A 57054-nucleotide genomic window follows, 5' to 3' on the forward strand; every position below is an offset into this window, starting at 1 on the left:
CGCGGAAAGATGTGCTGGAAGTGGTGAACAAGCGGGAGATGGAGCTGGGGGCATTCAATATGGCGGCCCTGATCTACCTGGTGGATAAATACGGGTGGGAGGGAGGATTATGAATACATTCCTGAAAATAGCGACAGGCGTGGTCATTGCGGGGCTGGTGGTCTTTATCCTGTTCCGGTATTTCTTTGTTTTCGGCCGGGGGGTGAAAGCGGGAGAGCTGAACTATGTGGTGGAAAAAGGGTATCTGTTCAAGACGTACGAGGGCAAGCTGATCCAGAGCGGGATCCGGAGCAAGGCGCCGGGATCGGTGCAGTCGTATGAGTTCGAGTTTTCCATTGCAGACCCGGCTATTGCGAAGAAATTGATGGTCAACAGCGGGAAGATGGTGCAGCTGCATTATAAGGAATATGTGGGGACATTGCCATGGAGGGGGTATAGCAATTTTGTGGTGGACAGTATTTTGTCGATCACGGATTTGCCGAGGTAGAGTGGCAGCCTGCCGGGCTCACCTGGCCATGAGGCAAAAGATCGCAGGCTGCTTGTGCAGGTTGGGGAAGTCGGCGGTGCCGGAGGATGACGGACCTGTTTGCTGGCCGGCGATGGCGGCCTGCGCCAGTTGCTTCCATTCCGCGATCGTGCGGGTGCGGATGAACTCTCCCGGTCCCGTGAGATTGGCTGCGATGCACAGCTGCGTAGTGGGCCGGCAGGTCTGGAGGATGGTCTCTATCAGTTGATTATTCCGGTAAGGTGTTTCTATAAATAGCTGGGTGCAATGCAGCCGTTGGGATTCGGCTTCCAGGTCCCGGAGGGCTTTTGCCCGGCCGGCATTGTCCACGGGCAGATAGCCTGCAAAGCGGAACTGCTGCCCATTCATGCCGCTGGCCATCAGGGCGAGCAGGATGGAGCTGGGGCCTACGAGGGGCCGGACGGTGGCGCCGGCCTGGTGGGCTGCTTCGGTGAGTATCTGGCCGGGATCGGCTACTCCGGGACAGCCGGCTTCGCTGATGAGCCCGATGGTCCTGCCTTCCTTCAGCTGCTGTCTGAAGATCGCTTTTACTTCTTCTTCGGCCTTATGGATGGGGTACCATTGGTAATGGTCGATGACCATTTCTTTCCACAGGGCTTTCAGGTAGCGGCGGGCGCTGCGCTCGTTCTCCACGAAAAAGACTTCGCAGGCTTTTACGGCGTCCAATATATAAGGCGGCAGGGGGGCCAGGGAATGCTCATCCAGGTAAGCGGGGATCAGATAGACGGTGGATGTGGAGACGGTAGATGCCATAAATGATCGTTGTTAGATGAATATAGGATATGGATGACCCGTCCTGCGCTATTCCAGGTTTTGATGATAAAGGCTGATGGTTGCGGCGATGACGGCATAGGCGGGCGCCAGCACCCAGCCCAGGATAGGAATAAAGTGCATCCCATAGAACACCAGTCCATTGCCGATGGCCAGCCCCTTGTGCTGACCGATGTAAGCGACGCTGGCGGGCGAGTCGAGGTTATGCCGCTGGCAGCTGTAGTCCAGCATCGAGAACCCATAATAATAGCTCTCCACGAAAATGCAGATGACGGGCGTGATCCACCCTACCAGGGGAAAAAAGGAAAGGATCAGCAGGGAGATGATGTACACGGTCTGCCAGAGGCTATTGCGGATGGCCAGCCGGATGCCCCGGCGCATGTCGCGGAGGACCTGGTCTGTCTGGAAGGAGTATTCCTTACCATTGATCAGCGCCTGGGTCTGCTGGCTGAGATAAGCGAAGACGGGGGAGCCGATGATCAGGATCAGGTATTTGAAAAGAGAGAAATAAAAGAAGAAGAGCACCAGCCGCACCATGATCTCGCCCATCACGAACAGGAAGCTCAGGGCAGCGCTCTGCTGGTGGTGCAGCCATCTTCCCACACCCGCGAGCTGGCTCAGCCAGGTGATGGCCTTGCTGGAGGACTCCAGGAAGAAGTACATGCCCACACTGAAAAGAAGGGTATAAAGAATGCCGGGGATCAGGATCCATTTCCACAGTTTGTGCTTAGTAATGAAATGATGGGCCTTGACGTAAGACTGAAAGGCTATAATAATTTCCTTAAGCAAGATGAGGGTCTTTTATGTTACTTTGTTCGTTCGTACAATGGTTATAACGCTTAATACCGTCAAACTTAAATTATTTATTTGGTGGGGACCATAAAAAAGCTGGATAATTCTTTCTATGACAGGCCGGACGTGGTGAGGATCGCGCGGGAATTGCTGGGGAAAGTATTGGTGACGGAGCTTGAAGGCGGGCGTACGTCGGGTCGTATCGTGGAAGTGGAAGCCTACAACGGCGTGGTGGACCGGGCTTCCCATGCATGGTCCGGCAGGAGGACCCGGCGGACGGAGGTGATGTACAGGGAAGGCGGCACCGCTTATGTATACCTGATCTATGGCATTCACCACCTGTTCAATGTGGTCACCAATAAGAAGGACATCCCTCACGCTGTATTGGTCCGGGCCCTGGAACCCCTGGAAGGCATTCCACTGATGCTGAAAAGAACGGACAAGGTCAAGCCGGATCATTCGCTTACCAGGGGCCCGGGCAATCTATCCAAGGCCATGGGACTGGCGACGCTGCATACGGGCTATTCATTGTATGAAGGGGAGATATACATCGGTGACGATGGTCACCGGGTGCGTCCCGCGGAGATCGTGGCTACGCCGAGGATCGGGGTGGATTATGCGGGGCCGGATGCGGCACTGCCCTACCGGTTCTTTGTGAAAGGGAACCCTTATGTCAGCGGGAAGAAGACCGTATAAGCATGATGGGCCCGGGCCATTGGCAAACTCTCCATTGCCATTCATCTTACAGGGACGGCCACAGGTGAGATGGCTGTTGCAGGCAAAAGCCTACTCCATAGATTTACTTTCTTATGAAGAAAAATATTGCCTTGATCGTGCTGATGATGACAGGGGTGGGCATGCTCTTCTCCTGCCATAAGAAAAATGACGCTGGCGGCGGCGCTGCCGGTCCCCTGCAGCTGACTTCGTTTGCTCCTGCCAGTGCTGCCAGTGATTCCATTGTTACCATTACGGGTACGGGCTTTAGCCGGACCTTGTCTGAGGATGTGGTGACATTCGGCGATAAGCCTGCGGTGGTCACTGCGGCCAGTGTAACCAGCCTGTCGGTGAAAGTGCCGGTGGGCGCGAAAGATGGAAAGATAACGGTGAAGGTGGGGGCGCAGGCTGTAAGTGCGGCTACTGATTTCAGTTATATCTATACAGTGACCACCCTTGCAGGCAGCGGGGTGGGCGGCAACATCGATGCGAAAGGACCGGATGCCAGGTTTTCCCACCCCCGGGGTGTGGCGGTGGACGGCGCCGGGAATGTTTTCGTGTCCGATGCGGGCAATGATTTCATCCGCAAGGTGGCGCCGGATGGTACGGTGACTTCTTTTGTAGGTATCAAAGGGTTAGCCATTTTCAATGATCCGGGGCAGATTGTTGTCGATGCCGCGGGCAATGTGTACGTGGCCGATGAGGGTTATCACCAGATCCAGCAGATCACGCCGGATGGCAACCATTTTGTCCTGGCGGGCAATGGGACGCCCGGCACGAAGAACGGGGTGGGGACCAATGCGCAATTCAACCATCCCACGGGCGTCGCGCAGGACAAATTTGGCAACCTCTATGTAGCGGACGAATACAACAGCGTGATCCGGAAGATCGATCCGAATGGGGTGGTGTCGGTGGTGGCAGGGGATATAACGCAGCTCTCCGGCTTCAGGGACGGTCCTGCCGCGAGCGCTAAATTTTTCTATCCTTCAAGTGTTGCGGTGGATGACAATATCAATATCTATGTAACGGATATGGACAATCACCGGATCCGGAAGATCAATGCCGCGGGGATCGTCAGCACGCTGGCGGGCACGGGCGAGGAGGGTTTTGCGGATGGGCCGGGCAATATGGCCAAGTTCGATTTTCCCAGGCAGCTGGCGGTGGACAAGGCGGGGAATGTCTTTGTGGCTGATTACGGTAATAGCAGGATACGTAAGATCACGCCGGATGGTGTTGTCAGCACGATAGCGGGGATCAGCACGCCGGGATTTGTGGATGGCGCCGGTGGCGTGGCAAGGTTCAATGATCCTGTAGGCATCACGGTGGATGTCGATGGCGCGATCTATGTGGCGGATTTTATCAACAACTGTATCCGCAAGATCCGGTGAATACAATGAGAAATTGCTTTATCATATTGCTGGCGGGCCTGCCGGGCTTCGTCTGTTCCTGCCGTAAAACGACAGACCCGCCCGAGGACAAAGTGTTGAAGATTACCGCATTCAGCCCGGACAGCGGCGCGGGCGGCGCTGTGGTGCAGATCTCCGGGTCCGGGTTCAGCAGCATTGTGCCTGAAAATAAGGTGAGCTTTAATGGTAAGCCGGCCATCGTCATGGCCGCCTCGCCCACGAGCCTGGCGGTGAAAGTGCCGATGACGGCGGGTGACGGGAAGATCTTTGTTCAGACAGGGGCCGCTTCGGTGCGTTCCTTTACGGATTTTAGTTATGTCTATACGGTGTCGACGCTGGCAGGCGGCGATGCGGCGGGCTTTGCGGAGGGCAAAGGGGCAGATGCGCGGTTTTCCGGACCTGTTGGCGTGGCCGTGGATGGCATTGGGAATGTCTATGTCGCGGATAACGGGAACAACCGGATCCGTAAGATCCAGCCGGACGGGACGGTGACGACGTTGGCGGGAGACGGGTCTGCGGCGTTGCTGAACGGGCCGGGCTCCCTGGCGCTGGATGCTACCGGTGATCTATACGTGTCGGGAGACGGCATCAACGGGGTGGAGAAGGTGACGCCGGACGGGGCCATCAGCATACTGGCAGGTGTTCAAAATGGCGGTTATAAGGAAGGCAGGGGGCCGGAAGCATTGTTCAATGGCGTGCTGGGTATTGCAATCGATAAATACGGGAATGTCTATGCCGCGGACCTGGGAAACAATGTGATCCGGAAGATCAACCCACTGGGCGTGACGACCGCCTTTGCGGGTAACCATGTCAGCGGGTATGTGGATACTTACAGCACAGATGCGGAATTCAGCGGTCCCATCGGCCTGGCCGTCGACGCGGCCGGGAATGTCTATACAACGGAGATCAATAACAAGCGGATCCGTAAGATCGACCCGGGCGGGCTGGTCAGTTCGGTAGCGGGCAATGGTCAATTCGGGACGGCCGATGGAGTGGGCGCCGGGGCGCGGTTTGACTTTGTCCCTGCCCTGGCTACGGACGCTGCGGGGAATGTGTATGCTGCGGACAGATTTAATTGTAATATCCGGAAGATCACACCTGCGGGCGTCGTCACTACGATCGCGGGCGGTACAAGCAGGGCGCGCGCTTTTGCGGACGGCGCGGGTCCCGACGCGCGGTTCAACAACCCGGCGGGTATTGCCGTGGATGGGAGCGGAGTGATCTATGTGGCGGATGTGATGAATAACAGGATCAGGAAGCTGCAATAAGTGTCACTGCCCGGATGTAATAGCGCATGATGTGTTTTTTTGGGGCGTATCTTTGTGTCTTATGAAGATCTATCAACGGTCGGTGACATTAAGGGAAAGAAGAAGAGGATTCCATCTCATTACGCGGGTAACCGAGTGAAACGAAGGTTACGAACGAGAAGGACCGTGTCGAAGCAGGTCCGACGAAGTTCTCTGGCGGCAATGCCGGAGATCGGGCAGATCCGGACGGGTATGTGCCAGGTGTTCATTCAACATACTTCGGCGGCATTGACGATCAATGAGAATGCCGATCCAACGGTGCGGCAGGATTTTGAGACCTTTTTCAACAAGGCGGTGCCTGAGAATGATCCGGATTACCGGCATAATGACGAGGGGCCGGATGACATGCCGGCGCACCTGAAGGCGGCGCTGCTGGGATGCTCTGTGCTAATGCCCATTACGAATGGGGAGCTGGCGTTGGGGACCTGGCAGGGGGTTTATCTATGCGAGCATAGGGATCGTGGAGGCGAAAGGGATATTGTGGTTACGTGTTGGGGGGAGTAGCTCATGGCTCGTAGCTCGTAGCTAAAAACGGGGACACGGAATATCATGATGCCCGTCCGAAGGCTTCTTGATATAGATCAGCGATAATTCGATCCCTCCGCGGCTTTGCGAAGCCGTCTTCAACGAAGATACGTTCACATCATACGTCAACCCCAGGCTGAAACTGCCGTAGTCCAATCCCACATAAGGAATGATGGCATCCGTTACATTGCTGAAGCGGCCCCAGGCGCCTGCATAAAAGTTGACGGGATTCTGCTCGTCCTGGCTGGCGCTGACGGCCCAGGCGCCACCGAAGACAATTTCATGGGCTCCCGCCTGCCTGTTGTACAATCCGCTGAGATAAAGTGTGCTGGGGCTGCCGGCCACAGGGAAATAAGCGCCCCCGTGGGCGGTAAAGCGGATGGGTACGTTGATGGTATCCACGCCCAGGAAGGATTCTTTCGGCCTGTTGAGGTGATAGGCTGAGACGCCCACATAATAGTTGTTATTACCGTTGGTAGAGCCATTGTACAGCACGCCCAGGTTCATATCAAAATAGTGTACGCTGATGTACTGGTAGTTGATGATCTCGGTGGGGCTGCGCAGCCAGGTGCCGTCCAGCTGCAGGCCGTCCTCGAAAGTAAGCTTGTTCCCGTCCAGGCTCCTGTTGGCATAGGTGCCCTGGAAGCCGACGCCCAGCTGGTGCAGGCCGTCTTCGTCCAGCGCTTTGTGGTAGGCGGTGGAGAAAGAGACGAAGTTGCTGGTGAGGACCCCGCTGGCCGTCTTGTCTGTCATGGCCATCAGGCCGAGCCCCCAGGTGTCATTTTCCGGCAGGCGGCCGCGCAGGATGGGTGCATCGACGGATATCGTAGAGGTGATAAAGGCATTATTGATAGAAGGCCATTGGTTGCGATAGTTGCCGGCCACCCTTACCACGCCGTTGAACTTGCCGGTGAGGGCGGGGTTCAGTGTCAGGGGAGACGCGAAGAATTGGGAGAATCCAGGATCCTGTGCTTGCAGGGATTGATGGGAAAACATGATTCCAAAAAACAGGAAAAGGCATGCACTGGTGGTGCGGAGGTTTAATTTCTGGTAGTTCCTGTGCAACGTTGTCTTCATAAACAGTTAAGGTCTCTCGTTTTACAATTTGGGCAGGGATAGTTCCATGCGCTTTCATTAATAGACGGCTAAATCTTTCTAAGGGTTGGTTTGACCAGGGATGGAGTCGAAAAATAATATAAATATTTGGCAAAACCAAGCCTACATCTGCACTTTCGTGCCAAATGCCAGGTCGCCGGCATCGCCGAGCCCGGGGACGATGTATCCCTTGGCTGTCAATTCGTCATCTATTGTGCCACACCACACTTTACAGTTGGGTTCGCTACGCAGGACATATTCTATCCCCACGGTGCAGGCGATGGCGACCACCACATGGATCTCGGAGGGATGGCCCTCTTCCCGGAGGAACTGGATGGTCTTTACCAGGGAGGCGCCGGTGGCAAGCATGGGGTCGGAAACGATGACCACCCGTCCTTCCAGCTCGGGGCAGGATACATAGTCCAGGCTGATCTCGAAGCTGCCGTCGCGCTGGTGCTTCCGGTAGGCGGAGATAAAGGCGTTATCGGCCTTGTCAAAGTAGTTCAGCAGTCCCTGGTGCAGGGGGAGGCCTGCCCGGAGGATGGTGGCGACCACGGGCTGGTCTTTCAGCGTTTTGCAGATGGCGGTACCCAGTGGCGTTTGCACTTCCGTTTCTGCAAAAGCAAGCCCCTTACTGATCTCGTAAGCAGCCACCTCGCCTATGCGTTCCAGGTTGCGGCGAAAGCGCATCCTGTCCTTCTGGACCTCTTCGTCCCTGATCTCGCTGATCCAATTGCTTAACAGGGAATACTGCTCACTTAAATTGACGACCATATGAAATTGTGTTTTGACCTGTACGGGAGCTTTGGCGGGACAAACCTACGCCAAAATCGGGAAAAATCGGCTGAGGGGCTTTGATGAAAAGGTTCGGACCGGGAAGGAAAAGATCGGGAAGGAGGGTGGGGGGGTGGTATGTATCGTTTTGAGGGTGGATTGAAAATGAAAAAAAATGGGATTGAAAAGTCCTAAGATGCATTGCGTGTGGGGAATAATGGGCTGGGGGGCGGGCCCGCCTGCCGGCTATTCGAGATCATCCAGCAAATCCTGGAACTCGTCGTTCAGATTGGGGTCTCCTTCATTGCGATCCAGGTAATCGTCTTCCCTGGCTTTGGCCACCTGGCAGAGATAATAGTAGATGTCTTCTTTCAGCCCGATGAGGGCGCTGTTCCAGTGCTGGATCATGGATTTCACTGATCCGTCCTCGAAAAGCAGGGTGCCGGCAATGGGATGCTGCAGCTCGTAGGCATCATTCTTCAGCAGTATCTCTGCAATTTTTAATTTCAGTTCATTTTCTTCCCAGATAACTGCATTCTTTGCTTCATAACTTAAGCAGTATTTTGCCATGCGTACGATTTGTGAATGAAGATAATAAAACTTTTATCTTTACGGCCTTATGGTGTATAAAGTTATCGGCCTCATGAGCGGCAGCTCGCTGGACGGATTGGACATCGCCTATGTCCATTTGCAGGAGAGTCCCTCTACCAAAAAAGAGGGGCTGAGAAAATGGGAGTATAGTATTCTGTGGGCCGATTGTTATCCTTATTCTTCCGAATGGCGGCAGACGCTCGCTTCGGCCGGGGACCTCTCCGCATTTGAGTACCAGGTGCTCCATACCCGTTATGGACATTACCTGGGCGAGCAGGTGCTTCGGTTTATAGAGGAGCATAACCTGCATTACCAGGTGCAGCTGGTTGCCAGCCATGGACATACGACCTTTCACTCGCCGGAGCATAAGATGACGGCGCAGCTGGGGGATGGCGCGGCATTGGCAGCCACCGCGAAGATCAATGTGGTCAGCGACCTGCGGGCCATGGACGTGGCCCTGGGCGGACAAGGGGCGCCCATCGTGCCGGTGGGGGAAAGGCTGCTGCTGCAGGACTATACATTCTTTTTGAATTTGGGGGGGATTGCTAATATTTCGGCGCATTTTGAGCGACGAGCTGCGAGCGATGAGCTGCGAGCGGGGAGCAATGAGCTGCAAGCTGCAAGCGACAAGCTGCAAGCAGACCAGGGAAGGGCGGGGAGTTTTGTGGCTTTTGACGTGTGCCCGGCCAACAGGGTGTTGAATGAGCTGGCGTTGCTGGCAGGGATGGAGTACGATGCAGGAGGGGAGCTGGCCTCACGGGGACAGGTGCTCGAGGGATTGCTGCAGCAGCTCGATGGATTGGCCTACTACGGCAAGCCCTATCCGAAATCGCTGCCCAATGAATTCGGGACGGAGACGGTGCTGCCATTGATCCGCGAGGCGATAGAGGGAAAGGAGGGTGAAGGAGTCGACCAGGGCGCCGAGGGGGGCATCTCCATCGAGGATGCGCTCAGGACCTATGTGGAGCACGTGGCGCGGCAGGTGGTGAGGGCGGCGAGTGGTCAGCTGCAAGCTGCAAGCGACAAGCTGCAAGCTGCGAGTGGGGAGGTGAGAGCTTCGAGTGGGGAGCTGCAAGCTGCAAGCTACAAGCTGCAAGCTGAGACAGGGGAAGCGTCAGGAGGCGGCGGAGGAAAGATGTTGGTAGTAGGAAATGAAAAGAAGATGCTGGTCACAGGCGGCGGAGTACATAATACGTTCCTCGTGGGCAGGCTCCGGGCATTGCTGGCGCCGTTGGGAATAGAGGTTGTCGTGCCGGACGGGCAACTGGCAGATTACAAAGAGGCGCTCGTTATGGCGCTGATAGGAGTATTGCGCTGGCGGGAAGAGAATAATGTATTTGCCTCCGTCACGGGTGCTTCCAGGGATAGCATCGGTGGTGCGGTGTGGATCGGACAGGAGGCTTGAGGAGGCAGGTCAGGAGAGATATGGCCAGGTGGCACGGGGTGGCAGGTCTCGTAGAGAGCCTGTAAGGAGCGGGCAGCCCCGGGATCATAACAGCTCGATCGTCTCTTCGTCGGATACGCTGTCTTTTTCCAAACCGGTATCCCCCTTCACTATTTTTAGCTTCTTCCTGCTGAGAGAATAATATCCTTCTTCTTTATTGTATTGGATGCGATAGGCTTTCAGGGCAAATGTCACGGGTGTCTCCCCTTTAAAGCTCAGCTCCTTTTCCTTCTCCGATTGCGTCTGGGTCTTTGCTTTCAGCGCTATAATCTTCTCGATGGCATCCGCGCTCAGCTCGCCGGAGAAAGTGAGGTCGGATGCGTCCTTCACGGTGAAATGCCGGGTCTGCAATACTTCGGTTACGACGAACAGGTGGCCTTTTTGCAATTTTTTCAGGAACCCGTAGGCTTCTTCGACAGGTGTCTTTGTATTCAGGTACTCCTCCAGCAGCACTTCTGTTTCCACGCTGAGATGCTGGACATCTCCGAATGAATAAAGCAGTCGGGAGGCCGTGGCTAACTTGGCCGAAGCGGCTGATTTTCCCAGCAGCGGGATCTTTTGTTTCGCCTGGACGGTGGCCTCTGACTTCAGGTCGAGCAGATCGAATCCTTTAAAAAAAGCGACCTTGCCTGGCGGTGAGATCTTGGGAACAATACCTTTCCCCTTTTTGGGGAACAGGGAAAAGACGGTGGCATTCATCGCCTCGGCCTCTCCGGGAGCGCCGATCAACCGCTGAAAGAAAGACTCTTTTGTTTTCTCGAGCAAGGTCAATGGCAATACGCCTTCGCGGGCCAGTGCCAGCCAGATGAAACCGTTTTGCCGAATGATGCCGGGTTGCATGTGCTTTTATTTAAGCGTTTTGTAATCTATTCGTTGTCCCTCCTTCCATAACGAGACATTCCGGATATTCCCTGGGTAGGCCTTGGCTACATTCGTGCAGCCGATCTTAATTGCTTTTTCGATATCGACGGCGCCATCCTGGACGCAAAACCCAAAATAGAATTTCTGGATCAGGAGATTGGCAACCGAAGGTTCGATCTCGATATTAAAGCCCAGCGTATAGATACCCAGCCTGGAGATCAGCTCTGCCTGTATCTCCGAAAAGCAGGAACTTAAGAATACCAATTGTAAATAGCCTGACCGGTCTTTAAAGGCGTCTGTTAATTCCGCATTCTCCAGCAATTCTGTTTTGCCCGTGAGGTCATTCTTTAAACAAATGCCTTCCTCTACGCCGTGTCCGGAAAAATGGAGGACATTGGGATGTTTTTTCAGGTTGAACAGCAGTCTTTCATAGTTTGCTTCCAGCACGGGCGGCATGATATAAATTTTGCCTTCCGCCACCACGTCCTCCACCATTTCGACGATCTTATCGAACTCCAGGTCCAGTCTGCTCCTGTCATAAGGCTGGGCAGAGAGAAAGAGGAGCTTGAGTGGCTGTGAGGCTGTCCGCTGGAGGGGTTGTACGGGAATGGATGCTTTTGGCGCAATGGGGTGCGGAGCGCCTCGCGATCCGGGACGCTTTGCCGATTCCTGTGCGGGCGTGGGCCTGGATGCAGGCGCAGGTGCGGGTGTAAATCCAGTTGCAGGTATGGGGGCAGATCCAATTGCAGGTGCAGGCACAGATCCAGGTGTAGGCTCGGGGCCAGATCCAGGTGTAGGTTCGGGGCCAGATCCAGGTACAGGCTCGGGGCCAGACCCAAGTGCAGGTGCAGGTGGTACCGGGACCGGGTCCAGGGGTCGAAACTCCTGCATCCATGCTCCCTGGTAAAGATCCGAGCCTTCCGCGCTGGCGCCAAAACCGTCGAGAACGGCCGTTTGGATAAAATAATGCATGAAGAACAGGTCTGATCGATCGAAATAATCCGGTTCCTCTGCGCCACGAACCAACTCGTTGTGCAGGTGTTGCGCGGCATTGTCGCCCCCCAGGATGGCCAGGGCTGCTTTGACCATAATACGTTCCAGCGATTTGGCGGATTCGTGGTAGAGGCTGGTCAGGGTTGGCCCGGCTTTCTTATCCTGGAGGTAAGCCAGGGAAAGCGCGGCCGTCAGCCGGCAATAGAAATCCTTTGACATCAGCCTGGATTCCGTATGCTCAGACGTGCATCCCAGTTTTGCCATCGAGACCAACGCCTCCGACCCCACGGAAGTTTCCCGGGCAGCGATCTGTCTCAGCGCCTGCAAAGCCGCTTCCTTGTCACTGGCCCTCCAGGCAACTCTTACGAGGTACATGTCCACCGGCTGACCTTTGAAATATTCTTCCAGCAGGATATCCGCCGACTTTGTGGAATCGCAGCGTTCGAGGGCATGATATAAATTTGTTTTGATCTGGCCGTTGGTCTCGCGGGCCAACCATTCTTTGACGGATTGCTGCACCCTTTGAAACCCCATGGCAGCCAGGATCTGGGCGCCAAAGCTCCGGACACGCCAGTTTCCGTGCGCTGACCAATCCCCGATGATCTTATCGGCAACCGCCCCCCGCCTCCAGCGCAGAAAAGAATAGTTCGCCGCGCTGCCGATCTCGTGTTCGTCGACGGCAAACCGCTGATAGGCTTCGGGATCGTTTGCTATCGGCGTCAGGCCGCTGTAATCGACCCATTTATGGGTGAGGAACTGTTCCAGAAACCACAGGTCATCCTCGTGCATGCGGCTGCTGGTATCACAAACTCCCCTGAAGGCATGGGTGGTGAGTTTTTCCCAGTTGAGGCTATCCCTTTTTGCCATATGCCACAGCACGCCGCCCCCGCCCCCTGCATAGCCCCAGGCCCGGAGGAAATATTCCCGCCCTATCAGATCGTTTTTCAGATCCAGGTGATCTCCTAATAACTGCAAAGCCGGCCGGTGGTCGCTGAATCCCGCGAACAGTTCGGCCAGCTTGTGTCCGTCCCGGTAATCGACCCTGCCTGACATACGACGGACGAGCTTTTCCGCAAGGCCGCTGCCCCGGGTGGCAATAAATTTATAGAGACGGCGGTATACCTGTTGTGTTTTGGGGTCCCTCATGGGTGTGGTGAGCAGCAACTCCTCTGCCTGTTGACCCTGCTCTATCAACCTTTGCAGGCTGAGGTTTCCCTTTATAGGATCACCGCCATAAAGGTCATTGATCCAGTTGTCCATTTCCCGGGAAGGCATGATAGGATAAATTTGGTGGGGAAATTAATTCCGTATTAAATATAGACAAAAAGTGCGGTTGGGAAGCGATGGGTCACCAGCCATGCCATATGTCGTAATGAAAATATTTGCTATCTTTTCGGCTGATTGATGAGAACCGCCCTGACAGCCCTTTTCCTGCTATTGGTGACCTTTGTCCGTGCCCAGACCTGCAGCAGCGGACTGGGCGATCCTATCGTCAATATCACCTTTGGCGCCGGGACGAATTTTGGTCCTCCGCTGGCGCCGGGTATCACCACGCTGGAATACGAGACACTGGCCTGCGTGCTCGATAATGCCTACACGATCGTCAACAGCACCAGCAATTGCTACGTCGGCGACTGGTTGACGGTGACCAGGGATCATACGGGAGATCCCAACGGGTATTATATGCTGATCGGCGCTTCGCACCAGGCCAGCGATTTTTATGTACAGACGGTGACGGGTCTTTGCCCTTCGACCCATTACCAGTTCGCTGCCTGGGTGCTGAATATGGCCTCGCATGCGGGTGAGATCCTTCCCAATATTACTTTCAACATTGAAAAGACCGACGGCACCGTGCTGCAGAGCCTGCAGACCGGCGATGTGCCGGTGACCAATGCGACGGCCTGGCTGCAATATGCCTTCAATTTTACCACGCCGCCGGGGATATCCTCCGTGGTGCTGCGCATGACGAACAACGCGGCGGGCGGATATGGCAATGACCTGGCGATAGATGATATTACTTTCCGGGCCGCGGGCCCTTCCGTCAACATCAGCATCAACGGCTATCCCGGCGATGCCGTAACCCTCTGCGCAGACCCCGCAGGCACCCTGCAGCTCCTGGGCACGGTGGGAAGCTGTTATGCAAATACTGTCTACCAATGGCAGCAAAGCAGTGACGATGGCAAAAGCTGGAACGATATCCCGGGCGCCGTGAGCGCTGCCTATTCAACCAGCACGACCCATGCCAGCGACTTACTCTATCGATTGACGGCGGCCGAGGCGGGGAACATCGGCGTTACCACCTGCCAGGTGGTGTCGGCGCCGGATTCCATCAGGATACTACCGGTGGCCCATCCCGCCCTCACGATAGCGGCTGACACCCTGACTATCTGCGAGGGGGCGCCCGTTAGCTTCTCTGCGATGCCTGTCGACGGCGGCGCCGCTCCGCAATACCAATGGATAGTGAATGGGTCACCCACGGGGGACAACGGTCCGCAATTCAACAGCAATGTCCTGGCCTCGGGCGACGAGGTGAGCTGTCTGCTGACCAGCGATGCCGTCTGTCCGGCTACTGCGACCGCCCTGTCCAATAAGCTTATCATGAATGTTTTGCCGAATATCACACCTTCGGTGGCGATAGCCGCTTCGGCCAATGGCGTCTGTGCCGACAGCCTGGTGGTTTTCAGGGCGACGCCTACCGATGGCGGCCCTCATCCCGGATACCAATGGGCCGTGAACGGTGATCCGGAGGGTGGCAGCTCCGCCGTATTTTCGTCCAACCACCTGCACGACGGGGATCTGATCAATGTTACCCTCACCGGGAGCCTGCCCTGCTCCCTGCCCGCGACATCCGATGCCATCAGCATGTCGGTGTATCCCCTGCCGACGGTGAGCCTGACGCCGGACACGGTGATCAAGGGAGGCACTTATCTACAGCTGGATCCGCATATCGGCGGCCTTGTTGCATGGTATGTGTGGACGCCTTCGGAGTCGCTGTACAGTACTATTATTCCCAATCCTGTGGCCAACCCCGTGGCTTCGACTACTTATAAGCTGACGGTGACGACCGCGAAAGGCTGCAGCGCCAGCGCGAAAGAGCATGTGACAGTCTATTATGACCTGGCTATGCCCTCTGCTTTCACTCCGAATGGAGACGGACATAATGACCTGTTCCGCATACCGCCAGGCATTTCGGTGACGAACTTCAGGCTTGCCGTGTTCGACCGGTGGGGCGGGGAGGTTTTCGAGGCTGTCAACAACAACAGTGGATGGGATGGGACCAGGAACGGGACGTTGCGGCCCGCCGGCACGTATGTCTGGTACATTGAATATTATAATCCGCTGCTTAAGCGCCTCGAGATGCAGAAGGGAACGGTGGAATTGATCCGGTGATCCGGAGATCAGGTGGCCGAATACTTCTTCGGCTTCATCCCTATGTGCGCTTCAAAGATCCGGCTGAAATGACTGAGGTTAGAAAAGCCTAGCAGGTAGCCCACCTGAGAAACAGTGTACTTGTGCTCTTTCAGCAACCGTGCGGCTTCTTTCATCCGGAAGCATTGGTAATAATTAAAAAAGCTGGCGCCGAAGATCTGTTTGAAAAGTCTTTTTAATTTGGAGGTACTCATGCCCGCGGCAGTTGCCAGCTCACTCAATACAGGAGGTGTATCCAGCTGTGAAAGTATCCTGTCCCTGATCTGATAAATTTTCCGGACATCATTTTCATCGAGGGAATGCACGGGTGCGTTCTCCCTTTTATACAATTCCGCGAATAACAGGCAAATCATTTCTTCCGCCTTGATCCTGCAATAAAAGTTTTGCAGGGATCCAGGTACGGCCGCCTCTATTATTTCCCTGGCAGCTGTATGTATTTGCGGTGATATCAGCTCTTCAAATAATGCAGGCCGGTTGCCCGTGGTGATGTTCTTCAGGATGGCATTGTCCTCTTCTCCCTGCCCCAGCAAGGTCTTCAAATAAAGGGTGTCAATGGCGATGAGAATGGAGCGGTATTTTGTTTTCCCGGGGTACACCGTCTCAAGATCGATATTTCCCCTGATCATCTGCACTGACGGCAGATCTTTCATGGAGTGCGGTCCGGCAACGTCCTCCTTGTTCTTAAAAACGTTGTTGAAAGACATGATGATCCTTTCGTTTGCACTGGGGTCATGCAGCCTTCTTGAAAGCAGATCCTGGTTCAATTCGCAATTGCGGATCATCATGCTGAGTGAAGGGTTCAGTAACAAGCCCCGGATGTAGCCATTCCCTTTGTCCTTTGGAACCTTTACCATGCCCTTTTCCACCTTGCTGCCTACCAGGTCGGCGAATAATTTTAAGAATCCTGTTTGCTCTTTTAATGTGATTTCAAACATGTTCTTTTAGGACTATTTATTGGCCAAAAGTAGCTATTTTGTCTTTGTTCGGCTATATAGCTTTGTGTCATGATACACAACAAGAAAATCGCCATCATTGGGGGCGGTCCAGGGGGACTGACACTGGCAAGGCTTTTACAGCTGAAAGGAGTGGATGTGAAAGTGTACGAGAGGGACGTTCATAAAGAGGTCAGGATACAGGGCGGAGCGCTGGACCTGCATACCGATTCGGGCCTGGCTGCCCTCGCTAAGGCTGGACTGATGAACGAGTTCAAGATCCATTACAGGCCGGGTGCGGAAAAAATGCGTGTGGTGGATAAGGTTGCCAGGATCTATTTCGATGACCACGCTAAGGAGTCCCCTGCTACGCAATTCGGTGACAAGGGTCACCGGCCTGAGATTGACCGCGGGCCTTTGAGGGATATTTTATTAAATTCATTGCGGGCGGATACGGTGGTTTGGGACAGTCATATTATGTCGTTGGAGGCTGTCGCAGGTGCCTGGAAGCTGGTGTTCCAAAATGGCAACAGCGTCATGGCTGATATGGTGATCGGGGCGGATGGGGCCAACTCGAAAATAAGGCCTTTCGTTACGGATATCAAGCCTTTTTGGACAGGTGTCACCCTGCTGGAAGGATCGATCCACGATGCGGAGAAGACGGCCCCCGTTATTCACCGGCTCTTAAAAGGAGGAAAGATCTTTGCTTTTGGTGATGAAAAAACTTTGATCGTCAGCTCGAAAGGCAATGGCAGCTTTGGATTTGCCACGGGTTGTAAGACGGATGAAAATTGGTTCCGGGACAGCGGGGTGGATTTCTCCAACCACCTATCGGTGCTGGCCTGGTTCAAAAAGGAGTTTTCGGATTGGGCTCCTGTCTGGCATGAATTGTTTGCCAGTGAAACAACGATCTTCATTCCACGGCCACAGTATTGTATGCCATTGGATCAAAAATGGGTCCCTCAGTCTAACATCACCCTCATAGGCGATGCGGCTCATTGGATGCCGCCGTATGCGGGGGAAGGTGTGAATATGGCGATGCTGGATGCATTGGAGTTGAGCAAGACGCTTACCGATGGTGGATTTGCGGAGACGAGGGCCGCCATTGGATATTATGAGAAGCGGATGTTTAAAAGATTTGCCAAAGTGGGGAGGGGAACGATGTTCAATATGCGGTGGATGCATGGGCCCAAGGCGTTGGATTGTATGATGGGGATGTTTGGGGGCAATTGGCTGAAGAAAGGTTTGTTTATGGGGAAGATGTGGGTGAATATAACTTTGAGTCCCTTGATGCGCAGGGCATTTAAATGAAAAAACCCCCAAGGCTAGTCGGAGGTTTCTCAGAGAAAAATTGGATCGCGTTTTCAGAGGGGCGGCAAACGGGCCGGGGTTACGGCAGGTTTGACAGGGTCTGCTTCGGACGTTGGATTTTCGGATATTGGATCAGGGTACGGTGGTTTGCTTTTGACAGAACAAAGATGCGGTGGAATGGCGCTCTGGCCAAAGAAAGGAGGGTTGGGTTTCGGTCTGTGATTGGTAAACTTACCGGCTTATAGGAACAAACCTTTAGTAGCGAGTATAGTCCGAAGGGGGAAGTCGTATATTTACGACATTTGAACCTTTCTTCAACCCCTCGATTATTTTCAGATGAGCTTCTTTAGAAAAATAGCATCCCTATTTTGGCTCCGCCCGACAACGGACACTTTAACCGAGGCAGAAAAAGTGCTCCGCTGGCAACAATTGCAAGAAGATCCGGGAGAATTTGTCTTCGAGGAAGACGGATTTCAGTATCCTTTCAAAGAACACGACAGAAAATTGAAATGGTCCGCCATTGATAGGATCGTAGGTTATAAACTGGACATGATTACGACTGATGAGATCTGTTTGGATATTTTCTCCGGCGGCTGGAAAATCACTTATTCAGAATCGTTGCCCGGGTGGTATCAATTGCTCAGCAAACTACAGCAAGCTTTGCCCTCTATTCCCGAAAATTGGGATGGACAAATCATGCATCCGCCCTTTGCCACGAATTATACCGTACTGTATGAAAAGGAAGATAGCAAGGTGCCCGAAGAAGGGAATTTCTACGCCTTTTTTTATGATATCGATCCGCTGGCTATTGTAAAAATGTTCGAAGAGCATGGCTGGGCCACTCGCAAAGCTGGCTGGACAGAATGGGAGCTGACTAATGTCTGGTCGGAGTTAAACGTAGAACCTTCCAGTTCGGGGGTATTGTTAGACGGCGCGGTGGTTTTTCATCCCGATAATATTGCGATCCTCGACCGATTGTTAGACGCACTGGCTAAGGCTTATCAGTACGAATTTTATGATGCCCAAAAAAATCTGCTGCTGGAAAGAAGCCACCCCTGATCGGGTATTGCCCCGTACATTCAGGATTCTATATCCAGGACCAAATAGATCCTGCCTTCTGCATTCCGGTAAATGTTTATCGTGCTTAATTCCAGGTCAGATAGATCATGGCCCCAAATTCCGTATTTTCCATTCGTCTCGTTCCTGTTATACATTGTTTTTCGTTGTTCAACAGGGATCGTTTTGATAGTTGCCGTCCTTTCCTCTTCCTCGTACATTTGATGATATCTTTTACTTATCTCAAGTATGATCTGCCGCCTGGTGAACCCGCTTGAATGGCTGGCGAGCTCCATAAATACGGGCTTTGCCAAAGGGTAAGCAATCACGGATGGATGCCTCTTCCCGATCTGCCACCACATTATGACTGGTGTCGGCTTTCGGAGCAGGTATGGTTCCGACTTGCTCTGGGCGGGATTGACAGCCGAAAATGAATAGTACGGCAAAGATGAGTATGGCGGGGTGGCTACGATGCATGTTTGTCATTAAGTAAACAAAAGTGTCACGCGAAGCTAAAATAATATATTTGCCTGGCGCTGCTGTCCTTCAAATGATAAAAATAATTTATGAGAAAACTTATCCTGCTGTTTGTCCTTGCCAATATGGCTCTCCTTGTTCATGCGCAGTCCTTGTCCTGTGCAGACCTCAAATCCGGCGAATTCTATTATTATCCCAAGAACACGCTGGTCCAGTATCATATCTATGTCACAGGCAACGTGGAAAAGGTAGTGAGCATGAATAAGAGAAAAGGCGCCGCCTTTTATGATTCCTCTTTATATAAAATAGAATGGAAGGACGACTGCACCTATACCCTGAAATATATGGAAGGCAGCGGGATGACGGATGAGGAACTGAAGTTTGCGACAAAACATAAGATAGCTTACCGGGTCGATACCATCGCAGCTGATTATTATGTTTTCGATTCGCACCTGGATAAGCTTTCTGGCGGATTTATGGGGAAGGATACCATGTGGAAGCATCCCCAATCGCATTTTGAGGACAATATGCTTTTTGTACCCACCGATCCGAATGTCATCAAAAAGCACCATTTCAGTGATACGTCCCGGGTGGCCCTGTTGTATGTCTACCGGCCGGGTAAATTAAAACTGTCCTTTTCCGACCTGTTCTTATCCTACCAGGAGATCCCGATGGGTGTCCTGAAGAACAAGTCGGCGCTTGTCTTTGCCTTATACAAGGAAGGGACGTTCAATTTACATTCCTGGATCAACGGGAATAAGGAAGTAGGCAATTTTCCCCTGGAGGTTAAATTCGGTAAAAAATATTACATCCGGGCGGAGATGATCTGGGGTCTTTATATGACGGGCAATACGAAGCTGCAATTTACACCAATGGATCCCAAAGAGGGGAAGGATGAGTTCGAGGCGATCTATCAGCAATAAATTCGTTTTTTCGAAGTGTACCCGCTGCTCATAATCCCAGCACCGCCTTCAGCTTCACGTATCCCGCTTTGCTCACCGGCACCTGCGCCCCGGACTGCAGCACGCAAAGATGGCTATCCTTTTCATACGGATCGATGCGCGTCACCTGCTGCACGTTGAGGATATAGCTGCGGTGGGTCCGGACGAAATGATTGGGGTCCAGCACCTGTTCGAAATAGTTCATCGTCTTGTTCTTCAGGAAAGCGCCGTTGTGCGTGTGGATCTTCACATAGTCGTCGGACGCTTCCAGGTAATGGATGTCCTCCACGGGAATGATCTTGATCTTGCCGCCTGTCTTGACCACTACGCGTTGTTGCTGCGAAGGTGAATGGGCTGCGGTGTCCAGCAGCTCGCGGGTCTTGTTGCCGGAAGAGACGGAGGGGCCTTCATCGGGCGCTGTTCCGGAGGGCGCGGGCATGCTGGTGCTGGTGGGCGCCGGTGTTGCAGCCTGGGTAACTGCCGTGTATTGATCCAGCCATTTGCCGACGGCCTTGTCGAAACGTTGTTTGTTGAATGGTTTCAGCAGGTAGTCCACGGCATGGTTTTCGAATGCGCGGATGGCATATTCATCAAAGGCGGTGGTGAAGATGACGGCGGGCGGATCTTCCACCAGCTCCAGCATTTCGAATCCATTGATCTTGGGCATCTGGATATCCAGGAAGATGAGGTCGGGATGATGCTGTTGGATCGCTTTGATCCCTTCGAAGCCATCGCCGCATTCCTGTACGACGGAGATCTGCGGATACGATTGCAGGTATTCCTGGACGATCATCCTGGCCAGGGGTTCATCATCGATTATAATTGCCTTTATCATACTGTGGGTGTTATGAGTTGTTGAGGGATTTTTACTATGGCGGTGAACAGATTGCCTTCGATGCGCGTCTCCAGGAGGTCGCCCCGGGCGAACAACAAGTACAGTCTTCTTTGTATGCTGCTGAGTCCGAAGCCTGCGCCCTGCCTGGGCCGGGAGGTTTCGGGATCGAATGGGTTCTGCACGGCAATGACCAGGTGGTTGTTGTCCGCCCTGGCATCGATGGTGATGGTCACGGTCCCGGTGGTGTCATACAATCCGAATTTGATGGCGTTCTCCACGATGGGTTGCAGCAGCATGGGGGGCAGCATCATGACCAGGCTGTCTTCGTCACGTCGGATGACGGTGGTGAGGCGGTGGCCAAAGCGGACCTTTTCAATATCGAGATAAAGTTCCAGGTATTGCAGCTCTTCGGCGAGCAGGACGGACTGCTGCTCCTCTTCCTTCAGGTTGCTGCGTAGAAAATCCGAGAGCTGCTGGATCATCTTGCGCGCCTGCTCCGGATGGCTGCCTGTGAGGGCGCTGATGCTGTTGAGGCTGTTGAACAAGAAATGCGGGGCCAGTTGCTGGCGCAGCTTGAATAGTTCGGCCTCTTTCGACATGCGCTCGGCGTCCGTCTTGCGCTGGATCTGCTGAGCCTCCTCCTCGGAAGAATACCAAAGTACGCTGAGGATGGTCATACAGCCCACCTGGAGGAAGATGATGTCAAAGCGGACGGGCCATGACTTCGAAAAGAAACTGGCGTACCCCGGGTCGCCATACTGGTGGCTGAGCAGGGGCACCAGTATGCCTTTGCAGGCGATGGTGATCAGGATCGTGAGACCCAGGCTGAGGAACAGGATATACCAATATCGCTCTTTTTTAGGGAGGTAATACTGGAGGTTGTTGCTGACGAAACCACATGACAAGGCGACGAGGGTATTGGCGACCAGGCTGTCGGCCACGGCGATGCCCAGCTGCAATCCAAATCCCATCAGCAGCAGGGTCTGCAGGAAGGCCCAAATGAGCCACCAGGAGACGAAGATGAGGAGGAATTTTGTGATGGAGAGCGGTGATCTTGCCAATTAAAAACGGTTTAAAGTAACTCCAGCAATTTATGCGTCCCATTGCCCTGGATGTGGGCCGCCTTTCTATTCGTGAATTCAATATAATGGTCGGGGTCGTCCGTCTCGTGGATGCGGGAATACACTTCGGCGCCGTCCAGGAGACCGCTGAGCTTGTATAGTTCGGCTACATTGATGAACTTCCATTGCACGACCTTTTGCTCGTGATTGTAGAACCCATCCTGCTCTTTTTCGCCAATGAGCATGGCTTTACTGAATGCTTCCTCTTCGTCATTGGCAATGATCAGCCGAAGCTGCTCGTCAAACTGGGGGGTATGGTCGCCATCCCCGCAGATGATCCTGAAAACGATCTTTGAAAGATACCAGTTCATGACTGTTGCTTTTGGGTTAAAAATTCTTCAATTCAATGCCTCCGAAGATGGAAGTGCCATCAATGATCAGCACCTTGTCGGGATTGGTGATGGCCGGCTGCTGTCTTTTGTCTTCGAAGCCGGCGAACATGGCCGATACTTCGCAGCGGACCTCCCAATGAGGCGGTACGATGATCTTGGTGCCGCCCATCACCTGGGTGACGTCCAGGTGAATGACGCCCGTGAAGTCGGCCTGGGTAAGGTCGAGCTCGGTGCCGCCCATGATGCTGGTGATATCGCCGCCTTTGAAGTTCTTCGAGACGACCTTTTTATGGACGCCGCCGAAAATAGCGGTGGAATCCACAAAATCTTCGGAGGAATAGCCTTCCCTGGTGGAGGAAAAGCCCTGGGTATAGCCCTTGTTGCCCCATTCGTCCTTCCAGTTCTCCCTCCATTTGTTCCGCCAATGACGGCTATGGCGGCGGGGGGAGAAGATGATCACCAGGCCTATGAAGATGAGCGCGGCCGGCCAGGCAAACCGGCGGAGCGGTATATCCGGAAAAGTGTCCTGTAACAGAAAGAAGCCGCCTACCAGTATCAGGATGGCCCAGGAGCCGCCCCGGAAATTGTGCCGCAGCCCGAGGAAAAGGCCGACAGCGATCAGGAGCACGTGCCAGCTGAAAAGCCAACCGGGTAAGGGTACGCCCATCTGGTCCACCAGTAACACCCCCCCGATGAGGAGGAGGAATAGCCCTGCCCCCACCCGTCCGGACCGTCTGTCGACATATTTATCCTTATCGTCTGTCATCTTTTTGAATTTTACTCAAATCTAGGGGGTTAGGGGTTTCTCCACAAGGGGCATTAGGCAGTATTCAGGGAAATGGGCGGCGAAAGGAGGGATTTTGTCGGTGGAATGGCAGGCCGGCACGGATTTTTCTGGTGACCATTTATTATGCTGGACAAAGCTATTTCCGACAAAGAGCTGCTTGCCAGGGCGAAGGCCCTGGAACTGGATGGAGAGACTGATGAAGCCATCGAGGCGTACCAGCGGGTGTTACGCAACCAGCCGCTGAATGAGACAGCCATCGCCCGGCTGCTGGTGCTCTATCGGCGGGAAAAATTATACAAGCAGGAGCTGGCCGTACTAAAGGCGGCGATCAGCGCTTATGAGGCGGAACAGCTGGCAATGCAGCAAGCCTGGCGGAAAAAGCACCAGAAGGCGGCGCGGATCAGCCTGTCCCTGGCCCGGAAACTGGCTGGAGAAGGCACCGTAAAAAAGGGGGCTGTGATCTACGACGACCGGCTGGTGACCACCTGGCGTAAGCGGAAGGCGGTGGTTATGAAAAGGCTGAAGGGGTAGGCTGCAAAGACAAAACCCGCCAGGGGTTAGCCGGCGGGTTTTGCAATTCACTGTATAGGGTCTCTTTTTTGTGGTTACAGTGGCGCCTTCGGCGCTCGTAGTTACAGTAGTGGGTGAACCTTCGGTTTCAATAGGACTGGATCATCAAGCTTAAGGCACAGGGTAGATCATGGATACGGATGTTCAACGGGCTCATAGGAAACGGATGGGGTTTTTGGATATTGGACGGCTTACAGGATCAGGTCTACGGTTTCTTCGGACATTGGACGGATTTTGGATATTGGATCGGCTTCGGATAGTGGATCTTTTTCTCAGGATATCGGATCGGGTTTTCAGTAGTCTATTGGATGTTGTGGCTTCGTTGCTTTCAACAGAACAAAGATGCGGTGGAAATCCGCGCCTGCCAAGGATTTGCATGAAGCATTGCCATCATTTATTACTAAACTTATTGAGCATTAGGCACAAACACCTAGTACCGGGTATAACCCGAAGGAAGTATCGTAGATCTACGAACCCGGACGGGGCCCGGGAATAACCTGGGGGGCTATTGCAGCTGCGGAGAGGACGGAATATCCGGATAGGGCGAAATATATTATATTGCGGCATGCCTAATCATCACGCGCTGGATGTTGTCCTCGATGGACTGATGCGCCGCTATACAGAAAGGGTCCCCGATGTGCAAAGAGTGCTGGACGTCATGGTGTCCGAAGGGATCATCCGGTCTCACGGCGAAGTCGAAAATGACCATATCGCCTTCCGCAGCCTGGGCATCCCGCACCTGGGTATTGCCTCGCTGGAAAAGGTCTTCCTCGCCCTTGGCTATATAAAAAGAGATTACTATTATTTCTCCGAAAAAAAGCTGGATGCATACTGGTATTCGCCCCCTGCGGAGCGGTATCCCCGGATCTTTCTCAGCCAGCTGCGGGTGCAGGACCTGTCGGCCGGGGCCCAGGCCATCATCGGCAAGTACACCGGCGAGATCCATTCCGACCCTGTCGATGCGTTGGACCTGTCCGATGGGGCGGCACTGGATGCATTCTTGCACAGCAGCCTGTGGCCTTTGCCCACGCTGGCGGATTATGAAGTGCTGGCCGCGGAGAGCGAATATGCGGCCTGGGTAATTTACAACAGGTATTATCTCAATCATTTTACGATCAGCGTACACAATCTGCCCGCTGGATATGATACCATCGCGACCTTCAATGATTTCCTGGAGCGGCATGGATTCACGCTGAACAGCGCGGGCGGGAAGATCAAGCAAAGCCCGGATGGATTGCTGCTGCAGAGCGCGACAGTTGCGGGAAAGATCGAAGCTGCCTTTGCGGGTGGTGAGAAGAGGCCGATCGCGGGCAGCTACGTGGAGTTTGCGGAAAGAAAGGTCTTGCCGGAGTTTGCTTCGCTGCCTGCTGCTGCCCTGGGACGTCAGCACCGGAGAGAGGGTTTTGAGGCAAAGAATGCGGATAAGATCTTCGAGAGTACGTATCGTTCGCAGACGGAGAAGGGGTAGAGGGGATGCATTGCCTTTGTCCTTCAGAATAATTTTTTTTGAGTTCTTGTATTATTTAGCTTTGTAAGTATACTTTCCAACCCACTCTTTACTCAGACTACCTATTGATTCCCCTGCAAGTTGAACCTGGCGGTAATACAGTATTGCTAAGATCAACTTGACGTTATGCGACATAATAAGGACATCCTTTGGAAGGGATTGTTGGAATGGGTGTTTGACGACTTACTGAGATTCGTTTTTCCCGATGCAGATAAGGTGTTTGACATGCGGCGAGCATTTGCCTTTCTCGACAAGGAACTGGCGGAGATGTACCCGGAACCGGAGAAAGAATCGGATGTCCGGGTAGTAGATAAGCTGGTTAAAGTCTTTCGAAAGGATGGGGAAGAGGAATGGGTGCTGGTCCATATTGAGATCCAGGATAAAACAAAAGCCAGGGATCGGGCTCTGTTCCCTGAACGTATGTTCCGGTATTTTTACCGGTGTCTCGACCGCTATCGTAAGCCTGTGGCAGCCATAGCGATCTACACCGGGCCCGATGGCAAGCGGTTGCCGGATTGCTACGAATATCAGTTCATGAGAACAAACTTAAAGTACCAATATAATACCCTGTGCATTCTCGATTGTCCGGACGAAGAATTGGGAAGAAGTGATAACCCTTTTGCATGGGTGGTCCTGGCGGCTAAAAAGGCCTTGCTAAAGGGGAAGGACCTGGACAAGAAATTATTGGCCGGGAAGTTATTTGTTTTCAGGAAATTGTATGAAGGCGGTATATTCGAAAGGAAAAAATTGCAGGCCATTTTAACGTTTTTGGACAACTATGTGCGATTTGAGAAAACGGAAAGTAATCGTATCTTTAGAAAAGAAATTGATAAGATAACAGGTAAAAAGAATACCATGGATATTTTTGAACAAGTGGCGGAGTGGAGGTGGCAGGAAGGGCTCCAGGAAGGGCATCGTAAAGGAATTAATGAAGGACTGGAAAAGTCTGTAAGAGCACTGCTGGCTAATACCGAATTCTCCGTGGAGAAGATCGCCTCGTTGATTGGGGTTTCTGTGACGCGCGTCAGGAAATTAAGCAAAGAGGTCCGGTGTAAATAGCTTTTCTTGATTATTATATTGCAGGCCGCCGTCTTTTTGATCGGCGGTTTTTGTTTTTAAATACAAATGGGAAAGGCAAAATTTAATATATTCATTTTTTCCTTATATTTACATTGACCCTCCTAGTTAAACAACCTCCCAGGTGTAAGTTTTGATTGGTTCCGTTCTGCTCCCCTTATTGTTCCTGTCCTTCGCATATTCTTCCATTCCTGATCCTTTGCGGATCTGATTTCGATTGTCCATCATCGTTACAAAGCCGCTTGCCCGGCCATCCGGGTGATATAGGAGCATTTAAAACCAAAAACATATCTCATGCAAAGGGTCAATTACATTTTGCCGTTGGTGCTGGCTGCCGCTTTGGTGGCCATCAGGCCGGCGGCCATGGGGCAGGTGGGAATAGGCACGAATACCCCGGATGCCAGCGCACAGCTGCAGGTGGAGTCCACCAACAAGGGATTCCTTGTTCCCCGGGTGGCGAACACGGGCGTCATCAGTTCGCCTGCAAAAGGGCTGCTTATTTACCAGACGGATGTGCCGGAAGGCCTTTATTACAACATAGGATCGGCAGGCACGCCCAGCTGGGTCCAGATCTCTTCCTTGACGGGCACCACTGCGGGAGGGAGCCTGGCTGGCACCTATCCGAACCCCAGTATTGGAACCTTCGCTGTCCAAAATATAATGATACAAGCCAATGCCATTACGACGTCTAAAGTGGCGAATGGGACCGTGACGACCTCGAAGATGGCGGACAGTGCCATCACCGGCTTGAAGCTGCTGTCGTATGCCGTGCAAAACAAGCATGTCGCCGATGGCGTGCTGACGCCTTCCAAATTCAATGCGTCCGGATTGCTGCAGGGGCAGGTGCTGGGTTTCAACGGGAGCGTCGCCGCCTGGATGGACAATGGATATACGGTGGTCAGCAGCACCACTACGCTGCCGGCATCATCCCTGCGGGTGGTGATCACGGGCAACGTCACCGTCACGCTGCCGTCTTCGCCGGTGGCCGGTCAACGTATCGTCTTCCAAAGCCGCTTTGCGGGCGCCGGCCTCAACCTGGGCGGTAATTCCCTGTACATATTAAGCAACAATACGACCAGCGCGACCCAATCATGGACCTTTGACAATGTTACGGGATTGGCGCAGAAGTTCGAGCTGGTGTGGGATGGCACGTACTGGCTGTATAGTAATTAGCTCATTTTCTCACCGTTTAAAATTCAGCATATGAAAGTACTGTTTACCGCATGGGCGCTGCTGGCTGCCATGAGCGTGAGCGCACAGCTCAGTGTCGGCTCTTCCGGCATCTTCATTTCCGGCGGCACCACTTTCTATACGGAGGGTCTTACGCTTATTCCCACCTCGAACCTTACCATCACCAGTGACACGATCGCTTACTCTACCACGCCGCGCACGGGTCCGCTGGGCGCCTCCATCAATAAGGTATTTACTTTTACCACTCCCATCACCTTCACGGGTACGCTGGGGATCCGCTATCTGGCGTCCGACCTGAACGGGAATACGGAATCGTTGCTGCAGCTGGCCATCGGCAACCTGCCGCAGAGTGGCACCATTGTAACGACGACGAACAGCACTGATGGGACACCCGGCAGCTATTATGTCAGCAATGCCTCCATCTCCGGCGTAAGCCTGGGGCTGCTGACGGCGACCAACTTCGGCGTAACGTTGCCTGTAGCGCTGCTGGCATTCTACGCGACCAGCGATGGCGCCAGCACGCAGCTGCGCTGGCAGGCGGGACAGGCGACCAACTTCGATCGATTTATCGTGGAAAGAAGCACCGACGGCGCCGGGTTCCATGAGATCGGTGTTGTCAACGGAGCGGGCGAACCCTCTTATGCCTTCACGGATGACGCCCCCGCAGCGGGAATGAACTACTATCGTTTGAAAATGGAAGACCTGGATGGCAGCGCCAGCTACAGTGAGATCGTCAGCCTGAAGTACGGGGCTTTGCCTTTTTCCCTGGCGATGTATCCGAACCCTGTAATGCAATCCCTCACCCTACGAAGGACAGACGCATCAGGGGGCGCCGCTACGGTGGTGGTGACGGACCAGTCCGGCAGGATACTGATGAAAGAGCACATGGAGGGGAAGAAGCTATTGCTTGATCTGAGCAGGATGCCCGGAGGTATTTACCTGGTGCAGTTCAGGGACAAGGATCATGTGGAAACGATGAAAGTAAGCAAGCTATAGGGACAGCAGCAATATGCCAATGGCTGGCAAGGTAAAAGTGGGCCCGACGCCGTCCGAGCGCCGGGCCCTGATTTGAGAGGCCCTGGTTGCAGCCCGATGCGGAAGTGGGCTGACCATATGTTTGACGGACCGCGGGTCCGCTACTGTTTCAATATCCTGATCATTTCATTCCCCACCTGCATGAAGTACAGACCGGGACGCAGGTGACCTGCCGGGATCTGCCACTCGCCGGTGGGAGCGGCCGCCGCTGTTGTATAGAGCACACGCCCCTGCAGATCTTTCAGTGTCACGGTCCTCGTGTCAGGCGGTCCGGAAAGATGGATCAGGTCCGTGAACGGATTGGGCCAGCACCGGAAGGCTGTACGGTCATCCCTTACTTCGCTGACCGTGGAGTATACAGATCTTTTGCCTGCATCTTCCATCCGGATACGATAGAAATTAGCGCCGTTCAAGGGTGTATGGTCGATGTACGTATACGAGTGGTCAGGGGCGGATGCGGCGATGGTTGCAATGTCCTGCCATTCATGGGCATTGCCGGAACGTTGAATGACGAAGCGGGCGCCTGTTACGTCCGTGGCTGCGGTCCAGGTGAGGCGGTGTCCATCACCGTCCGGTGACCGGGTGGCCGTAAAGTTCTCCAGGCCCAGGGCCAGTACGGTGTTGGGATCGTAGATCACCATGATCCTTACCCGATCGATCTTTGCCGTCATGCCCAAGGCTACCAGACCCGTCGTTAATTTGGCTGAGATGGCCACGCCAAAATTGGCGCTGTTGACATCCGAAGGCTGCCAACTGCCTCCCCAGGTACTGGCCAATGTACCTATACCATAGGTGACGATGCCGTCGGAAGAGGGCCATGTGGTTCCAGAGGCAAGATCGCCGCCATAGAGGGTTCCGTTTTGCAGCAGCCGTATCGATTGATCTGTAACCTTACTACCGCCGATGCCTAGCCCCGTTGCACTTCTCTCTACCTCCACCCGGATCTCGCAAATGGTGGCTGTAGAGGGTATCGAGAATCCGAAGTTTTCAATGATCAAATAGTCCGAGTACGCGGAGGACAATACCCCTAATGCCTGGGTGGCGCTTGCATAGTTCCCATCACTGGCCTGTGCATTACCAGCATTGGTCCATGGAAAGCTGCCATATGCGGCAGTTGAAAAGCTGGTGGCATTGTTTGCGCCTGCAGATGAGGCGCACCCTTGTGCATTCGAGGTGGAATAACTGCAGCATAGCACTGCCATTATCAGGACCGCAACGGTCACAGATTTAGTTTTCATCGGTTTAAGATTAAATGGTATCTTAAGGACCAGGGTCCCAAGATCATGTTTTCAAAATAGTAACAAGTAAAAACACTCGCGTGAATCTGGTTCTCGTGTGAATCAGGTCTGAGATGAGAGGTCTGTTGCTGTTAGCAGAGCCGGGATAAGTGTCTGAAGCGTTAGAACAAATTCTACTGCATAGAAACGCTGATTTTTTTGTAATACATACTATTTAGAAAGGGAACATGCCACCATAAGGGTTTGCACCTATTTTTCATTACTTGATTATAGTTAAAAAACGACATTATGTTGAAAAATTTAATTATGACGGCGCTGCGGAATTTCCGTAAAAACCGGGTGTCTTTCTTCATTAATGTGTTCGGATTGACGGTGGGATTGACCAGCTGCCTGCTTATCACATTGTATATCAAGCATGAACTGAGCTATGATCAGTTTCAGACCAACGGCTCCCGGATCGCCCGTGTCATCATGGAGTATCATTTTGACGGGAGCGGGGACTCGCCTAAGGGGAACTTCACCAGCACGAAGGTGGCGCCTGCTTTCCGCAAAAATTTCCCGGAAGTGCAGTCGGCGGTGCGGATGACGGACCCTGACAGGATCGTAGCTTACCGGGACAAGCTGTTCAAGGAGACGCATTTTATGTATGCGGACAGCAGCTTTTTCGACCTTTTCAGCATGCCGCTGGTGCGCGGCGATGTCCGGTCGGCCTTATCGGGGCAAAATAAGGTGGTGGTGACGGAATCCACGGCTAAAAAGTATTTCGGTGGAGAAGACCCCATCGGTAAGGTGCTGATGGTGGGCGCCGACAGCGTACCCTACCAGGTGACGGGAGTAATGAAAGACTGTCCGCTGAATTCCCAGTTCAGGTTTGACCTGCTGGGCAGCTTCTCCTCCCTGGGGGAAAACCAGGAAGAGACTTATTGGGAGGCCAATTATACGACCTACCTGCTGCTGAGGGACGAGGCGGCCTTTGCGTCCTTGCAAGCCAAGCTGCCTGCATTCATGAAAAAGGAAATGGCGGGCAAGGGGGCGACCATCAACTTCTACCTGGAACCTTTCCTGCGCATCCACCTGTATTCGGATTACGGGAGTTTTGAGCCGACCACTTCCATCTCCTATATCTATATTCTCGCGGGCGTGGCCTTGCTGATCCTCGTCATTGCCTGCAGCACGTATATCAACCTGAGCACAGCGCGCAGCATGGAGCGGGCCCGGGAGGTCGGGGTGCGGAAAGTCATTGGCGCAGGAAGAGGCCAGCTGTTCTGGCAATTCATCAGCGAGTCGGCCCTTGTATGCGGGGTGGCAGTGATGCTGAGCCTCGTGGCGGCGGCGCTGTTGCTTCCGGCTTTCCGCCGGCTGACAGGCAGGGAGCTGGCGATGCATGAGCTGCTGTCCCTCCCTTTCCTGTCTTTCAGCCTGCTGACGGGCGTAGTGGTGAGCTTCCTGGCGGGCAGCTATCCGGCCGTTGTGCTCACGGGCTTTCAGCCTGTGAAGGTGCTGAAAGGCGCTTTTAAAAATACGTCTTCCGGCCAGGGACTGCGGCAATCGCTGATCGTCTTCCAGTTCGTCATATCGGTGTTCCTCATCGTATCCACCTTCATCATGCAGCAGCAGCTGAATTTTATCCAGCATAAGCAGCTGGGGTACGACCGGGATCATGTGCTCGTATTGCCGACGATCAGCAAGATCGAAGACATTCAGCTGCTGCGGACGGAGCTTCGCCGTGATCCCCAAATACTCAATGTTGCCCGCAGCGGCAACACGCCCATCAACATCGTCAGCGGCTATAATATGCGTAATTCGACCATGCGTGCCGGTGAGCAACTGGCCGTAAACGGCGACCGGATCGATGAATATTTTATTCCGACCATGGGACTACAGCTGGTGGCAGGGGAAAATATTACGGCGCAGGATATGAAAGACGCACATCCTGACATCCCTCCGGGCGTACCGGAGCACCAGGTGTCCCCCACCTTTCATTTTATCCTGAATGAATCCGCGGCCCGTGTGCTGGGATGGAGCCCGCAGGAGGCCGTCGGCAAGAAAATGTTCATGGATGAGACCCGTCCGGGCTATGTCAGGGGAGTGGTGAAAGATTTCCATTTCCAGTCATTGCACCAGCCGATCAAGCCCCTGGTGCTTTTCCCCGGGTACCGGGCCAATACCATACTGGTAAAACTAAGTGGACGCCGATTGCCGGAAACGATCGCAGGGATTGGCGCGACGTGGAAGAAGCTGATACCGTATATGCCCTTCGAATACCGGTTCCTGGACGAGGATTACAATAAGATGTACCGGGCGGAACAGCGGCTGGGGACGGTGATGCATTTATTTTCCCTGGTGGCCATCGTCCTTGCCTGCCTGGGGCTGTTCGGGCTGTCGGCCTATGCCGCCCGCCAGCGGGTGAAAGAAATAGGCATCCGGAAAGTGCTGGGCGCCTCGATCCCCCAGCTGGTGGTGCTGTTGTCGGGCGGGTTTATACGGATGGCGCTGGTGGCCATCGTCATTGCGATCCCATTGGCATGGTGGGCGATGCACCGGTGGCTGCAGGACTTTACCTACCGGGCAGGGGTCAGCGCATGGGTCTTTGCGGGTGCGGCCCTGCTGGTGGTGGCGATCACCCTGGCGACAGTGGGGATCCAGGCGGTGAAGGCGGCGTTGATGAACCCGGTGAAAAACCTGCGAACGGAATAAACCTGTTTATATATGAAAAAGAATTTCTTCTGCCTGTTGGTCTGCATGGCTTTGGTGAGAACCTATGCAGCCGAATATTTTATCGACGCGGGCCATCTCCGGGTGCATTGCGTTGTCAGCGGCACCGGACCGGCCCTCTTGTTGGTGCATGCCGGTTACCAGGACCTCTACATGTGGGATAGACAGGAAGCATACTTTAAAAAGCATTACAAGGTGGTGCGGATCGACATGCCGGGGCATGGCGCCACCACGGGGATCGACACCAGCCTGCTGGTGGCCGATGTCATCCGCATTGTGCTGGACAGCCTGCATGTGCAGCAGACTGCCGTGGTGGGGCTCTCCATGGGGGCGGCCTGCGCCACCGACTTTACGCTGGCTTATCCTCAGCGGGTGACCCGGCTGATCGTGGTCTCCCCGGGCCTCAGCGGGTGGCCGGCGGTGATGAAAATGGATACGGCGACGCGACGGACCTTTCAAATAATGGATAGTATTCATGCCACCGGCGATCACCGCCTGATGGCCGAATATTTTACCTCCGTGTGGTGCGACGGACCGTACCGTAAGCCCGGCGAGGTGGATACGGCGGTTCGCGGCTATATTTACAGGACGACGATGCAAAACAAGATGGACGTCGGCGCTTTCCCTGTTTTTAATCCCAAGGGCGCGGCCACCCGGCTGAAAGAGATCCATTGTCCCGTCCTCATCATCCAGGGAGATAAGGATATTCCGTTCATTCTACAGGTGACGAACTGGTATCGACATGAACTGCCGTCGGCCAGGCTGGTGAATTTTCCAGGTGTGGCGCATATGTTGAATATGGAAAGGCCGGAAGCGTTCAACAAGGTGTTGGAGGGGTGGATGAGCGGTAAGGGATAGGGGTCGATGACTGATCACCTGAACGTAATATCCACCTCCCCGCCCGGAGAGCTGTTGCTCACCACGATGGCCCGTTGCGGAGCGCCGCTGGCGTGTGCCGTTGTCCAGCCGATGCTGGCATTGGTGCTGCCTTTCAGGATCTGGATGGAGGACATGGCTACGCTGCTGTTGGGAGGATATTGTGTGCTGACATTGGTGATGCCATAGGCTTCCAGCGTCTCGGCTGCCCAGAAAGCCTGCGGGACATTGTTGACCTGGAGGGCAGAGGCGGCGGAGTAGCCAGTAAAGGAAGAATTGTAGCTGTAGTTACTACCGGAGACGGCCGTTTGCTTCATGACGCCCTGCAGCGTCGTGCCGGGATTGACGGTGACGAGACTGCCAAAGAATGCCTGGCTGCTGGATACATACCAGTTGGTGATGGCCCAGTATTTTCCGCCTCCCGCCGCCGAGGGACCCCATTGCAATACGGGTTGGATGATATAGGAGGTGGAGGTGGTGCCGTCCTGCATTCCATTGAATAGAAATAAGGTCTGGCTGGCTTTCGACGCCGGCACTGAAGGCACGACCCAATTGGTGGTGAAATTAGTGATGGCCGTCCCCGTGTTGGTCCAATAAGCATAAGCGATCCATCCCGAGGCAGGGGCAGGGACGATGGGCGCCGTTCTTTTTACTTCTCCAAAATCTTCCAGCGTTTTGCCTGTGCGGCCGTCGGTCTTCAGCAGCCGGCCTTTGTAGACGGTGAGCTGATGTCCTTCCCCAATGAAGTGGACCCGGGACTTTTCCATATAGCCGGCGGGCGTGAGTACCAGCTCTTCATTGCTGGTGGTGGCCGGTGCAACGGGTGCGTTGATGTCTTTCCGGCAGGCGGTGAAGATAAGCAGCGTGAACGCTACGATGGTCCAGTGGCGGGCATGATGATGCATGTTCATAACATTGTTTTTTTATGAATAGATATGGTTCCGACGGGGATGGGCTTGTGAGAATGTTATTGACAGTGAAAAAAGGAAGTTGTTAAATGTATTAAGTATTTAACGATTTAAATATTCGGTTACCCGAAAATAAAATTCAGTTAAGTGCAATCGCTGCATACATATTGGCCCTGCCATAGGCGGAGGGACGTTGCCCTAATTTTTTCACCTGCTTGTAGCCTGCAGTGATGAAGAGTTTTGTCAGGGAAGCATAGCTTACAGGATACGGCACCCAGGTGGAGACGGCCTGGTCCGTGTCGTATTCGACGATGAGCACCGGGCTGCCGGGGCGCATACAGGCGCTGAGCTTGTCCAGCAGGGAGGGTTTATCTTTGACGTAGTGGAGGGAATTAGCCATCAGTATGCCGTCGAGATCACGCAACGGAAGATCGTCTTTGACAAAGTCGGCTTTTATGGGTATCATGTGGGCGGTTTGTCGAAGCCGGGGGTTGGTGTCGACGCCGTAGACCGTGCTTTGGAGCGGTAGCAAATGCGTGAGTGCTTCCGTGAAGAGCCCGGTGCCGCAACCCAGGTCCGCCCAGTGTTGCGGATGTGCGGATGGCAGGAGTGGCGTGGCGGCGTCAATGAGGGCAATGGCTTCACGAAGTGTCATGGGACGTCAAAGGTATTAAATGAAAAACATTCCGATCAGGCATATTCAGGTGGCCCAGAAAGAGCCGGACTTCTTCGGAGGATTCAGTATCCGGGATGTCAGGACGCTGCTGGATGGGAAGGACATGGTCCAGGAACTTCACCGGCATGATTTCTTTTATGTGCTGGCGTTGAAAAAAGGCGCAGGTCGTCATGAGATAGATTTTACATCGTACGAGGTTTGCGACCATTCCGTCGCCTTCATGCGCCCGGGGCAGGTGCATCAGCTTACCCTGAAAGCGGGCGCCATAGGGTATCTGCTGGCGTTTGAGACCGGGACCTACTATCCGAATGACAAGGGATCAAAGCAGCTGCTGCGAAAGGCAGGTATTCGGAACCATTACCTTTTTGAGGCCGCCAGGTTTAAAAAGTTGATCGCCGGCTTGGATCACCTATTCCAGGAGTATACTGACAAACAAGAGGGCTATCAAAAGGTGATCAAGGCATACCTGGATATTTTCCTGGTAGAGCTGGTGCGGCAGCATCGTGAAAGCGCTCCGGGTGTCGTTAGCTATGCACAGGAAAAACTGGAGGAGCTATTAGAGCTTTTAGAGACGGATATTTCCCACCATAAGGAGGTGTCTGCATATGCTGCGATGTTGCACCTTTCCCCCTACCAGCTGAATGCGATCACGAAGGCGATGCTGGGTAAAACGTGCTCGGCGCTGATCCATGAATATATCATCCTGGAGTCGAAAAGACTGCTGCTGGCCACCTCCAACCAGGTGAGCCAGATCGCCTATCAACTGGGCTATGAAGATGTCGCTTACTTTATCCGGTTCTTTAAAAAGCATACAGGGCATTCACCCGAGGTTTTCAGGCAGCATTTCAGGTAAGTCCTGCTCAACTTTATTTTTGTCCTATCCTGCTGACGACTGGGAGAGCTACCTTTGGGGTAAATAAAATTATGATGGATCAGAAATGGGATGAGCGATACAAAGACCAGGAATTCGCTTATGGCAAAACGCCGAATTTATTCTTTAAGGAATGGCTTGAAAAATTTCAGCCAGGGTCGATCCTCATGCCGGCCGATGGGGAAGGACGCAATGGGGTATTTGCCGCCCGGCTTGGATGGAAAGTGACTTCATTCGATCAAAGCGCGGAAGGGCGATCGAAAGCATTGGCGCTTGCAAAAGAGCAGGGTATTACGCTGGACTATATCGTGGGAGACCTGGAGCAACTGCCATTTGAAAAGGAATCATTCGATGCCATTGGGCTGGTGTATGCACATTTTGACGCTGAGAAGAAGCCGGTCTTTCACCGGAAGCTGGATGGCTATCTCCGGCCAGGCGGGATCATTATTTTTGAGGCTTTCAGCAAAAGCCATCTGCATTACGTCCAACTGGATCCGAAGGTCGGGGGACCAAGGGACATCGATATGTTGTACGCGACGGCAGAAATAATGACCGATTTTCCAAATTATGACACGCTGGTGCTGGAGGAAGCCGAAATCCAATTAAATGAAGGGAAATATCACAATGGGAAGGGTTCTGTGATTAGATTTGTGGGAAGAAAAAAGAACTATGCGCAGCAATAATATTTTGATCGTGCTGGCCATGCTGATAGCACCAGCGGGTTTTGCCCAGGTACAGGTGAGTGAAGAGCCCATGCATCATAAGGTGTTTGACAACGGCTGGGTACGGATCCTGGATGTCCATGTTCCTGCCGGGGATACGTCCCGCTGGCATAAGCATTCGACGCCTTCTGTATTTCTTATTCTCAGTGATACCAAGACGGGCTCGGAGGTGCGGATCGAACCGAAGGGCAGACCAGCCTTTACGGACGGTCGCATTTGGTTCGAGGGATTTTATGACACGCCGCGGGTCCACCGGGTGTGGAATGAGGACGACCATGAGTTCCATGTCATCGATATGGAGCTGCCCCATCAGCCGTATCAGGAGCTGGGTGCTCCATTTGCGGATAGCGCTTTCCATCTTTTGTTCGATGAGCGGCCAGTAAGGGGCTACCGGATGACGATGGCTGCAGGACTGGTGCGGCACGCGGGTACTCGCAAGGGGCCCGTGGTGATTATCAGGGTGGGTGATGGATCGGCGGCAGTGGGGGTGGCTGGTGCAACGTTGGGAAAGAAAGGAGATTATGTATTTGTCGCGGCCGGTGGTAAGCTGGATTTTGTGAACATGGGACAGTCGGAGGCGAAGCTGGCGGTGTTCGAGCTGAAATAAAACAGGGAGATCTATTTGCCGTTGGTACGCGCAATCCCGCCGATGGGTAGTTAGGGCCGGGCGCGTACAACGGGGCGAACCGATCGGGTGTCAATGAGCAAAACGTTCAGTATGACACCTGTTCAGCGACAATGCACGCACGTTGCGGTGATTGGCCTCATGGTCACCGCCCTCCATATAGGATGTAAAAAAGGCAATCACGATGCCGGGTCCGACCAGCCGGATAAAAAAGCCATCGTCTCCACTATTGCGGGTGACGGCTCCAATGCCTTTGCCGACGGACCGCTGCTGTCCGCCAAATTCCGCAGCCCTGCCGATGTCGTGGTCGCTCCTGACGGAACGATCTATGTGGCGGATTTCAACGATCACCGGGTCCGGAAATTAGCTAATGGCCAGGTGACTACCCTGGCGGGGAGCGATATATCCGATGTCAAAGACGGTGATGGCGCCCTGGCGCGCTTCAAGAACCCCAACCGCATTGTGGTGGATCCGGCCGGCAATTGTTATGTGCTGGATGAAACTGACCCAAGGATCCGTAAAATCACTCCTGCAGGTCATGTCACCACGTATGCCGGATCCGATACCCCGGGATTTCGCGATGGTGATGCACTGGTTGCACAATTCCTGATCAATGCGGAAGGGCTTGCCGCCGATGGGGCGGGGAATGTCTACCTGGGCGATACTTTCAACGGTCGCATCCGAAAGATCAGCGTGGCCGCGCAAGTGAACACGATAGCCGGTGACGGCAGCGAAGGCCTGAGGAACGGCAACGGAGCTACTGCCAAATTCAGTTTTCCCGGAGGCGTCACCTGTGATCAGCAAGGCAATATCTATGTATCGGATCAGGGGAACAACTGTATCCGGAAAATAACGGCGGGTGGCGTGGTGTCTACGTTTGCCGGCAGCGGAACGATCGGGGACGCCGACGGGGCCGGTGATGTGGCTCAATTTCGCGGACTGTTGGACCTTGCCGCCGACGTCCAGGGAAATATCTATGTCATCGACGAGGACCGCATTCGGAAGGTGACGCCGGAAGGCGTGGTGTCCACCGTGGCAGGCAGCGTGGCAGGCTATGCAGATGGAGAAGGCACCGTTGCAAAATTCAAAGACCCCGTAGGACTCGGTATCGATGCACAGGGGAATCTCTATGTGGCTGATCTCAATAATTTCCGGATCCGGAAGATCACTTTTCAATAAAATATTATGATGAAAGCGAAGCTTCACGAACACCTTCAGGAGATAAAATTGAACGTGCGTAAAGCTGGAGTAAAATACGTCCTGATCGTAGTGCTAAGCATAGGATGTAAAAAAGGCAATCACTATGGCGGGTCCGACCAGCCGGACAAAAAAGCCATCGTCTCCACTATTGCGGGTGACGGCACGGATGCCGTTGTAAATGGACCCGCTTTGTCCGCGGCATTCTCTACTCCTGCCGACGTGGCGGTGGCCCCGGATGGAACGATCTATGTGGTGGATTATAATGATCACCGGGTCCGGAAGATAGCCGGGGGCCAAGTGAGCACTTTGGCCGGGAGCGATTCCACCGGCATCGTAAATGGCCATGGCGGGGCGGCGCGTTTTAAGGATCCTTATCGCATTGCCACAGACCCGGCGGGTAATTGCTATGTGATAGATGAGGTGGACCCCCGGATCCGGAAGATCACGCCCAACGGTGATGTCACCACGTATGCCGGCACCAATGCACCGGGGTTTGCAAACGGCCCTGCATTATCGGCGCAATTCCTTATCAATGCAGAAGGCCTGGCTTCCGACGAGCACGGCAATATCTATGTAGGAGATACTTTCAACGGCCGGATCAGGGCGGTGTCCCAGGCTGCACAAGTCACCACCGCGGCTGGCGACGGAGCCGAAGGCTTCAGGAATGGGGACAAAGGGACTGCCGAGTTCCGGTATCCCGGCGCCGTCACCTGCGATCAGCAAAATAATATCTATGTAATGGATGCGGGGAACCTCGTCATCCGGAAGATCACACCCGGCGGTGTCGTCTCCACGTTTGCCGGGAGCGGTGTGCGGGGCACTGCCGATGGGGATGCTACGACGGCCCAGTTCGATCAGCCGCTGGACCTGGTGGCCGACGCCCAGGGAAATATATACGTCATCGATGATCAACGGATCCGCAAGGTGACGACGCAAGGCAAAGTGTCTACGGTGGCGGGCGGCGTGAAAGGCTATGCCGACGGAGACGGGGCCGATGCAAAATTCAATACCCCTTTTGGACTGGGAATAGACGCCCAGGGAAATGTGTATGTGGCGGATGCCAATAACAACCGGATCCGGAAGATCACTTTTCAATAAAATAGTATGATGAAGCCTTCAGTAAAATACGTCCTGATCGTGGTATTAAGTATGGGATGTAAGAAAAGCAAACACGATGGCAACCCGCAGCCGCCGGAGAAAAAAGCTATCGTCACTACTATTGCGGGCGACGGCACCGATGGCTTTGCCAACGGACCTGCTTTGGCCGCCCAATTCAAATATCCCGTCGACGTGGCGGTGGCTGCTGACGGCACCCTCTATATAGCGGATTACACCGATCACCGGGTGCGCCAACTGGCCAATGGACAGGTGACGACGCTGGCGGGGGATGGCAATTTCGGATTCGCCAACGGGGATGGCCCGTCGGCCCGATTGATGGATCCCTATCGTCTTGCGGTGGATCAGGCCGGTAATTGTTATCTGATAGACCAGGTGGACGCCCGCATCCGTAAAATAACGCCGGGCGGCTATGTGACCACGTATGCCGGAATGGAAGCGGTGGGATTCCTGGATGGACCTTCTTTAACGGCCAGGTTCATGGTAAATGCCGGAGGGCTTGCCGCCGATGCGGCAGGGAATATTTATGAGGGTGATAGTTTCAACCACAGGGTCAGAAAGGTCAGCGTGGCAGCGATGGTGAGCACGATGGCCGGGGATGGTCAGCGGGGTCTTCATAATGGTGATGGCGCCACGGCGGAGTTCAGGTTTCCAGGGGGCGTCACCTGCGACCGGCAAGGGAATATTTATGTGTCGGACCAGGGGAATTTCTGTATCCGGAAAATAACGGTGAATGGGGTGGTGTCCACCTTAGCCGGAAACGGTGTAAATATCATTGTCGACGGCGATCCCGGCGTCGCTCAATTCCGTCAGCCGGGTGACCTGGCGGCGGACAGCCAGGGGAATATTTACGTCATCGATGGGGCGCGGATCCGGAAAGTGACGCCGCAAGGCGTGGTGTCCACCGTCGCGGGCAGTACGGAAGGTTATGCCGATGGGGATGGGTCGCAGGCAAAGTTCCTGGGACCCGGTGGATTGGGCATCGATGCGCAGGATAATGTGTATGTGGCGGATTACGCGGATCATAGGATACGGAAGATTAGTTTTCAGTGAATGTTATTGATTTGTGATCCAACAAGGGAAGAGCATGGCTATCAGCCGCCGCTGCAACGCTTCGAGTTCCCGGTTGTGCTGCTGCCTCTTTTGATCCTTTATGTCAAACTGGAAAAAGGAGTTCTCTTTTTGCAGATCGGATGACTGGCCCAGGCTGCCTGCTTTGTTCAATGCGCGGGTGAGCGCCTCCGGGGTGATGCTGTTGAGCCGAATGCCTGCATAGCTCCTGGCTTGTACGTTGCGCTGATGATAATACCAGGGCTGATCCCCTTTATAGCCAATGCAGACGAGATCATATTTCAGCAACTCATTTAACTTTTCGGTGTATTTGCCGTCGGCGCCGGAGACAAGCATAAAACTGCTGAGGCGGTCGGGCAAAAGATAGACATAGAGCCTGTCGTAGGTTTTCCAATCGGGGATCAGGAAACTTGCTTCAGCATATTTGATGATGGCCCGCCGGCCTGTTGCGGGGTCGGTTACGTTCAGGGTCGTGCGACTGGCCGTGGCTTCTATCACTGCCTTATCGATGTTGTACCAACCGGTGCTGGTGATAGTGGCGGTGTAGAAAGCAGGGGGTGGCGGATTGGGTACAAATTTATATCCCAATTGACGGTAAGTCTCTTTTAAGTTCACCATCAATTCTTCTCCATCATTTTTAGCCTGACGCTGGCCGGCCTCAACTGTGCGCTGAACCCTTTTACCCGTGGCGATGCTGTCCAGGTAGGCCTGGCGGTCCCAGTAATCATTTTCTGTTTTTTTAATGGCTGCGGCATAGGCGCGGGCTTTCATGGTATAGTATTCGGCCAGTTGGCGGAACTGCGTCGAGGATTGGTTGACCTTACCGTCATGCAGCCGCGCAAAGTAACCGAAGATCTCCTTTTGTTCTCCGACGGATTGGGTCGCTACCAGGGAATCGATGTCCGAAAGGTTCCAATCCAGGTGCGTCACATAGAGGTCCAGCATTTTGCCGGCATCGGCGGCCCGATGGAGCCACTGGAGGCGTTGCTCGAATTCGCGGGTGGCGATGATCGTGTTCTTAAATTCCGGGGCCCAGATGGTCTTTATTTTGGCAGGGTCGATGCCGCAAGGGCGGGGGTGGTAATAAGGGCCGCGCGAGGAGTCGTTGCGGGGGGCGGCAGTATCTTGTTGAGGTTCGATGCGGTCTTTGGGGCCTGCTTCTGCCTGTGCGGGCGCGGCATGAAAGCCGGCGGCAAGCGAATAGTACAGGCTATCCGTAAAATGCCTGTCCCGACTATTATATCCCCATTTGCGCAGCGAGTCCAGGTAATGCGGGGGGTAGAAGTCCAATAGGTGTGGGTCTACGGCCACCAACCCATGTTCCAGGGGACGTGGATCCACCCAGTCGATGGTGCTATCTGGCAGGCGCCTTCCTTTGTACAGCCGCATATCGCGCTGGTCGCCCGATGCGGGGACCTGCACCACGATGGGACGGGTGGTGTCCATGTGCAGGACATGATAACCCTGCCGGGCATCGACAAAGAACATGCCGCCCGTGGACAATGGCTGCGCGCCACTGCGGGTGGAGAGGCCTGCCGTCATGATGGAGGCGGGATCGAGGGCTTCTTTCAGGACCAGCAGCACCCTACCTGTTACCGCCCGATCGTCTTCATCGAGGAAAGTATTGGCAGGAATGGACAGGACGATGCCTTTTTTGGTTTCGATCACGGTGTCACGGGACACGTTGAGAAAAAAGGGCTGGAGCATGCTGTCTTTTTTCCCATGGGCGTCCACATAGGCGCTGACGATGGCGGCGCTATCGGCGGGCCGGAGAATAGGCAGATTGGGCACTTGCTGCGTGCCCGATGGATCCGGCTGGGTTGCGTTGTGGAAGATGGGGATGTGTTTATAATACAGGAGCGCGGCAATTACAGCGGCAACGATCAATCCACCCAGTCCCCATTTGAGGATGCGCTGCCGGATCGTATATCTTTTCTTCGCCGTCAGTACTTCTTCTTTAAGCCCAGCCCTGTCGATGCCCGTCATCAATTGCCGTTGCAGCTCCACTTCGGCCTGTAATGCGGGATCGCCTGCTATTTGTTCTTCGAACGTTTGTGTTTCGGCAGGACTGAGCCTGCCTTGGAGATAGGCTTCGATCTTTTCGATGAGCTCCAGTTCTTTGCGCATGGGGAGGGTATTAGAGGGTTTGGTGGATCTGTTGGAGTTGTTTCAGGCGGACCTTAGCGGCTTCCAGGCACTTGTATTTCTGGTTTTTGGCCGTGTTCTCCGCGCTATAGCCCATCCGGGTGGCGATGTCCTTTAGTTTCAGGCCGCCATGATAAAAGAGGAGGAGCAGCTCGCGGCAACGTTCGCCCAGCTCGTCCAGGGCTTTTTCCGCCAGCCGGGCCTGCTGCTCTTTTTCTTCGTGTAAGGCGGGTGCTTCCGGCCCGGCGGGGTCATGGGCCAGCTCATGCGGGATGGGGCGGTTGCGTCTTCGGAGCTCCTCTTTCCAGAGGAGGCGGCAGATGCCATATAAGTAGGTGCTTAGCTTAGCGGTGAGGGTAAAGTCGCGCTGGCGGACATTGCGTACGAGGAGGATCAGCGCTTCCTGGAAGATGTCTTCGGCGTCGGCGGCATTGCCTCCGTTGGTCCGGATCATTTTCCGGACCATGGGGAAGTGGTGATAAAGGGTGGCCAGTGCTTTGTCGCTTCGGCCGGACCGGATACGGAGGAGCAGGTGTTGATCGGGCATGGGGCAAGGGATTTTACTAATATATGGTGGAAATGGCGTAAAGGTCACCCTGCCCGGTAAACTTTTTTATAGCCCACCCAACAGCCCCGCCGACATGGCTTTTATAGTAATGGCTGCCAGGGTTCCTACAACCTCGGACACTTTCTTGATGGTGGCCGCCAGCTTGCCCAGCTTTTCACTGGTGTTTTCCATTTTGGCCGTAAGGGCCTCCAGGTCCGCATTGGCGGCGTTGATCTTATCCACCATGGCCTGCAAGGAATCCTGGATCAGCGTGTCCTGGAGATCCATCTGGTCATTGATGGCTTGCCGGATCAGCGTTTTTTCCTGGGGTGTGAGGGACGTGTCCTTGAGGGCATCCTGTAATTGAGCAATGAGGGTATTGACCTGTTTTAATGCATTGAGTGTTTCCGTATTCATATCCGATAAAGTTTATGGCCGTTGGATGATTCGTTAGATGGGGAGTTTGATCAGGCCGGACAAGGACGAGAAGGCGCTGCCGGCCGCCTGTACATCCTGGATCAGCTGTTGCGTCTCCTGGATGATCTCTTTCAGGTCTTTTTTCTCTTTTACATTCTTTGCCAGCTCGGCATGGGCCCTGGCAAGACTTTTCGATGCCTGGACCACCTGCTGGCGAAGCAGTTCCGTATTATCGTGCGCCGTCAGCTCGTCATAATAGAATTTGATGGCCCAGTAGTTGGTGCGGGTGCTATCGCTGAGGACTGACCGCTTGCAGCTCTGTATAAAAAAATCTCTTTCCACTGCCAGCAGGGATTTCAACGAGGGGAAGGAATTGCCGTGCGCATCGGTGAAGGTCTCTCCATCCAATACCGTAACGAGGTTGCGGGTCGTCACCTGGACCAGGGTGTCGGCTGCCAGGACGAACTCCTTGAGGGCGGCTGTCTGTTTGTGTTTGGTCAGCTGTTTGCCCACCAATAATATCACTTTGGAAATCGTGTTGGCGAGGCCGGAGGGCAGGGAATCTTTGGCTTTGCTGTTGTAGATCGATACGAGATTGCCCAGGTTCTCGCCCAGGGAAGTGGTGTTGGCGCTAAGGTCCGAGATATAGTGGTCGCTGCTTAGTTTGGTGAGGAGACCTGCATATTGCTGGATGAGCTGCAGGGACAGATCGAATTGTGAGGAGAGCTGGACGGTGTTGTTATAGCTTTTCCGGGCCGACTCCATCCGGCGGGCGATCTGCTCGGCATCTGCGAACTGGCTTTGACTGGCTACCACCATTTCACTGTGGAGGTGGAGTTCGGCGCGCTGCCGTACCACTGTGCCGGGAAAGGCGCTGTAGCTGTTGGCAGTGGCGGCGAAGGCGTTGATGTTCTTCACCTGGCTGTCGGTGAGGACGGCGCAGCTGGTGAAGGTCAGGGAGACGGCAAGGGCAAGAACGATAGTTTTGGTTGGTGCGATCTTCATTAGATAGGTTCCTTTTAGGAACCAAAAATACAATATTTACTGTATCTCCCCATCCTTCAACTGAGGGATCGTCGCCATCATGCCACCACCCGTACCGACAATCGTAATTTCAGCACCTTTTTTAAGGGTGGCCGCCTTCTGCCCATCTGTCAAATGGCATTGCACGCCCATGGAGACCTCGCCTCCTGTCAACTGGACATATACATCGTCGAGGATGTCTTTGTTGATGCTTTCCACCGTACCCGTGATGGCGACCTTCTTATCTTTGAATAAATTATCGGCGGCCACTTCATTGTCGTGGTATTTTTTATCATATTCGGTAGCTGTCACCTGGATTGCCTGCGCGGATGATGCAGTAGATTGGGTGTTGGAGTTGGCGGAAGTATCGCCACAGCTGGCAAAACAGAAGGAAGCAGCCGCGACTAACAAGATGGTAAGCAATTTCATAGATGATGAGTTTTGATCTTTAAAACACAGAGGTAGGAAAAAAGGACGCCTGAGCGGGAGAGGTTTAGGGGACAGTTATAATTAGTAGGTACAATTACTTAGGATTTAATAAGAGCATTTGCATATTATTTCTAACGTCGTATATTGGCTGCACAAACACATTATGCCAACCATCTTTTATCTCCTCATAGGACTGGTCGCCGGCAGTGCCCTCGGCTATCTGCTGGCCCGGCTGGCCATACAGGCCAGCCTCCTCCGGCTCACGGCGGAGGTGAACAGCCGCCTCACCCGGGAAGAGGTGGCCGCGGGGTACGTTGCGTTGGAGTCATTTAGGTTTGTCCAGGAAAAATTAGCGCTGGCAGAAGCAAAGCTGACCAGCCAGGAGCAGGAGCTCTCGGGGCTGACCAACCAGCTCACCGTGCTGGAGCAAAATGAAAAGCACCTGCAGGAGAAGATCACGGGATTTAAAGACGAGCTGCAAAGCATGCACGACCTCTCGCACGAGCAGTTCCGGAACATCGCGGCAAAGATCCTGGAGGACAGGCAAACGGCCTTTGTGGCCACCAATAAGAAGGAGCTGAACGACATCCTCACGCCTTTTAAGGACGGCCTGTCCGAGTTCCGCAAAAAAGTGGAAGACACCCGGAAGGAAGATATTGCCGACCTCACCTCGCTGAAGAAAGAGATCGAGTCGCTGGAAAAGCTGAACTCCCAGCTGAGCGAGGATGCCCGCAACCTGGCGACGGCGCTGAAGTCGGAGGTCAAGATCCAGGGTAACTGGGGGGAAGATAGATTGAACATGATCCTGGAGGCGGAGGGATTGCAGCAATACATCGACTTCACCCGGGAGGAACAGTATGTCGACGAAGACAAGGACCGGGTGCGGCGGCCGGACTATATCCTGCGGCTGCCGAACGGGAAGCATATCATCATCGACAGCAAGGTGTCGCTCACGGCCTACAGCAATTACTTCAATGCGGACACTCCGGAGCAGAAAGCGGGATTCTTAAAGCAGCATGTAAAAAGTATCTCGGACCATATTCGTTCCCTGGCGGATAAGAATTATCAATCGCTGGCGGGCCTTCATACGCCGGACTATATCTTTATGTTCATGCCCATCGAGTCGGCGCTGACCCTGGCGATGAACCAGAACGGAGAGCTTTTTACGCAGGCGCTGAACCGGAAGATCGTGCTGATCACGCCCACGACGCTGGTGGCGACCCTGAAGGTAGTGCGTTTGTTGTGGCAGAAGGAGAACCAGGTGAAGAACGTGGAAGAGATCTTTAAACAATGCGGGGCCCTGTATGATAAATTCGTGGATTTCATAGGGGACATGGACAGGATCGAAGAGGCCTTGAACGGGGCGGGGGCGGCTTACCGGGATGCGATGTATAAATTGCAGTCGGGTGAACGGAAGGGTTATACGATCATGGGAAGGATGGAGGCCATCCGCCGACTCGAAGCCAGGGTGAGCAAGGTGATCCCGGCGAAGCACCTGACGGACCTGGATACGCCGGAAGAGGAGGACAACAGCACATATGGAAAAACTGATCATAGCACTGACGGTCCTGTCGCTGGCTCTATCGCCGGGACGGACACAAACGCTCCCCATTAAGGGAGACTTCGCACTGAAGAACGTGCACACGGGCAAGTATGTCCGCATCAAGGATGCCAACGGCGCGAACGGCACCCCCATCGTTGCGTATTCGCCCGTGAACTGGAAATGCGTGACGTGGCATTTTCAGCCGGCCGACAAAGGGGGCTATACGCTGAAGAACCTCTTTTCGGGGAAGACGCTGCAGCCCCTGCAAGGGGAGGCAAAGGCCGGCGTGGCCATGGAGGAACAGCCTTTGAAGGATCAGCAATATGAGCTGATCGCCGCCGGGGATCAGCAGTATTACATCCGGGTGAAGGGAACGGACCTTTACCTGACGCCTGGTGACCCGGGCGGCGCCACCAATAGCTCCATCATCCTGGAAACGAAGCAGACGGGTGATCTTCAACGCTGGACCCTGGTGGAGCAGAATCCCACGATGTGAGCATTACTTCGCTTGGCCTAACAAAAAGATGCAAACGAGGATAACCAGGAACAGGACCTTTGCGCAGGTCTTCTTTACATTTCCCAGATGGTTGACAGCGGGCGTAAGCGAAAAAATGGTTACCAGCACAGAGAGGGACGCCAGCAGGATATCAGCGAGATCGGAAGCGCTGTTGGTGAACAGGGTGTAATAGACCAGAAGGAGCAAAATAAGCACTGCTGCATCCAGCGTGATATGCAGCCAGTCCAGGAAGCTCCTGGACGCGGACCTGACAGATCGGACGACGTTGCCCACTTTTAGAGAGTGTAGTTTTCGTACTATAATATTACTAAAAATAGTATTACATATGACAGTAGGAGACAAATAAATTTTTCCTTGGGACAAATCCCAGCGTCTGCCGTTTAGATTCCGTTAACAATCCATTTGATTTCTATTGACAGCCTGGAGGGGCGTTATAGGAGTAAATTCATATATCATTAAACCTTTTGATCCATGAGCAGGCCTTATCTCTTTGTTATACCCGTATGCCTTTCATTTGCAACGGGTTATGCTGATAGCATACTAACTGTCTAAATATGAGAACACAACTTCATCTGACGTCAACATCGGACCCTGCCATCGCGGGCCCGGAAGCAGAAGCCTTCTGCCTGATCTATTCGTTCTTACTGCATGCCTGCGGGCTCGATCACTACAAGCGAATCGACATTACCCTGGTGGGAGCCGACAAAGATGAAGGGGTGACAAAATATCCCGGAAAAAAGATAGCCGTCGCGACGCGTTATTCCTTGCCGGAGGACCTTGCTGCTAAAGGTCGTGAAGGTAGGAGCAAGGCCTTCCTGGAAGTGATCCATGCCGCCTTGTTACGGGTGGCTGCCCTGGAATATAAGCTGGATGCCGGCGTCCTCGAAAGTATCAGAAAACGCATGCTGCACAGTGAACCTTCCTTCGAATTTGCCTGCCAGTCGGTGACGAGGGGCGCCGTTCAGGCCACCCTGCGCGTACATGCGGACATGACCCGATTGGATTATTATGTGCTGGTCGTGGAAGGCGGCCGGATCAAGTTCAAGCTTTGGATCTATAGCCGCAGCACCAGCGGAGTGAATGTCGCCGATGTTGCGTTGGACATGACCTGGAAGGATGACAATGAACTGGTCATTTCCGGAAAATCGATGGACGTGGAGATCCACGTGCTGATCAATGAAGGGAGGGCGTGGTCGAGGAGGGTGCCCCGAAATGGGAGGGTGAGGACGGCGAGGAAGGTGGTGATGGCGTAGGGGGCGGGATCCTTGCCGGGACGATCACCCGGCAAGGTGTTATTCGCTTTTTTTGCAATGTTTTTCTATCTTAGCGGACGACCTCCCGGACATGACCAGACCCTATTCCCTGTTATTGTGCTTTATCCCCCTTTTGCTTTCACTTTCCGTCTCGGGACAGCTGCACGCGGATTTTACAGGTGACAAGACGGGTGGCTGCCGGCCATTGATCGTCCATTTTTCCAACCAAACGACAGGGGCGTCCTCCAATGCCGTGTACCTATGGGATTTTGGCAACGGCAATACTGCCAGCCTTGCTTCACCCGAAGCGGTGTATGTCGATGAAGGGAATTATACCGTTATCCTTACTGTAAAGGATGGGACGAATTCTGTCACGGCCACGCATACTGTTACCGTTTATCAGCCGCCTGCAGTCGATTTTTCCACCAGCTCCGGCTCCGCCTGTGTCTCCACCTCTGTACCATTCAGCAGCGCCTCCACCGCCGGCAGTGGCTCTATCAGCGCGTACTTATGGGATTTTGGCGACGGCGTCGTTCAGCAGGGGAGTGAAGTTCAACCGCATATCTACCAACATGCGGGTGATGCAACCGTCAGTCTCACCGTAACCAATAGCAATGGCTGCAGCAGCATCCTCACCAAGACGGGCATCGTGAAGATCCTGCCATCCGTGACGGCTGCCTTCACCACCGACAAAAAAGTGCTTTGTAACGTATCCGATCCCGTGCAGTTTACCAATACCAGCACGGGCGCCGGGGCGCTGACCTATCTCTGGGATTTTGGAGATGGCCATACTTCCACACAGGCTGATCCTTCCTATTCCTTTTGGCAGAAAGGCACTTATAGTGTCAAACTAACCGCCACCAGTGGGGACGGTTGTTCCGCCACTGTCACGCAGGCCGATTATCTCAACGTAGCCAATTATAAAACCGATTTCGATCTGCCGGCTACAGGCTGCCAGGGCGCAACGCTGACCCTTTCCGACAAGAGCCTGCCCAGTCCGGATAGCCGGGCCTGGGAGCTGGTGGGTGGGAGCACCGGCACTGCCCCTGTTTTCGATGCAAGTTTCCCCAGTCCGGGTATCTATACGGTGAAGCTGACCGACGCGTTCGGCGCTTGCAGTCAGACCTTGTCGAAGCAAATCACCATCGGGACGGCGCCTGCGCTCACCGACTTCGATGTCGATGTCCAGGGCAAATGCGGCGCCCCTGCTGCAGTGAATTTTACGGACCATACTGCCGGGGCCGTGGCGTGGGACTGGAATTTCAATTATGATCCCTCCGACCCTTTCCCCACCATCGTACACCAGGGTCCATCTGTCTCCAATCAATTTTATACCAACTACCGGGTGTATACCGTCCAGCTCACTGTCACTGGCGCCAATGGCTGCAGCGCCAGCATGACCAAGCAGGTGTCTGTCAAGCCGCCCGTCGTCTATATCGACGAACCTGTCGGCGCCCCCGAATCTTCCTGCAATGCCCCAATCACCAAGACATATGAGATCCAGCATCTCGAGCTGCTGCAATCATGGACCTGGGACTTTGGGGATGGAACTACCTCTACCGCGCCGACCCCCACGCATACCTTTAGTGCCATCGGGCAATACATCATCGTATTGAACTATGTCACCAAAGACGGATGCACCGGTGTCTCCAACGCCCTCTACACCATCGTGGCACGCCCCCTGAACCTGGATTTCACCATTCCATCCACCACGGTGTGTGCCAATACGAACCTGCTGTTCGAGTCACCGTCGCTGTATGCCTCCGACGCCCTCTGGTCCAGCTGGGAATTCGGCGATGGCAGCATCTCTTCTTTTTACCCGCAGCATGTGTACACGACCCCGGGCGTATATACCGTAACGCTGCATGCCCAGAATGCCGCCTGCCAGACCACGGTTGAAAAGACGGGGTATATCACCGTGCTACCCCCGGTGGGCGCGTATACAGGGTTCAGCAACACCTGCGACGGGGAACGCAATGTGGTGACCTTCCATTTCACGCCGGGTGGCGCCACTACCAGCCTGCTGTGGGATTTCGGCGATGGAAATACTGCCAGGTCGGATGGTACGGTGTCACAGTTGACGCATACGTATGCCGATAACGGCGTTTATTTCATGAGCGTCAGTGGAGGAAACGGCACCTGCAATATATCGGGCTCCGACCAAGTGGATATCTTCAAGAAACAACATCCCGTACTTACCGCTGACCAGGCGGCTATTTGTCCCGACGGCACCCTGGCCGTCAGCGTGTCGAATTATGACATCAACCCCTGGACCGGCATCTCCTCCAGCAATTATTCCGCGCGGTTCCAATACGGCGACAACAGGGATTTTCAGGGCACGGCAACACCGGATTATTTCCAATGGGGCAATGTCTATTCCGGGAAGCTTACGCATTTCGAAGGGGGAGAGAGCGGTCTGCGGCTTATCACTACCTCCGTTCATTTCGGATGTGCCGATACCACCAATATTGTTCCGCTGACCATCAAAGGCGCCGCCGCCGGATATGAGATCATCGCCGACGATGCCTGCTTTCAATCACCGGTGGTGCTGCAGGACACCTCGAAGGTCAGCGCGGGCAATTCCATCCAGTCATGGCTTTGGGATTTCGGTGACGGCCAAACGTCCGCACAGGGAGGGACTGTTTCGCATAACTATGCGGAGCCGGGGAACTATACCGTGAAGCTGACGGTGCAGGATGGTTCCGGCTGCAGCGCTACCACGCCTACCGCGATAGCACAGGTGACCGTCAACGGGCCTAAGGCAAGCTTCACACCGTCGGGAACGACGGTGCCACTGAATAGCACCGTCTCGTTCTCCAATACGACCAATAGCTTTGGCAGTAATCCTGACTGGACATGGGATTTTGGAGACGGGGGGACCTCCGCGGCTGATGCGAGTCCTTCGCATACCTATACGCAGGCTGGGACCTATTCGGTGACCCTGACGGCAAAGGACCCTGTGACGGGCTGCAGCTCGACGGCTACGGCGACCATCGTGGTAGACCCTTTCGGCGCCAGCTTCAGCGCTTCAGCCTCCTATGTGGCCCAAGGTCATTGTCCACCTTTGCTCGTGCAATTCACCAACCACTCCGTCAACTACACCAGCATTCACTGGGACTTTGGCGACGGGACTACCGCCGACGAGCTGAACACGCCCAGTCATGTGTACGAAAAGGCCGGTGAGTACACCGTCACGCTCACCGTCAGCGGCGCCAATGGACTATCGGGGCAGTATATCCAACAAGTGACCGTCGACCAGCCCACGGCGGCTTTGACTGCAGCCGCCACTGCCATCTGTTCCGGGCAGCAGGCGCAATTGAAGGCGACGGCTGTCAGCGCTGTGGAATATACCTGGGACTTTGGGGACGGTAGCGTGGCCAGCGGGACCGATGCTTCCATCACGCACGTATATACGGGAGGCGGCGCCTATCAATTGAAATTACTGGTCACTGATGTCGATGGCTGCACTGCCTCTGCTGATGCGGGCATCAGCCTACAGGTCCATCCGCCCCCTGTGGTGTCGGTGACGCCGGCAGCGGCCTTTGTCTGTCTTAACAGCTCGGTGACGCTGACTGCATCCGGCGGTCAAACCTATTCCTGGCTGCCCGTCCTCGGGCTGGACCGCGCGGATATCGCTGCACCCGTGGCCTCCCCTGCTGTCAATACAGATTACCAGGTGACCGTCACGGACGACATCGGCTGTCAGAACACCGGGCATGTTGCCGTCGAAGTGATACAGCCTTTGTCCCTTACCGTCACGCCCGTCACGGCATCGTTGTGCCCCGGAAAAAGCGTGCCCTTGCATGCTTCCGGCGCGTACAGCTACTCCTGGATCGACAATACCAACGGCCTCAGCAATACCCAGTCCGCCGAAGTGGTGGCAAGGCCTGACCGCTCCGGCGTTTATACTGTCACGGGTACGGATGCCCATTCCTGCTTTAGCGATACCGCGGAAGTTAATATTACCATCTTGCCCGTGCCCACTGTCATCGCCGGTCCGGATGTCGAGGTGCTGGCCGGCGCTTCCGTCACGCTGAATGCCAACGCGGGCAGTGATGTCACCTGGACCTGGAGCCCGGCACAGTATCTCAGCTGCGCGGATTGCGCAGCCCCTGTCTGCACGCCGAAAAAGACGATGCAATATATCGCAACGGGAACGAATGGCGAAGGCTGCAGCGCCAGCGATACGGTGGTCGTCAAACTGGCTTGTGACGCGGCCCATGTGGGGGTGCCCAGCGGCTTTACGCCGAATGGCGACGGCCATAACGACCGATTTGTCATCCAGGGGATCGCGGAAGTAGATCATCTCGTGATCTATGGCCGCTGGGGCCAGAAGGTCTTCGAAAGATCCCATTTCATCGCCTCGGATCCCTCCAACTGCTGGGATGGAACGATACAAGGACAGCCATGCCCTACCGGGGTGTATACTTATTTCATCGAGATGCGATGCCCGGCGGGGGGCGTGTTTAGTATGAAGGGGACGGTGGTGGTGGTGAGGTGATGGGAGGAGCGCCGGGAGTCGTTTGGAGAGATTGAAACCGAGCACCCTGGATATCTCGGATCCCAGAATACTTACCATGTCGGCAATATCAAGGGCGTCGGTCGCATTTGCAAGCAGACCTTTATCGACACTTACAGCCCGCATGGCTTTTGCCAAACTCTATGAGACCAAGCATGCTATTACCTCTGCAGATATTTTCAATGAGCGTGTCCTGCCGTTCTTTGATGACCATCAAATTCCATTGCTTCGGATCCTGACGGACAGGGGTACAAATAGATATAAGCCGGTGATTTGGGAAATTCTTGCCTGAAGCGGTCATAGTACTTGTCCAGCAATGTCAAGGTTACGATAGTATCACGCTTCCGGCTGACTCTAAACTCCCTGACTTGCAACCAATGCTCCCACATCCGTAAGATGAAATGAATGCCGCCGGATTGTAAGCCGGCAAACAGTGCCGTGCCGGGATACCCTCGATCCAACAGTAAAATGTCTCCTCGTTCCACCTTCGGCAAATGTTTCAACGGTAACTCCTGTTCGTTGCCATCCGTCGAACCTGTCTGTACATCCAATGTCAGATAGTTCACCGCATCATACGGCGCAGAGAGCAGACGCATGCTCTTCGGTAGGTCTTTCTTCTTTCCCTTTCCCATCCCCCGTCTGTCAAACTCCTAGTAGTCGACTTCCTGATAAAAGTCTTGCCAGATAATATCGGTGAGCTCCAAGAACGCCTTCAACATTAGAAGGAACAGGGAAGGATATACCGACCGGCCTGAAAGCCTATAAATCCAGATTCAAATTATAACTCACCCCCACAAACCATCCCACCTTAGGAAATACCGACACCGTCGGTATATCATCCGGCGAAGCCTTCACAGCATAAGATGTATTCATCTGTAACTGCTGATCCAGTACCTTGGAAGACTTCAAGGTCATCCCTGCCGTAAGTATAACCCGGTTCTTATTTCCCAGGATCAGCGAAGGCCCGATATGGAAATTGAGGTCATCGAAATCCGCCGTAGTGCTGGCGCCGATGCTCCCGCCTAATTTCACCACGCTCGGTGACCGCTTGTAAAAATGTACCAGTCCGCCAATTGAAAGCATCAGTCGTTTGCCCCGCTGTGCGGAAATAATCTGCCGGGTGGTGTCGGTCAAATTTTGATAGTAATAAGTGCGACCTAGGAAATCTTCACTTCCACCATTTACAAACAGGCCCGTGCTGAAGTCGATCTTCAGTCCCCCTGTTGCATTGAAAGTAAGCGTAGTACTCTTCTTATCGGGAATATCGCAATCAGTAAGATCCTGGGGTGTAAAAGTCAGCGTGACAGTCGTCTGGTCTTTTTTAGGAATATACACATCCGAAGTGTAAATGTAATTGGCCGGATTGGCGGTAACGCTGAATTGCTTGACAATCGTAAAGAGCTTATTGTCTTTGTCGAAATCGAACATGTCCGCCACCGTCTTTTCCGCCTCGCCAAGATTGTCCGTTAACTCGGACACTGCCTTCTTGAATCCTTCCTTACCCTGCACCTGCTTCAGCCTGTCATCTTCAAACCCCTTCAGTTTCTCTTCGAAGCTTTTCCTGTCATCCCTGCTAAGCCTCGGATTACTCAATTCCTTTTTAAGCTCCGCAATTCCCTTTTCATCCTCGGTAATGGCAAGATCAACCTGATGATTCACCGTCTCAATATACTCTGGGATGGCCTTCTTTAGCCATGCTACCAATTCTTCAGCCCTGGGCCGCAAGCCGAATAAGGTGTCCTTCATCTGTTTATAGAGCTGACTCCGCGTCTGACCCGCATCCGCTGCCGACAAATAGTTGCGGGCAAGAGTTTTTGCCATTCCCGGAACGTCGACGCCAGGGTCACAAACTTCGGCCAGATCGCTCAGTTTGTTATAAAAAAGAATAGCGCCGTTTAACTTATCAGCACAATGTTGAATCTCCTCAAAGGCAATTTCGATCGATTCTTTTGGATGGGTCTCCTTACCATGCGTTGCCTTGTCCTTGGCCGGCGTCTGCGCCAGTGCCGGGGCTGCCGGTAAGCCGTGTAAAAAAAGAAAACTAGGCGCCTTAATCCCTGTCAGGGCATCCGGCACGGTAGTATTCAGGTTGGCGTCCGTCTTCGCATCATCCACTTTCCACACCTTCTTGTTTACGTGGTTGACAATGATTTGAAACGGTTTATTGAATTTCACCGACTCGGTTTTTTCCGGAGGCAAATTAGTGAGATCATAAGTAAATTTTTGCTGTGCGCTCACTTGACTTCCGGCCAGCAGAAGCATTATAAGTCCGGAAAAATGGCTCTTTTTCATATCACTGGTTTATGGTTATTTTTTAATGGGATACCAAATACCGATATCTTTTTCATCGGTAGAAGAAAGGCCTTTCGGCCACGGGATGGAAAAGGTATGTCCGATCGTTAGTTCTGCCGGGACCGCATAGACCATAATTGAGGTAGAGTCAAACTCCTCATACGGCTTTTCAACGGGGAACTGGTCGAAAATATTCCGATAGACTTCCTCCCTGGGCCATTTATACAAGTCCTTATAGTAACTCACCACCGCCTCGGTGTCCCAGGGTATTTTTACCGTGGACTTTTGGAGTTCGTGCTCCAGGCCAATGGCATGCCCGAATTCATGCAGAACAACCCGAGTAAACTCGGCATCATCGGAAAGAGTGTCCAGACCTTCCAGGAACATACTTGGACCGTTGAGATAAGGAGACTCATTGGCCTCCTTGCCAACGGCCGAAGCATAGCCTCCGCTTCGGAATGTAACCCGGATATCCGAAAGGGGCTTTTTCTCGGTCAGCGTAAAGGTAACGTTACAGTATTTGGACCAGGCAGCCGCCGTCCGGAGCAACCTTGCGCTTATCGGCCGGGCGCTGTCCAGCAGAAATACCCTAATCTCTTTATGCTGGCCCCATTGCCGGATATAATTGGGTGCAAAAGCGGGCTGTCTTCCGGAGATCTTCACTTTTTTCAGCCGCGTGCAAAAATGCAGGACAGGCGTCTTTTTGTCCCGGCAGGCCACCCCAAAAACTAAGCAAATTCCCAACCCCCAAAGCAGATATCTGACCTTATTTACCATAGTTAGGTAAGTCTGAAGTTAAATGAGATAAATATAGCCCGCGTCTTCAGGAAACGCAACGGGAAAAACACCCTTTCTCAACAACTGCGCTTACTACAGGTTCTTCATTGATATTCTGCCGATATACAGGACACATCTTCCTTTTGGACTATCCAATGGATCTGCTTTGCCAGTAAAGGAATTGTTGACAACATTGCCTGTGATGGTGATTGCGGACTATTGTCCCCCCCGCTGAAACATCCATTTTGCTTAGATCAACGACATTAGTGTTTTCACGGGTATTTCCGAGCATGGAAAATTGTATCCTTATGAAAAATGGTTCCCGAAATGGAACAAGCCCCCTTTTTAAAGTATTGCCATTCATGAATACATATCCCCGCACCCCCTGGGCGCCTTACTGGATGGTAAGCGATTTTCAGAAACACCCAGTAAAATATTTGCCAATGAAAAAAGATTGCATTTGCCGGATGCCTTTTTTCTGAATGCCCCACCCATAGGCAAGCAAGGACATATGAGTTCCTGCGTGGGATCGGGGCGGAAGTACAGAATCAATGGAGAACCGACGGTAGTGAAAAAGATCTTTTTGGGCGACCTATGATTTGATTCGAAAAGGATGTTTCCACGAAGCGTATTTTCTAAATGTTCTATGGAAATCAGCCGTCTATTTTTATTATATTATGCCTGATGGCATAAATCACCATTCCCGTGCGGGACCTCACCTGAAACTTGTCGAAGATCATTTCCCTGTAGCCATCCACCGTCCTTGGGCTTACATGCATCTGATCTGCAATCTCTTTGTATGTTAGCTCGGTTGAGCAAAGCTCGAGAAAGCAAAGCTCGCGTGTACTTAGCTGTTTTTCCTTTTCTGATCTATCGTCTTTGATATTTCTCATTAGTCTACCTGAAATAAGATCATTGATATAAAATCCGGTGGCTTTTACGGATGAAATTGCGCGAACCAGTTCGTCCGCATTGGATTCTTTCAATACATATCCGCCGGCTCCATTGCGGAGCATCCTTATGATGCTCGATTCATCCTCATGCATGGTGAGCGCAATGATCCCGATGTCCGGAAAATTGCTCTTCAGCCAACGAGTGGCTTCATGGCCATCCATGCTGGGCATATTGATATCCATCAGGATGACGTCCGGTAAATTTTTCTTTTGAAGGTTTT

At 53.7% G+C, this 57054-nt stretch carries 54 protein-coding genes and 1 pseudogene (2 of these 55 only partly in view); 29 read left to right on the forward strand and 26 right to left on the reverse strand.

The window, feature by feature from the left end:
• A protein-coding gene (locus Q4E93_RS20240; RefSeq protein ID WP_303588333.1) for a M20/M25/M40 family metallo-hydrolase crosses the window boundary here: on the forward strand, nt 1–113 show its 3' portion. It extends 1309 nt beyond the left edge of the window; 113 of the gene's 1422 nt are visible here — the last part of the coding sequence; its start codon lies off the left edge, out of view; its stop codon occupies nt 111–113.
• A complete protein-coding gene (locus Q4E93_RS20245; protein WP_303588334.1) occupies nt 110–487 on the forward strand; it encodes a hypothetical protein in 378 nt (125 codons plus the stop codon). The genes Q4E93_RS20240 and Q4E93_RS20245 overlap by 4 nt, the downstream gene beginning before the upstream one ends.
• A gap of 18 nt (nt 488–505) precedes the next feature.
• Here the strand turns inward: Q4E93_RS20245 and Q4E93_RS20250 are convergent, their stop codons facing one another.
• Nucleotides 506–1279: an SAM-dependent methyltransferase gene (locus tag Q4E93_RS20250; RefSeq protein WP_303588336.1), complete on the reverse strand. Its 774-nt coding sequence runs from the start codon at nt 1277–1279 to the stop codon at nt 506–508.
• Nucleotides 1280–1327: 48 nt separating this feature from the next.
• Entirely contained in the window at nt 1328–2086 is a 759-nt protein-coding gene (locus tag Q4E93_RS20255) for an EI24 domain-containing protein (RefSeq protein ID WP_303588338.1), read from the reverse strand.
• Nucleotides 2087–2167: 81 nt separating this feature from the next.
• Between Q4E93_RS20255 and Q4E93_RS20260 the strand changes: the two genes are divergently transcribed.
• The 4 genes from Q4E93_RS20260 to Q4E93_RS20275 all read left to right on the forward strand — a co-directional run bounded on the left by Q4E93_RS20260 (nt 2168) and on the right by Q4E93_RS20275 (nt 6020).
• Nucleotides 2168–2785, forward strand: coding sequence for a DNA-3-methyladenine glycosylase (locus Q4E93_RS20260; RefSeq protein WP_303588858.1), 618 nt, complete (start codon nt 2168–2170; stop codon nt 2783–2785).
• A 113-nt stretch (nt 2786–2898) separates the two neighbouring features.
• A complete protein-coding gene (locus Q4E93_RS20265) occupies nt 2899–4191 on the forward strand; it encodes an IPT/TIG domain-containing protein (protein ID WP_303588340.1) in 1293 nt (430 codons plus the stop codon).
• A gap of 5 nt (nt 4192–4196) precedes the next feature.
• Nucleotides 4197–5477 carry an IPT/TIG domain-containing protein gene (locus Q4E93_RS20270; RefSeq protein ID WP_303588342.1) on the forward strand — a complete coding sequence of 427 codons (1281 nt, stop codon included), beginning with the start codon at nt 4197–4199 and terminating at the stop codon, nt 5475–5477.
• A 135-nt stretch (nt 5478–5612) separates the two neighbouring features.
• Nucleotides 5613–6020, forward strand: coding sequence for a secondary thiamine-phosphate synthase enzyme YjbQ (locus Q4E93_RS20275; protein ID WP_303588344.1), 408 nt, complete (start codon nt 5613–5615; stop codon nt 6018–6020).
• A 21-nt stretch (nt 6021–6041) separates the two neighbouring features.
• Here the strand turns inward: Q4E93_RS20275 and Q4E93_RS20280 are convergent, their stop codons facing one another.
• The 3 genes from Q4E93_RS20280 to Q4E93_RS20290 form a co-directional block, all read right to left on the reverse strand.
• Entirely contained in the window at nt 6042–7118 is a 1077-nt protein-coding gene (locus tag Q4E93_RS20280; RefSeq protein WP_303588346.1) for a PorP/SprF family type IX secretion system membrane protein, read from the reverse strand.
• Nucleotides 7119–7259: 141 nt separating this feature from the next.
• Complete coding sequence (gene upp / locus Q4E93_RS20285; protein ID WP_303588348.1) at nt 7260–7910, reverse strand: uracil phosphoribosyltransferase; 651 nt, start codon at nt 7908–7910, stop codon at nt 7260–7262.
• Nucleotides 7911–8156: 246 nt separating this feature from the next.
• Entirely contained in the window at nt 8157–8480 is a 324-nt protein-coding gene (locus Q4E93_RS20290) for a hypothetical protein (RefSeq protein ID WP_303588350.1), read from the reverse strand.
• Between the two features lie 49 nt (nt 8481–8529).
• On the opposite strand from Q4E93_RS20290, the gene Q4E93_RS20295 reads away from it, so the two are divergent.
• Nucleotides 8530–9906 (forward strand): anhydro-N-acetylmuramic acid kinase, encoded by a 1377-nt coding sequence (locus Q4E93_RS20295; RefSeq protein ID WP_303588352.1) that lies wholly within the window; start codon nt 8530–8532, stop codon nt 9904–9906.
• A gap of 84 nt (nt 9907–9990) precedes the next feature.
• Here the strand turns inward: Q4E93_RS20295 and Q4E93_RS20300 are convergent, their stop codons facing one another.
• Both Q4E93_RS20300 and Q4E93_RS20305 read right to left on the reverse strand, forming a co-directional pair.
• Nucleotides 9991–10785: a hypothetical protein gene (locus tag Q4E93_RS20300; protein ID WP_303588354.1), complete on the reverse strand. Its 795-nt coding sequence runs from the start codon at nt 10783–10785 to the stop codon at nt 9991–9993.
• 6 nt (nt 10786–10791) lie between these two features.
• Nucleotides 10792–13074 (reverse strand): hypothetical protein, encoded by a 2283-nt coding sequence (locus Q4E93_RS20305; RefSeq protein WP_303588356.1) that lies wholly within the window; start codon nt 13072–13074, stop codon nt 10792–10794.
• Between the two features lie 129 nt (nt 13075–13203).
• On the opposite strand from Q4E93_RS20305, the gene Q4E93_RS20310 reads away from it, so the two are divergent.
• A complete protein-coding gene (locus tag Q4E93_RS20310) occupies nt 13204–15189 on the forward strand; it encodes a T9SS type B sorting domain-containing protein (RefSeq protein ID WP_303588358.1) in 1986 nt (661 codons plus the stop codon).
• 8 nt (nt 15190–15197) lie between these two features.
• On the opposite strand, the gene Q4E93_RS20315 is transcribed toward Q4E93_RS20310, so the two are convergent.
• A complete protein-coding gene (locus tag Q4E93_RS20315) occupies nt 15198–16163 on the reverse strand; it encodes an AraC family transcriptional regulator (protein WP_303588360.1) in 966 nt (321 codons plus the stop codon).
• A 69-nt stretch (nt 16164–16232) separates the two neighbouring features.
• Between Q4E93_RS20315 and Q4E93_RS20320 the strand changes: the two genes are divergently transcribed.
• Entirely contained in the window at nt 16233–17471 is a 1239-nt protein-coding gene (locus Q4E93_RS20320; RefSeq protein ID WP_303588362.1) for an FAD-dependent oxidoreductase, read from the forward strand.
• A 336-nt stretch (nt 17472–17807) separates the two neighbouring features.
• A complete protein-coding gene (locus Q4E93_RS20325; protein WP_303588363.1) occupies nt 17808–18530 on the forward strand; it encodes a hypothetical protein in 723 nt (240 codons plus the stop codon).
• 20 nt (nt 18531–18550) lie between these two features.
• On the opposite strand, the gene Q4E93_RS20330 is transcribed toward Q4E93_RS20325, so the two are convergent.
• Complete coding sequence (locus Q4E93_RS20330) at nt 18551–18823, reverse strand: hypothetical protein (protein WP_303588365.1); 273 nt, start codon at nt 18821–18823, stop codon at nt 18551–18553.
• Between the two features lie 270 nt (nt 18824–19093).
• Here Q4E93_RS20330 and Q4E93_RS20335 point away from each other — a divergent pair, with 270 nt between their 5' ends.
• On the forward strand, nt 19094–19927 hold the full coding sequence (locus Q4E93_RS20335; protein ID WP_303588367.1) for a hypothetical protein: 834 nt from the start codon (nt 19094–19096) through the stop codon (nt 19925–19927).
• 28 nt (nt 19928–19955) lie between these two features.
• Here Q4E93_RS20335 and Q4E93_RS20340 read toward each other — a convergent pair whose 3' ends face one another.
• From Q4E93_RS20340 to Q4E93_RS20355, 4 genes are read right to left on the reverse strand one after another with little or no spacing between them, the layout of a single operon-like run.
• Nucleotides 19956–20780 (reverse strand): LytR/AlgR family response regulator transcription factor, encoded by an 825-nt coding sequence (locus tag Q4E93_RS20340; RefSeq protein WP_303588369.1) that lies wholly within the window; start codon nt 20778–20780, stop codon nt 19956–19958.
• Complete coding sequence (locus Q4E93_RS20345; protein WP_303588371.1) at nt 20777–21841, reverse strand: sensor histidine kinase; 1065 nt, start codon at nt 21839–21841, stop codon at nt 20777–20779. The genes Q4E93_RS20340 and Q4E93_RS20345 overlap by 4 nt, the downstream gene beginning before the upstream one ends.
• Before the next feature lie 11 nt (nt 21842–21852).
• Entirely contained in the window at nt 21853–22212 is a 360-nt protein-coding gene (locus Q4E93_RS20350; protein WP_303588373.1) for a DUF4288 domain-containing protein, read from the reverse strand.
• Between the two features lie 16 nt (nt 22213–22228).
• On the reverse strand, nt 22229–22999 hold the full coding sequence (locus Q4E93_RS20355) for a LiaF transmembrane domain-containing protein (protein WP_303588375.1): 771 nt from the start codon (nt 22997–22999) through the stop codon (nt 22229–22231).
• A gap of 144 nt (nt 23000–23143) precedes the next feature.
• Between Q4E93_RS20355 and Q4E93_RS20360 the strand changes: the two genes are divergently transcribed.
• From Q4E93_RS20360 to Q4E93_RS20380, 5 genes are all read left to right on the forward strand, one after another.
• Nucleotides 23144–23551 (forward strand): tetratricopeptide repeat protein, encoded by a 408-nt coding sequence (locus Q4E93_RS20360; protein WP_303588377.1) that lies wholly within the window; start codon nt 23144–23146, stop codon nt 23549–23551.
• Nucleotides 23552–24155: 604 nt separating this feature from the next.
• Nucleotides 24156–25058: a DUF1338 domain-containing protein gene (locus Q4E93_RS20365; RefSeq protein ID WP_303588380.1), complete on the forward strand. Its 903-nt coding sequence runs from the start codon at nt 24156–24158 to the stop codon at nt 25056–25058.
• Between the two features lie 165 nt (nt 25059–25223).
• The gene (locus Q4E93_RS20370) at nt 25224–26156 is read left to right on the forward strand and encodes an RpnC/YadD family protein (protein ID WP_303588382.1); all 933 of its coding nucleotides are present in this window, start codon (nt 25224–25226) and stop codon (nt 26154–26156) included.
• Nucleotides 26157–26468: 312 nt separating this feature from the next.
• Nucleotides 26469–27347 carry a hypothetical protein gene (locus tag Q4E93_RS20375; RefSeq protein WP_303588384.1) on the forward strand — a complete coding sequence of 293 codons (879 nt, stop codon included), beginning with the start codon at nt 26469–26471 and terminating at the stop codon, nt 27345–27347.
• Nucleotides 27348–27377: 30 nt separating this feature from the next.
• Complete coding sequence (locus tag Q4E93_RS20380; protein ID WP_303588386.1) at nt 27378–28361, forward strand: T9SS type A sorting domain-containing protein; 984 nt, start codon at nt 27378–27380, stop codon at nt 28359–28361.
• Nucleotides 28362–28501: 140 nt separating this feature from the next.
• On the opposite strand, the gene Q4E93_RS20385 is transcribed toward Q4E93_RS20380, so the two are convergent.
• Nucleotides 28502–29638 (reverse strand): T9SS type A sorting domain-containing protein, encoded by a 1137-nt coding sequence (locus Q4E93_RS20385; RefSeq protein ID WP_303588388.1) that lies wholly within the window; start codon nt 29636–29638, stop codon nt 28502–28504.
• Nucleotides 29639–29926: 288 nt separating this feature from the next.
• Between Q4E93_RS20385 and Q4E93_RS20390 the strand changes: the two genes are divergently transcribed.
• Nucleotides 29927–32335 carry an ABC transporter permease gene (locus Q4E93_RS20390; RefSeq protein ID WP_303588391.1) on the forward strand — a complete coding sequence of 803 codons (2409 nt, stop codon included), beginning with the start codon at nt 29927–29929 and terminating at the stop codon, nt 32333–32335.
• A gap of 12 nt (nt 32336–32347) precedes the next feature.
• Nucleotides 32348–33211 (forward strand): alpha/beta fold hydrolase, encoded by an 864-nt coding sequence (locus Q4E93_RS20395; RefSeq protein WP_303588392.1) that lies wholly within the window; start codon nt 32348–32350, stop codon nt 33209–33211.
• Between the two features lie 14 nt (nt 33212–33225).
• Here Q4E93_RS20395 and Q4E93_RS20400 read toward each other — a convergent pair whose 3' ends face one another.
• Together Q4E93_RS20400 and Q4E93_RS20405 are read right to left on the reverse strand one after the other, a co-directional pair.
• Nucleotides 33226–34140 (reverse strand): hypothetical protein, encoded by a 915-nt coding sequence (locus Q4E93_RS20400; RefSeq protein ID WP_303588393.1) that lies wholly within the window; start codon nt 34138–34140, stop codon nt 33226–33228.
• Nucleotides 34141–34276: 136 nt separating this feature from the next.
• A complete protein-coding gene (locus tag Q4E93_RS20405; RefSeq protein WP_303588394.1) occupies nt 34277–34792 on the reverse strand; it encodes a class I SAM-dependent methyltransferase in 516 nt (171 codons plus the stop codon).
• Nucleotides 34793–34811: 19 nt separating this feature from the next.
• Between Q4E93_RS20405 and Q4E93_RS20410 the strand changes: the two genes are divergently transcribed.
• The 6 genes from Q4E93_RS20410 (at nt 34812) to Q4E93_RS20435 (ending at nt 40400) form a co-directional block, all read left to right on the forward strand.
• The gene (locus Q4E93_RS20410; protein WP_303588395.1) at nt 34812–35666 is read left to right on the forward strand and encodes a helix-turn-helix domain-containing protein; all 855 of its coding nucleotides are present in this window, start codon (nt 34812–34814) and stop codon (nt 35664–35666) included.
• A 71-nt stretch (nt 35667–35737) separates the two neighbouring features.
• Nucleotides 35738–36367, forward strand: a complete 630-nt coding sequence (locus Q4E93_RS20415) for a class I SAM-dependent methyltransferase (protein WP_303588397.1) — start codon at nt 35738–35740, stop codon at nt 36365–36367.
• Entirely contained in the window at nt 36354–37013 is a 660-nt protein-coding gene (locus tag Q4E93_RS20420) for a cupin domain-containing protein (RefSeq protein WP_303588398.1), read from the forward strand. The genes Q4E93_RS20415 and Q4E93_RS20420 overlap by 14 nt, the downstream gene beginning before the upstream one ends.
• A gap of 111 nt (nt 37014–37124) precedes the next feature.
• Nucleotides 37125–38210, forward strand: a complete 1086-nt coding sequence (locus Q4E93_RS20425; RefSeq protein ID WP_303588399.1) for an NHL repeat-containing protein — start codon at nt 37125–37127, stop codon at nt 38208–38210.
• Nucleotides 38211–38216: 6 nt separating this feature from the next.
• Nucleotides 38217–39329 carry an NHL repeat-containing protein gene (locus tag Q4E93_RS20430; RefSeq protein ID WP_303588400.1) on the forward strand — a complete coding sequence of 371 codons (1113 nt, stop codon included), beginning with the start codon at nt 38217–38219 and terminating at the stop codon, nt 39327–39329.
• Between the two features lie 6 nt (nt 39330–39335).
• Nucleotides 39336–40400, forward strand: a complete 1065-nt coding sequence (locus Q4E93_RS20435; RefSeq protein ID WP_303588401.1) for an NHL repeat-containing protein — start codon at nt 39336–39338, stop codon at nt 40398–40400.
• Between the two features lie 3 nt (nt 40401–40403).
• On the opposite strand, the gene Q4E93_RS20440 is transcribed toward Q4E93_RS20435, so the two are convergent.
• The 5 genes from Q4E93_RS20440 to Q4E93_RS20460 all read right to left on the reverse strand — a co-directional run bounded on the left by Q4E93_RS20440 (nt 40404) and on the right by Q4E93_RS20460 (nt 44979).
• Nucleotides 40404–42545 (reverse strand): hypothetical protein, encoded by a 2142-nt coding sequence (locus Q4E93_RS20440; RefSeq protein ID WP_303588402.1) that lies wholly within the window; start codon nt 42543–42545, stop codon nt 40404–40406.
• Between the two features lie 10 nt (nt 42546–42555).
• The gene (locus Q4E93_RS20445) at nt 42556–43110 is read right to left on the reverse strand and encodes an RNA polymerase sigma factor (protein ID WP_303588403.1); all 555 of its coding nucleotides are present in this window, start codon (nt 43108–43110) and stop codon (nt 42556–42558) included.
• A 66-nt stretch (nt 43111–43176) separates the two neighbouring features.
• Nucleotides 43177–43527 (reverse strand): hypothetical protein, encoded by a 351-nt coding sequence (locus Q4E93_RS20450; RefSeq protein ID WP_303588404.1) that lies wholly within the window; start codon nt 43525–43527, stop codon nt 43177–43179.
• A gap of 33 nt (nt 43528–43560) precedes the next feature.
• A complete protein-coding gene (locus Q4E93_RS20455) occupies nt 43561–44532 on the reverse strand; it encodes a hypothetical protein (protein ID WP_303588405.1) in 972 nt (323 codons plus the stop codon).
• A gap of 36 nt (nt 44533–44568) precedes the next feature.
• Entirely contained in the window at nt 44569–44979 is a 411-nt protein-coding gene (locus Q4E93_RS20460; RefSeq protein WP_303588406.1) for an OB-fold protein, read from the reverse strand.
• A gap of 163 nt (nt 44980–45142) precedes the next feature.
• Here Q4E93_RS20460 and Q4E93_RS20465 point away from each other — a divergent pair, with 163 nt between their 5' ends.
• Together Q4E93_RS20465 and Q4E93_RS20470 are read left to right on the forward strand one after the other, a co-directional pair.
• Nucleotides 45143–46594, forward strand: a complete 1452-nt coding sequence (locus Q4E93_RS20465) for a DNA recombination protein RmuC (RefSeq protein ID WP_303588407.1) — start codon at nt 45143–45145, stop codon at nt 46592–46594.
• A complete protein-coding gene (locus Q4E93_RS20470) occupies nt 46518–47018 on the forward strand; it encodes an RICIN domain-containing protein (protein ID WP_303588408.1) in 501 nt (166 codons plus the stop codon). Before Q4E93_RS20465 ends, Q4E93_RS20470 begins: the two co-directional genes overlap by 77 nt.
• A gap of 3 nt (nt 47019–47021) precedes the next feature.
• On the opposite strand, the gene Q4E93_RS20475 is transcribed toward Q4E93_RS20470, so the two are convergent.
• The gene (locus tag Q4E93_RS20475) at nt 47022–47312 is read right to left on the reverse strand and encodes a hypothetical protein (protein WP_303588409.1); all 291 of its coding nucleotides are present in this window, start codon (nt 47310–47312) and stop codon (nt 47022–47024) included.
• A 281-nt stretch (nt 47313–47593) separates the two neighbouring features.
• Between Q4E93_RS20475 and Q4E93_RS20480 the strand changes: the two genes are divergently transcribed.
• The 3 genes and pseudogenes from Q4E93_RS20480 to Q4E93_RS20490 all read left to right on the forward strand — a co-directional run.
• A complete protein-coding gene (locus tag Q4E93_RS20480) occupies nt 47594–48292 on the forward strand; it encodes a hypothetical protein (protein WP_303588411.1) in 699 nt (232 codons plus the stop codon).
• 91 nt (nt 48293–48383) lie between these two features.
• Nucleotides 48384–52793, forward strand: coding sequence for a PKD domain-containing protein (locus tag Q4E93_RS20485; protein WP_303588413.1), 4410 nt, complete (start codon nt 48384–48386; stop codon nt 52791–52793).
• 15 nt (nt 52794–52808) lie between these two features.
• Nucleotides 52809–53064: pseudogene (locus Q4E93_RS20490) on the forward strand (IS481 family transposase); the annotation flags it as partial.
• Here the strand turns inward: Q4E93_RS20490 and Q4E93_RS20495 are convergent.
• From Q4E93_RS20495 to Q4E93_RS20510, 4 genes are all read right to left on the reverse strand, one after another.
• Nucleotides 52991–53443: a transposase gene (locus Q4E93_RS20495; RefSeq protein ID WP_368501886.1), complete on the reverse strand. Its 453-nt coding sequence runs from the start codon at nt 53441–53443 to the stop codon at nt 52991–52993. The pseudogene Q4E93_RS20490 and the gene Q4E93_RS20495 overlap by 74 nt on opposite strands.
• 127 nt (nt 53444–53570) lie before the next feature.
• Entirely contained in the window at nt 53571–55103 is a 1533-nt protein-coding gene (locus Q4E93_RS20500) for a hypothetical protein (protein ID WP_303588417.1), read from the reverse strand.
• Nucleotides 55104–55118: 15 nt separating this feature from the next.
• Nucleotides 55119–55880, reverse strand: a complete 762-nt coding sequence (locus tag Q4E93_RS20505) for a M12 family metallopeptidase (RefSeq protein ID WP_303588419.1) — start codon at nt 55878–55880, stop codon at nt 55119–55121.
• Nucleotides 55881–56533: 653 nt separating this feature from the next.
• Nucleotides 56534–57054 carry the 3' portion of a response regulator transcription factor gene (locus Q4E93_RS20510; protein ID WP_303588421.1) on the reverse strand. The gene runs 127 nt beyond the window's last position, so only the last 521 of its 648 coding nucleotides appear in the window; its start codon lies beyond the right edge, outside the window — the gene reads right to left on this strand; the stop codon is at nt 56534–56536.

The organism is Flavitalea plasmicola, from assembly GCF_030546645.1.
Taxonomy (GTDB): domain Bacteria; phylum Bacteroidota; class Bacteroidia; order Chitinophagales; family Chitinophagaceae; genus Puia.

Excerpts from the sequence above, each read along its gene's own strand:
- Q4E93_RS20330 (WP_303588365.1), bottom strand. The coding sequence starts at position 18,823 with ATGGAGCTCGCCAGCCATTCAAGCGGGTTCACCAGGCGGCAGATCATA.
- Q4E93_RS20315 (WP_303588360.1), bottom strand. The coding sequence starts at position 16,163 with ATGTTTGAAATCACATTAAAAGAGCAAACAGGATTCTTAAAATTATTC.
- Q4E93_RS20495 (WP_368501886.1), bottom strand. The coding sequence starts at position 53,443 with ATGGGAAAGGGAAAGAAGAAAGACCTACCGAAGAGCATGCGTCTGCTC.
- Q4E93_RS20265 (WP_303588340.1), top strand. The coding sequence starts at position 2,899 with ATGAAGAAAAATATTGCCTTGATCGTGCTGATGATGACAGGGGTGGGC.
- Q4E93_RS20335 (WP_303588367.1), top strand. The coding sequence starts at position 19,094 with ATGAGAAAACTTATCCTGCTGTTTGTCCTTGCCAATATGGCTCTCCTT.
- Q4E93_RS20480 (WP_303588411.1), top strand. The coding sequence starts at position 47,594 with ATGAGAACACAACTTCATCTGACGTCAACATCGGACCCTGCCATCGCG.
- Q4E93_RS20400 (WP_303588393.1), bottom strand. The coding sequence starts at position 34,140 with ATGAACATGCATCATCATGCCCGCCACTGGACCATCGTAGCGTTCACG.
- Q4E93_RS20305 (WP_303588356.1), bottom strand. The coding sequence starts at position 13,074 with ATGCCTTCCCGGGAAATGGACAACTGGATCAATGACCTTTATGGCGGT.
- Q4E93_RS20430 (WP_303588400.1), top strand. The coding sequence starts at position 38,217 with ATGATGAAAGCGAAGCTTCACGAACACCTTCAGGAGATAAAATTGAAC.
- Q4E93_RS20500 (WP_303588417.1), bottom strand. The coding sequence starts at position 55,103 with ATGAAAAAGAGCCATTTTTCCGGACTTATAATGCTTCTGCTGGCCGGA.
- Q4E93_RS20485 (WP_303588413.1), top strand. The coding sequence starts at position 48,384 with ATGACCAGACCCTATTCCCTGTTATTGTGCTTTATCCCCCTTTTGCTT.
- Q4E93_RS20365 (WP_303588380.1), top strand. The coding sequence starts at position 24,156 with ATGCCTAATCATCACGCGCTGGATGTTGTCCTCGATGGACTGATGCGC.
- Q4E93_RS20505 (WP_303588419.1), bottom strand. The coding sequence starts at position 55,880 with ATGGTAAATAAGGTCAGATATCTGCTTTGGGGGTTGGGAATTTGCTTA.
- Q4E93_RS20350 (WP_303588373.1), bottom strand. The coding sequence starts at position 22,212 with ATGAACTGGTATCTTTCAAAGATCGTTTTCAGGATCATCTGCGGGGAT.
- Q4E93_RS20320 (WP_303588362.1), top strand. The coding sequence starts at position 16,233 with ATGATACACAACAAGAAAATCGCCATCATTGGGGGCGGTCCAGGGGGA.
- Q4E93_RS20300 (WP_303588354.1), bottom strand. The coding sequence starts at position 10,785 with ATGCAACCCGGCATCATTCGGCAAAACGGTTTCATCTGGCTGGCACTG.
- Q4E93_RS20460 (WP_303588406.1), bottom strand. The coding sequence starts at position 44,979 with ATGAAATTGCTTACCATCTTGTTAGTCGCGGCTGCTTCCTTCTGTTTT.
- Q4E93_RS20405 (WP_303588394.1), bottom strand. The coding sequence starts at position 34,792 with ATGACACTTCGTGAAGCCATTGCCCTCATTGACGCCGCCACGCCACTC.
- Q4E93_RS20310 (WP_303588358.1), top strand. The coding sequence starts at position 13,204 with ATGAGAACCGCCCTGACAGCCCTTTTCCTGCTATTGGTGACCTTTGTC.
- Q4E93_RS20290 (WP_303588350.1), bottom strand. The coding sequence starts at position 8,480 with ATGGCAAAATACTGCTTAAGTTATGAAGCAAAGAATGCAGTTATCTGG.
- Q4E93_RS20245 (WP_303588334.1), top strand. The coding sequence starts at position 110 with ATGAATACATTCCTGAAAATAGCGACAGGCGTGGTCATTGCGGGGCTG.
- Q4E93_RS20445 (WP_303588403.1), bottom strand. The coding sequence starts at position 43,110 with ATGCCCGATCAACACCTGCTCCTCCGTATCCGGTCCGGCCGAAGCGAC.
- Q4E93_RS20295 (WP_303588352.1), top strand. The coding sequence starts at position 8,530 with ATGGTGTATAAAGTTATCGGCCTCATGAGCGGCAGCTCGCTGGACGGA.
- Q4E93_RS20340 (WP_303588369.1), bottom strand. The coding sequence starts at position 20,780 with ATGATAAAGGCAATTATAATCGATGATGAACCCCTGGCCAGGATGATC.
- Q4E93_RS20325 (WP_303588363.1), top strand. The coding sequence starts at position 17,808 with ATGAGCTTCTTTAGAAAAATAGCATCCCTATTTTGGCTCCGCCCGACA.
- Q4E93_RS20395 (WP_303588392.1), top strand. The coding sequence starts at position 32,348 with ATGAAAAAGAATTTCTTCTGCCTGTTGGTCTGCATGGCTTTGGTGAGA.
- Q4E93_RS20450 (WP_303588404.1), bottom strand. The coding sequence starts at position 43,527 with ATGAATACGGAAACACTCAATGCATTAAAACAGGTCAATACCCTCATT.
- Q4E93_RS20370 (WP_303588382.1), top strand. The coding sequence starts at position 25,224 with ATGCGACATAATAAGGACATCCTTTGGAAGGGATTGTTGGAATGGGTG.
- Q4E93_RS20380 (WP_303588386.1), top strand. The coding sequence starts at position 27,378 with ATGAAAGTACTGTTTACCGCATGGGCGCTGCTGGCTGCCATGAGCGTG.
- Q4E93_RS20420 (WP_303588398.1), top strand. The coding sequence starts at position 36,354 with ATGCGCAGCAATAATATTTTGATCGTGCTGGCCATGCTGATAGCACCA.
- Q4E93_RS20355 (WP_303588375.1), bottom strand. The coding sequence starts at position 22,999 with ATGACAGACGATAAGGATAAATATGTCGACAGACGGTCCGGACGGGTG.
- Q4E93_RS20440 (WP_303588402.1), bottom strand. The coding sequence starts at position 42,545 with ATGCGCAAAGAACTGGAGCTCATCGAAAAGATCGAAGCCTATCTCCAA.
- Q4E93_RS20435 (WP_303588401.1), top strand. The coding sequence starts at position 39,336 with ATGATGAAGCCTTCAGTAAAATACGTCCTGATCGTGGTATTAAGTATG.
- Q4E93_RS20360 (WP_303588377.1), top strand. The coding sequence starts at position 23,144 with ATGCTGGACAAAGCTATTTCCGACAAAGAGCTGCTTGCCAGGGCGAAG.
- Q4E93_RS20465 (WP_303588407.1), top strand. The coding sequence starts at position 45,143 with ATGCCAACCATCTTTTATCTCCTCATAGGACTGGTCGCCGGCAGTGCC.
- Q4E93_RS20250 (WP_303588336.1), bottom strand. The coding sequence starts at position 1,279 with ATGGCATCTACCGTCTCCACATCCACCGTCTATCTGATCCCCGCTTAC.
- Q4E93_RS20470 (WP_303588408.1), top strand. The coding sequence starts at position 46,518 with ATGGAAAAACTGATCATAGCACTGACGGTCCTGTCGCTGGCTCTATCG.
- Q4E93_RS20410 (WP_303588395.1), top strand. The coding sequence starts at position 34,812 with ATGAAAAACATTCCGATCAGGCATATTCAGGTGGCCCAGAAAGAGCCG.
- Q4E93_RS20385 (WP_303588388.1), bottom strand. The coding sequence starts at position 29,638 with ATGAAAACTAAATCTGTGACCGTTGCGGTCCTGATAATGGCAGTGCTA.
- Q4E93_RS20425 (WP_303588399.1), top strand. The coding sequence starts at position 37,125 with ATGACACCTGTTCAGCGACAATGCACGCACGTTGCGGTGATTGGCCTC.
- Q4E93_RS20455 (WP_303588405.1), bottom strand. The coding sequence starts at position 44,532 with ATGAAGATCGCACCAACCAAAACTATCGTTCTTGCCCTTGCCGTCTCC.
- Q4E93_RS20280 (WP_303588346.1), bottom strand. The coding sequence starts at position 7,118 with ATGAAGACAACGTTGCACAGGAACTACCAGAAATTAAACCTCCGCACC.
- Q4E93_RS20415 (WP_303588397.1), top strand. The coding sequence starts at position 35,738 with ATGATGGATCAGAAATGGGATGAGCGATACAAAGACCAGGAATTCGCT.
- upp (WP_303588348.1), bottom strand. The coding sequence starts at position 7,910 with ATGGTCGTCAATTTAAGTGAGCAGTATTCCCTGTTAAGCAATTGGATC.
- Q4E93_RS20375 (WP_303588384.1), top strand. The coding sequence starts at position 26,469 with ATGCAAAGGGTCAATTACATTTTGCCGTTGGTGCTGGCTGCCGCTTTG.
- Q4E93_RS20390 (WP_303588391.1), top strand. The coding sequence starts at position 29,927 with ATGTTGAAAAATTTAATTATGACGGCGCTGCGGAATTTCCGTAAAAAC.
- Q4E93_RS20270 (WP_303588342.1), top strand. The coding sequence starts at position 4,197 with ATGAGAAATTGCTTTATCATATTGCTGGCGGGCCTGCCGGGCTTCGTC.